Here is a 54873-nt window from a genome sequence, read left to right on the forward strand (position 1 = left end):
AAGATCGCCGCCTTCGAGCCCGAGATGGAGGCGATGACCGACGCGCAGCTCGCCGCGCAGACGGTCAAGTTCCGCGAACAGCTCAATCAGGGCGCGACGCTCGACAGCCTGCTGCCCGAGGCGTTCGCAACCGTGCGCGAGGCGGCCAAGCGCGTGCTGGGCCAGCGCCATTACGACGTGCAGATGATCGGCGGCATCGTGCTTCACCGCGGCGAGATCGCCGAAATGCGCACGGGCGAGGGCAAGACGCTGGTCGCCACGCTCGCCACCTATCTGAACGCGTTGCCGGGCAAGGGCGTGCACGTCGTCACCGTCAACGACTATCTCGCCAGCCGCGACGCCGCGACCATGGGGCGCATCTACAACTTCCTGGGCCTGACCACCGGCACGATCATCCCCAATCTGGACGATGCGCAGCGCCGCGCGGCCTATGACGCCGACATCACCTATGGCACGAACAACGAGTTCGGCTTCGATTACCTGCGCGACAACATGAAGTATGAGCGCTCGTCGATGGTGCAGCGCCCCTTCAACTACGCGATCGTCGACGAGGTCGACTCGATCCTGATCGACGAGGCGCGCACGCCGCTCATCATCTCGGGTCCGACGGACGACAAGTCGGAGCTGTATATCGGCGTCGACGCGATCGTGAAGCAGCTGACCGCCGACGATTACGAGAAGGACGAGAAGCAGAAGTCGATCATCCTGACCGAGGACGGCACCGAGCGTGCCGAGCGCCTGCTGGAGGCGGCCGGGCTGCTCCAGGGCGAAAACCTCTATGACTTCGAGAATACCCAGGTCGTCCACCACCTGAACCAGGCGCTGCGTGCGAACATGATGTTCAAGCGCGACACCGACTATATCGTGAAGGACGGCAAGGTCGTCATCATCGACGAGTTTACCGGCCGCATGATGGACGGGCGTCGCTGGTCTGAAGGCCTGCACCAGGCCGTCGAGGCGAAGGAGGGCGTCAATATCGAGCCTGAGAACCAGACCATGGCCTCGATCACCTTCCAGAATTACTTCCGCATGTATCCGAAGATTTCGGGCATGACCGGCACCGCCGCGACCGAGGCGGGCGAGTTCTACGACATCTACAAGATCAACGTCGTCACCATCCCGACCAACGTGCCGATCGCGCGCGTCGACGAGGAGGACGAGTTCTACAAGAACACCCAGGACAAGTTCCTGGCGATCGCCAAGAAGATCCGCGACCATGCCGCCAAGGGGCAGCCGGTGCTGGTCGGCACCGTGTCGATCGAGAAGTCGGAGCTGCTCAGCGAATTCCTGACCCAGGAAGCCGTGCCGCACAAGGTGCTGAACGCCCGCTATCACGAGATGGAGGCGCATATCGTCGCGCAGGCGGGCCGTCTGGGTGCCGTCACCATCGCGACCAACATGGCGGGTCGCGGCACCGACATCCAGCTGGGCGGCAATCTGGAATTCCGCATGCTCGACGAGCATCCCGAGCTGGTCGAGGGCACGCCCGAATATGAGGAGGCGGCCGCTCGCATCCGCACCGAGATCATCGCCGAAAAGCAGAAGGTTCTTGAGGCGGGCGGCCTGTTCGTGCTCGGCACCGAGCGGCACGAAAGCCGTCGTATCGACAATCAGCTGCGTGGCCGTTCGGGGCGTCAGGGCGATCCGGGCCTGTCGCGCTTCTACCTCAGCCTCGACGACGATCTGCTCCGTATCTTCGGCCCGGACACGCTGTTCGCCAAGATGATGCGCAGCAATATCGAGGATGGCGAGGCGATCGGCAGCAAGTGGCTGTCCAAGGCGATCGAGACCGCGCAGAAGAAGGTCGAGGCGCGCAACTACGACATCCGCAAGCAGGTCGTCGAATATGATGACGTGATGAACGACCAGCGCAAGGTCATCTACGAACAGCGCGCCGACATCATGGATGCCGAGACGGTGGGCGATGTCGTCGCCGACATGCGGGCCGAGACGGTGAATGCGATCGTCGGCACCGCCTGCCCGCCCAACAGCTATCCCGAGCAGTGGGATGTCGCGGGAATGAAGCAGCAGCTGAAGGACCTGCTGAACCTCGAGCCGCCGATCGACGACTGGCTGACCGAGGAAGCGATCGACCCCGAGATCGTGCTGGAGCGCGTGACGGCGGAGGCCGATGCGATGGTCGAGGCCAAGGCCAAGGAACTGGAGCCCGATACCTGGGCCAGCGTCGAAAAGTCGATCTTGCTCCAGAATCTGGACCATCACTGGAAGGAACATCTGGCCACGCTCGACGCGCTGCGCCAGGTCGTCCACCTGCGCGCCTATGCGCAGAAGACGCCGATCAACGAATACAAGCACGAGGCGTTTTCGCTGTTCCAGCGGATGCTCGACAATATCCGCGAGGATGTGACGCGGACCATCGCCTTTGCCCAGTTCCAGTTGCAGGCGCCGCCGGAACTGCCCGAGCTGCCGGACTTCATCACCTCGCACTTCGACCCGTTCACTGGCGAGGACAACACCAACGACTGGGATGCGGCCGCGCGCGGGCTGCTCCAGCCGCAGATGCCGCCGATGCAGATCCCGCAGCCGGAGGGCATGGACCTGGGCACCGATCCCGCACAATGGGAAGGCCGCGTCAATCGCAATGCGCCGTGCCCTTGCGGTTCGGGGCTGAAGTACAAGCACTGCCACGGGGCGGTGACGGCCTGATCGCTTTCCGATCGGTGAAATCCAAGGGCGGTGAGCTTCGGCTTGCCGCCCTTTTTCATTTCCCCATGCAAGGGGGGAACAGACAGGTCTTGTTCAGCGACGGGGGGCGATCTTCGGCTGACAGGGAGGACTTACCATGAAGCGCTATGCGATTCCGGCCTTCATCATGACCGCGCTACCGGCTGCCGCGCCCGCGCAGTTCGTCGGCGCCGGGCCGCCCGCCGACATCATTGCCGCGCCCAGCCAGCCAAGTGTCGCGGCAGACCGGCGCGATATCCGCCGCTCGATCCGCGAGGCGCGGCGCAGCGGCGACATATCGCGCGCCGAGGCGCGATCCTTCGGGCGCGAGAATGCCGCGATCGGCGAACTGGGCCAGCGCTTCGCTCAGGACGGGCTGTCCGTGTCCGAAGAGCGTGAACTGCAGGTCCGTACCGAGGCGTTGCGCGGAATGGTCAATGCGCGCCGGGTGCGTGGCGATCGCCCGTAAACAGAAAAAGGGCGGCCACCGGATACGGTGACCGCCCCATGATCCGGGTATCCGGGCCGAATTACTTCGGCATCACCACCGTCGGCCCGATCGTCGACACGATCGCACGGGCGTCGAAGGCGCGGAGGTTATCGCGCGGGATCGGGCCCTTGCGCATCACCACCTCAGCCGTCGCTTCGTAGCGGTCGATGGTGTTGATATCCATGTTGTTGCCGAAGAAGGGGTCACCCCAGAACGGGTCCCAGCTGCGCCAGCCGAAGCCGCGGCCGTAGTAACGCCACGACGGACCCCACCACCCGCCGCCCCATCCACCGAAGCCAGGCCCGAAGGCGCCGGGCGTCGAATAGGTGCGCGAGCGCAATTGCGTATCGCGGTCGGCCATCACGAAATAGTCATAGCCATTGGCCAGCGTCAGCTCGGCCGCGCGGAACAGCAGATAGCGCTCCACGGTGTCGCGCGAGGTGACGGTGTTGCCCGCGAAGCTGACGATGAAGCGACCCGGCTCCAGCTGCTGATCCGAATAGCCGGTGCGATAGAAGCCTGACCCGGTGGCGGGGCGATAGGTGGTTTCGGTCGCGCACCCCGCGACCATCAAGGTGCTGGCGCCGACCAGCGCGAGCGCGATCTTACGACCGAATTGCATGGACTTTTCTTCCTTTCCTGCCGTCCGGCCGTGCCGGGCGACAACAGTCCTGTAGCGTATGGCAGCAAAACGGTCGATGAACGGTTTGGCTCCCGCGATGAATTGCGTGTCAGGCCCCGGCCATGTGCAATGCGATCTGGCGCCGGTGTGGTGCGCGGCGATGCTCGAAAAGGTAGATGCCCTGCCACGTCCCCAGCGCCAGTCGGCCGCCGATCAACGGCACCGACAGGTTCACGCCGGTCAGGATGGCCCGCAGATGCGCGGGCATGTCGTCCGGCCCCTCGTCATCATGGGCATAGGCGCGGGCGTCCTCGGGCGCGATCCGGGCAAAATAGTCGAGGATGTCGGTCCTGACCTCGGGCGCCGCATTTTCCTGGATGATGAGCGAGGCCGAGGTGTGGCGACAGAACAGGGTCAGCAGTCCTTCGTCCATACCCTGATCGCGGACCCATGCGACGACCGGCGTCGTGATCTCGATCAGGCCCTGACCATGGGTGTCGACGGTGAGGATGGTGGTGGCTTGCCGCATGGTGCTTCAATGCCCGACGTACGCCGAAGGTGCCAGTCGCGTTGCGATTGAACAGGTTGGCGGCACACGCGTTGTGCCCGCTTGAGGAAAAGGAGACCTGCCATGAAAGCCCTGCTCGCCGCTTTGGCCGTCGTTACCGTCGCCGCCCCGATCGCCGCCACGCCCGCCGTCGCGCAGGAGCGCGATTATCGCTGGCACGGCGATCGCAACGACTGGGATGCCTCGCGCGATTATCGGCGCGGCAATTACCGCGAACGTCGCCTGAACCGCGACGACCAGGTTTTCCGGGGTCGTGACGGCCGCACCTATTGCAAGCGCAATGACGGTACGACTGGCCTGGTCGTCGGCGCGGTCGGCGGCGGTGTGCTGGGCAATGTGATCGGCGGCGGGACCCTGGGTACGCTGCTGGGTGCGGGCGGTGGCGCGCTGCTTGGTCGTTCGATCGATCGCGGCAAGGTCCGCTGCCGCTAAGGCCGGAAATACGGGGCGTCGGTGGAGAAGTTCACCGGCGCCCTTTCATTTTTCTGGTCAGACATACCGCTCCTGCACCATGATGCGCGCGGGAGGGACGAAATGGCATTCGATCTGAAATGGACGACCGCGATGGCGGCGGCGCTGCTGGCAAGCGGTTGTAACCGCGCCAAGGCCGATGACAATTGGACCGCCGATCGTGACACGGCGATCTGCACTGACGCGCAAGGCGTTCGCTTGCCCGACGACCGCTGTCGCCAGCACCGCGTCGGGGGCGGTGGCGGCGGGGCCTTCTGGTATTTCCTGGGCCGCGGACGGAGCATTCCCTACTATGGCGAACGCGCGACCGGCGGCAGCTTTCGCGCCGTGACCGGCGCCCGCTATGGCTTCGCGCCGTCCGGCAGCGCCATGACCCGATCCGCCGCCGTCAGCCGTGGCGGCTTCGGCAGTTCGGCAAGCCGCTTCGGCAGCATCCACGCATGATCCGCCAGACCCTGACCCCGCGATCCGACTGGCAGGCCAAGGTCGAGGCGCTGGGCCTGATCTGGCATGAGGGCCGCGAACGGCCCTATTGGGACGAGAGCGCCTGCTATCGTTTCAACCGCGTGCAGATCGATACGATCGAGGCCGCGACGACGGAACTCTACCGGCTGTTCCTGGCGGCGGGGGAGGCGGTGGTCAGCGATCCCGCGCTTTTGCGACGCTTCGCCATTCCGCCCGCCTTTCACGATCCGATCCGCGAGGCATGGGAAGCCGAGCCGCCCGCGTTGAATTTCGGACGGTTCGATCTGGGCTATGACGGCTCGGGCGCACCCAAGCTGTTCGAGTTCAACTGCGACACCCCGACCTCGCTGCTGGAGGCCGCCGTCGTGCAATGGGCGTGGAAGGAAGAATGTTTCCCCACGCTCGACCAGTATAACAGCCTGCACGAGGCGCTCATCGCCCGTTGGGCCGAGATCGCACCCGCGCTGCCCGCCACGCTTCACGTCGCGCATGTCGATGATTTGGCGGGCGAGGATGCCGTCACCGCCGCCTATCTGCGCGATACGGCGGAAGCGGCAGGCATCACCACGATCCCGATCCTGATGGACCGGATCGGCTGGAACCACGACACGCATTGCTTTGTGGACGAGGCGGACATGCGCATCGAGGCGATGTTCAAGCTCTATCCGTGGGAATGGCTGGTCCATGAGGAGTTTGCCGTTCCGCTGCTCGACAATCTGGAGCGCGGCGACCTGGTCTGGATCGAGCCGATCTGGAAGATGATCTGGTCCAACAAGGCGATCCTGCCGGTGTTGTGGGACCTGTTTCCCGGCCATCCCAACCTGTTGCCCGCCAGCTTCTCGGTGCCGAGCGGCGATGCGGTCGCCAAGCCGCTATTGTCGCGCGAAGGGGCCAATGTCTCGATCCGCAAGGCGGGCGCCATCGTCGCGAAGACGGCGGGGGAGTATGGCGAGGAGGGCTATATCTATCAGTCGCTCTACCGTCTGCCGGAAGCGGCGCCGGGTTGCTTTCCGGTGCTGGGCAGCTGGGTGGTGGACGGCGCGGCTGTCGGAATGGGCATCCGCGAGGACGGCCTCATCACCTCAAACACCGCGCGGTTCGTACCGCATGTGATCGACGGCTGATCCGTAATGGCTGGCGCTGTCTGGGAGAAGACAGCGCCGGTGGCTCCCTGAGTAGGATTCGAACCTACGGCCGCTCGATTAACAGTCGAGAGCTCTACCGCTGAGCTATCAGGGAATGTTCCGGCGCTGTGGAGGGGTCCTATAAAGGGCTCGGAAAAAGCCGCAACCCCTTTTTGACGGTTTTACGTAAGTCCGTCCGCCAAAGCTGTGGATAAAATTTGCCGTCAGGAGACGAACTGCTCCATCGTGATGCGATCGTCCAGCGCGTGCTCGGGATCGAACATCAGGGTCAGCTCGCGTGAGCGGTCCATGCAGATATCGACCTGTGCCACGTCGCGCACCTCGCGCTGGTCGGCGACCGCCGAGACGGGGCGCTTGCCGGGATCGAGGACCTTGATCGAAATGCGGGCCTTGTCGGGCAGGATCGCGCCGCGCCAGCGCCGGGGGCGGAAGGGGCTGATCGGGGTCAGCGCGACCAGCGCCGATCCCAGCGGCAGGATCGGCCCTTGCGCCGAGAAATTATAGGCGGTCGATCCCGCCGGGGTGGCCGCGAGGATGCCGTCGCATGCCAGCTCGGGCAGGACGATGCGCTCGTTGACCGTGACCTCCAGCTTCGCGGTCTGGCGGGTCTCGCGGAGAAGCGAGACTTCGTTGATCGCGGGCAGGGTGTGGACACGGCCGTCGATGCCGGTCGCCGTCATCTTCAGCGGGGTGACGCGGAACGGCTTGGCGCGGGCCAGACGGTCTTCCAGCCCATAGCTGCGCCACTCGTTCATCAGGAAGCCGACCGTGCCCAGGTTCATGCCGAACACCGGCACGGGGCCGCGCCGCCGCTCCAGCATGCGGTGTAGGGTCTGGAGCATGAAGCCGTCGCCGCCGAGCGCGATGACATAATCGGCCTCGTCGAAATCGACCCAGTCGGCGCTTTGCAACAGATCGGCGGCGGCCGTCTGGGCAGGCGCGGTGGGCGAGGCGACGAGCGCCCGCCGGACGGGAAGGGTCATCCGCCGGTCACGCTCATGTGGCGCGACACCGCCGGCGCCGATCCCGCCTCGATACGGAAATCATGCCGGGCGGGCTTGGCCGCCAGCCCCCGATCGATCGCGCTGTCCAGCGCCTCGATGCCCCCGTCGCGCAGCGCGGCCTTCAAATCCACCTGATCCTCATGACCCAGACACATATACAGCTTGCCCTCGGTCGTCAGCCTCACGCGGTTGCAGCCGTCGCAGAAATTCGCGGTGAGCGGCGAGATCAGCCCGAGCCGAGTCTGGCTGCCCTCCACCTGCCAGTAGCGCGCAGGGCCGCCGGTGCGGTGTCCGGCGCGGACCAGCGGGAATTCCGCCGCCAGCCGGTCGAACACGGCGGTCAGCGGAAGGAAGCGGTCGACCCGATCCTCGTCGATCGCGCCCAGCGGCATCGTCTCGATCAGGGACAGGTCCAATCGTTCCGAAACGCACCACGATAGCATCGAAGCGATCTCGTTTTCGTTCATGCCCTTGAGCGCGACCATGTTGATCTTGATCGCAAGCCCGGCGTCGCGCGCGGAGAGGATGCCATGGATGACCTGCCCGACATCGCCGTGCCGGGTGATGTAGCGGAAACGTTCGGGATCGCGGCTGTCCAAGCTGACATTGATCCGCCTGACCCCTGCATTCACCAGGGCGTCCGCATGATCGGCCAGCCGGGTGCCGTTGGTGGTCATGGTCAGCTCGTCCAGGCCGTGCCCGACGTGGCCGCCCAGCCGCTTGACCAGATCGACCACGTCCCGCCGGACCAGCGGCTCGCCGCCCGACAGGCGGATGCGGGTCACGCCGCGCGCGATGAAGCGTTCGGCGATGATTGCGATCTCGTCCAGACTCAGCAGCTTGGCGCGGGGCAGGAAGGTCATCTGCTCGGCCATGCAATAGCGGCACCGCAGATCGCAGCGATCCGTCACGGAGATTCGCAGATAGCGGATCGTCCGCCCATGGCTGTCGACCAGCGACCCGTTCGTCGGGCGCCGATCCGTCAGGGCGACGGAATCCGCTCTATCGGACGAGATATCGGCACGTCCCATCGTCATGACGGTAGCCCCAAGGCGGGACGCGAACAAGATCGATTGCCGTTGGTGATCCCAATGGTGGTGGATAGGGTGCGCCCATGACGCAGGATGAATTCGGTTTTAACGCCCACCGCAGGGGAACGGCGATCTTCGCGCTTTCGTTCCACCATCCTGCGATGCTGGACGAAGCGATCATCCGGGGCGGCTGGGCGATCTGGTCGATGGCGCCGCGTGACGGGGAACCTCCGGCGGGTGACATGCTGGTCGGCGCCTTTCTCGCCAGCGAGGCGCGGGTCGCGCTAATCGACGCGCGCGGGGCGGGTGACGAGGGGCTGCGCGCCGCACAGGCGCTGGGCGCGGTGATCGCGGCGACGGGTGCAGCGATGCTGGTCGCGGTGCCCGATGCGGAACAGGACACGCTCGATGCTTTCCTGGCGGCGGGGGTGACGCATATCCTAGCACCGGATGCCAGCGATGCGATGATCCATGCCGCGTTGAAACTGGCCGAACGCCATTCGCGCCGGACGCTCGATGCGCGGCGGCGGCGGACCCATGCCGATGGCGAGGTGGGTGAGATCCATCGCTGGATCGCCGATATCCTGGACCGGGACGATCCCTGCGTGGCGATCGTGGTCTCGCTGTCCCGGCTGGACCTCATCAACGCCGCGCACGGCCGCCCCGCAGGCAACATGCTGTTGCGCGGGATCGAGGCGCGGATGCAGGCGGTCGCGGCCGAGGCGTTCGGCGACCGCGCGATCGTCGCGCGCTCGGGCGGTTCGGAATTCGTCATGGCGGGCGTTGCCGACCGCCATCAGGCTCGTGTGATCGCCGAAACGCTGGAGGCCTTGCTCGCCCAGCCGTTCCAGGCGGGCGCGGTGCCGATCCGGCTGGGCGTCCGGCTGGGCCTGTCGGTGGCGCGGCCGCATGAGGACCCGGCCACCCTGTTAGCTCGCGCGGGCGAAGCCCTGGCCCAGGCGCAGGCGAGCGACGGCGCGATGCTGCGCTTCGCGCACCCCGGCGATGTCGCGCCACTCGATGTGCTGGCCGCCGACCTGCACCACGCGATCGAGCGCGGCGAGATCGACATCGTGTTCCAGCCGCAGGTCGCCATCGGCACCGGGCGCATTACGGGCGTCGAGGCGCTGGCACGCTGGCGGCATCCGACGCTGGGGCCGCTGGGCGCGGACCCGCTCTTCGCCGCCGCCGAGCGCGCCGATCTGGGGCTGGCGCTGTCCGACCATATTCAGCAGATCGCGCTGCAACGCGCGGCGCGCTGGCCGGGGACGCTGTCGCATCTCCGTCTGTCGATCAATGTCACCGCCGCCGATGTCGGGCGGGCGGGCTTCGTTGGCATCTTCCTGGACCGCGTGGCGGCCAGCGGCTTTCCGATCGAGCGGCTGACCGTCGAGATTACCGAGACGGGGCTGATCCGCGAACTGGATCGTGCCGCCGAGGTGCTGGACACGCTGCGCGCCGAAGGCGTCCGGGTGGCGATCGACGACTTCGGGACGGGCTATTCGAGCCTTGCCTATCTGACCAGCCTGCCGATCGACTATCTGAAGATCGACCGCGCGCTGGTGACCGAGGTCGACGGCTCGCGACGCGACCGGGTGGTCGTGCGCGGGATCATCCGCATCGCGACGCAGCTCGGCATCGGCATCGTTGCCGAGGGGGTGGAGACGCAGGGTCAGGCCGAGTTGCTGGGGCGGCTGGGGTGTGAGACCTATCAGGGGTTTCTGTGCGCCGCGCCGCTCGACGAGAATGCGCTGCGGACTATGGTCGAGGGAGAGTTGGAATGCGCGGCCTGATGATCGCGGCGGCTTTTGCGCTGTCGCCGGTGGCTGTTCATGCCGCCCCGGTTGTCGATCCGGCCGAGGCGGCGATCCGTGCGGTGATGCTGGAGAGTGCGCAAGGGTGGAATGCGGGCAATCTGGACCGCTTCATGGCCATCTATGCGCCGGACGCGGTGTTCGTCGGCAGCAAGGGCCTGATTCAGGGAAAGCCTGCGATCGCCGATAGTTATCGCAAGAGTTTTGCGGGTGGCTCGAACAGTCGCGGCCAGCTTCGCTTCGATTTTCTCCATCTCAAGCGAATCGGCGACCGCCGTATCCTTTTCGCCCGCTGGAACCTGTCGGGCGGCGCGAAGGCCGAGAGCGGGATGACCACCCTGGTCTTCGAGCGCCGCGCCAACGGCTGGAAGATCGTCTCCGACCATAGCGGCTGATCCTAATTCCTCCCCAAGCCGTGCTTGGGGAGGGGGACCGCCCGGCGCAGCCGGGTGGTGGAGGGGCGGGGTCCAATCGCCCCGCGCTGCTTCCTCGACCTTCCGGACCTCGCCCCTCCACCACGCCCTTTGGGCGCGGTCCCCCTCCCCATCGGAGATGGGGAGGAATGGGGTTCACCCCGCCGCCTTTGCCAGGCCCTTCGACAGTTGCAGCGCGCCGTGCAGCCGGGCCTTGGCGTCCGGCCAGGCGCGGTTGAGGACCAGCTTGCCGTCGGGACGCAGCTTGGCCAGTTCGCCCAGCCGCTCGACATAGGCGAACAGCCCGTCGACATTGGGTGGGCGGTTGTCGTGGAACGCGACCAGCACCCCGCGGGGGCCGACATCCATCTTCGCGATGCAGGCCTTTTTGGCGTTCAGCTTGATCTTGATGACTTGGATGAGGTTGTCGGTCGCCTCGGGCAAAGGCCCGAAACGGTCGATCATCTCGGCGGCGAATTCCTCGACCTCCTGGTGCTTTTCGAGGTCGTTGAGACGGCGGTACAGCCCCATGCGCAGGTCGAGATCGGGGACATAATCGTCCGGGATCAGGATCGGTGCATCGACGGTGATCTGGGGTGAGAAGTCGCGCTTCTTCTCGAACGCGCCGCCCGCCTTGGCCTCCAGGATCGCCTCTTCCAGCATCGACTGGTAGAGTTCGTAGCCGACCTCCTTGATATGGCCCGACTGTTCGTCGCCCAGCAGATTGCCCGCGCCGCGAATGTCGAGGTCGTGGCTGGCGAGCTGGAAGCCCGCGCCCAGCGAGTCGAGGTCGGACAGCACCTTCAGCCGCTTCTCCGCCGCCTCGGTCATCTGCCGCTCGGGCGGGGTGACCATATAGGCATAGGCGCGCGTCTTCGACCGGCCGACACGTCCGCGCAGCTGGTAGAGCTGGGCCAGGCCGAAGCGGTCGGCGCGGTTGACGATCATCGTGTTGGCGGAGGGGATGTCGATGCCGCTTTCGATGATGGTGGTCGACACCAGCACCTCGAACTTGCGGTCGTAGAACGCGGACATGCGCTCTTCCACCTCCGTCGGCGACATCTGGCCGTGCGCGACGACATAACGGACCTCGGGCACTTCCTTGCGCAGATACTCCTCGATGTCGGGCAGGTCGGCGACGCGCGGGGTGACGAGGAAGCTCTGCCCGCCGCGATAATGTTCGCGCAAGAGTGCCTCGCGCAGCACCACCGGGTCCCAGGGCATGACATAGGTGCGCACCGCCAGGCGATCGACCGGCGGCGTCTGGATCACCGACAGCTCGCGCAGGCCCGACATCGCCATTTGCAGCGTGCGTGGGATCGGCGTGGCGGTCAGCGTCAGCATGTGGACATCGGCCTTCAGCGCCTTCAGCCGCTCCTTGTGGGTGACGCCGAACCGCTGTTCCTCGTCGACGATGACCAGGCCCAGCCGCTTGAATTCGACATTCTTCGCCAGCAGCGCATGGGTGCCGACGACGATGTCGATGTCGCCCGAGGCCGCGCCGTCCTTGGTCCGCTTGGCCTCGGTCGCGGTGACGAGGCGGGAGAGGCGGCCGATCTTGATCGGAAAGCCCTCGAACCGGGCCACGAAATTGTTGTAATGCTGGCGCGCGAGCAGCGTGGTCGGGCAGACCACCGCCACCTGCATCCCCGCCATCGCCGCGACGAAGGCGGCGCGCAACGCGACCTCGGTCTTGCCAAAGCCGACATCGCCGACGATCAGCCGGTCCATCGGCTTGCCCGCGGTCAGGTCGCCCAGCACATCGTCGATCGCGCGGTCCTGATCGTCGGTTTCCTCGTAAGGGAAGCGGTCGACGAACGCCGGATAGCCTGCGCTGTCGGGCTCGGCCACTTCGCCGGGGCGCAGCGCGCGTTCGGCGGCGGTGGCGATCAACTCACCCGCGATCTCGCGGATGCGCTCCTTCATCTTCGACTTGCGCCGCTGCCACGCCTCGCCGCCCAGACGGTCGAGCGTCGCGCCGTCCTCGCCCGAGCCGTAGCGGGTCAGGACTTCGAGATTCTCGACCGGCACGTACAGCTTGTCGCCGCCCGCATAGGACAACGCGACGCAGTCATGCGGGCTCTTGCCGACCGGGATCGAGGTCAGGCCCTCATAGCGGCCGATGCCATGATCCGAGTGGACGACCAGATCGCCGGGCGAGAGCGTCGCCAGTTCGGCGAGGAACGCGTCGGCCGATTTGCGCCGCTTCTGCCGCCGGATCAGCCGGTCGCCGAGCATATCCTGCTCGGTCAGCACCGCGATACCCGGCGCGGTGAAACCATGGTCGAGCGGCAGGACGACCAGCGCGACGCCGAAGCTCTTCGACGTATCGGCGATGCCCAGCGCCTCTTGCCATGTCTCGGCCGCCTTGGCGCCCTTCAGCCCGTGATCCTTCAGCAGGCTGCCGAGCCGCTCGCGCGCGCCGACCGAATAGCTGGCGAGGACGGGCTTGCGGCCTTCCTTGCGCAGCGCCTCGACATGGTCGACCACCGCCTCATAGATATTGGCATGGGCGGCGCGTTCGGGGGCGAAGTCACGCGCACCGTCGACCTCGAAATCGAGGACGGTCTTGCTTTCGGGCTCATGGAACGGCGAGACGAGGTGCGCGATCGCGGCCTCCAGCCCTTCGTCCCATTCCTTGGTCGTCAGGTACAGCGCCTTGGCGGGCAGCGGGCGGAAGCTCCCCGGCTGCGCGGCCTCGGCGCGTTTGCGGTTCTCATAATAGTCGGCGATGGCATCGAACCGGCCGCTCGCCGCCGCCGCGACACCGTTGTCGCGCACCACCACCGCACCGTCGCCGAGATGGTCTAACAGCGTCGACAGCTTTTCCTCGAACAGCGGCAGCCAATGCTCCATGCCCGCCATGCGCCGCCCCTCCGACACCGCCTGATAGAGCGGATCGCCGGTCGCGGTCGCGCCGAAGGTCTCGCGGTAGCGGGTGCGGAATCGCTTGATCGACTCCTCGTCGAGCAAAGCCTCGGAGGCGGGGAGGAGGGTGAAGCCATCGACCCGGCCCGTCGTCCGCTGGTCGGCGGGGTCGAAGGTGCGGACGCTTTCGATCTCGTCGCCGAAGAAGTCGAGGCGCAGCGCCTGTTCCTCGCCGCTGGGGTACAGGTCGACCAGGCCGCCGCGCACGGCGAACTCGCCCTGATCGTGCACCGTCTCCGTGCGGACATAGCCGTTCGCCTGGAGCAGCGCCGACAGCTTCTCCAGCCCGATCCGCTCGCCGGGGGCGAGACGCGCGACCAGCTGGCGGATGCGGAACGGGGTCAGCACCCGCTGGGTCGCGGCGTTCGCCGTGGTCAGGACCAGCTGCGGCGTCTTGGGCTTGGCCTGAAGCCGGTGAAGCCCCGCGATCCGCTCGGCCATGACGCGCAAGGTGGGCGAGGCGCGGTCATAGGGCAGGCAGTCCCACGCGGGGATCTGCACGATCTCCAGCTCGGGCGCGAAATAGGTCGCGGTCGAGGCCAGCTCGCGCATCTGCGCTTCGTCGGCGCAGATGAAGACGGCTCGCGTCGTCGCGGCGCGCGACAGATCGGCGAGCAGCACCGGCAGGAACCCCGCCGGAACGCCCGACAGGGTCAGCGGGCTCTGGGCGGTCAGGATCGTCTTGATATCGGGCATGGGGTTCCGGTTTTAGGGAATGCCGTCATTGCGAGCGGAGCGAAGCAATCCAGAGCGTCCGGGCTATTGGCCCTAGATTGCTTCGCTCCGCTCGCAATGACGGTGGAGGTGTCATTCGATCTGAACGTACGTGCAGAAAGAAGTTACCGGGCGATCGGCACGAAATTCAGCGCGCGCATCCGCTGCATCACCGGGCCGTCCCACTCCGGCGGGCAGGGCTGGGTGCCGATGGCCCAGGCCATGATGTCGACATCCTGCTCTTCCAGCAGCGCCTCGAACCAGTCGAGTTCTTGCGGGCTGAGCGTTTCGTGATGCGCGTCGAAAAAGCCGCCGATCATCAGATCGGCTTCCTTGGTGCCGCGATGCCATGCGCGGAAGCGAAGGCGCTTGATACGGGTTTCGTGGTCCATGGGGCTCCGATCGGACGAGATTGCGCACATGCTCTGGCGACATGCGGCGGGAAGGCTATACAGACCCATCTAGTCATGCGTCCCGATATCCTCAATCCGCTGTTCGCCGAGGTCACGTCGCTGAAAGGCGTCGGGCCCGGCCTTGCCAAGCCGCTCGAACGCCTGCGCATCGGTCGCGTGGTCGATGTCGCCTTCCACCTGCCGACCGGCCATATCGATCGGTTCCCGCGCGACGAACTGATGATGGCCGATGCGGGGCGGGTGATTTCGATTTCGCTGACCGTGAAGGAGCACCGCGTCTCGTCGTCGCCGCGCGGCCCGACGCGGGTGCGGGCCGAGGATGCGGCGGGGAACAGCGTCGCGCTCGTCTATTTCGGCGGCAATTCGGGTTGGGTGAAGAAGCTCCTGCCGATCGGCGAGACCAAGATCGTCTCGGGGCGGCTCGACCTGTACGGCCAGGATTTGCAGATCGTGCACCCCGATCTGGGTGACAGCACCGAGGATTTCCGCGAGCGCGAGGCCATTTATCCGCTGTCGGAGGGGATCACCTCGCGGCGGCTCGGTGCGCTCGCGGCGCAGGCGGTGGAGCGTTCGCCCGACCTGCCCGAATGGATCGAGCCGGGGCTGAAGGCGCAGCGCGGCTGGCCCGATTGGAAAGACGCGCTGGCGCGCATCCATGCCGATCCGGCGGACGCGAAGGCGCGCGAGCGGCTGGGCTATGACGAGGTGTTCGCCAACCAGCTGGCGATGACGCTGGTCCGCGCCGATACCCGCAAACGGCGCGGCCGGGCGTTACACGGCGACGGGCGCTTAAGGGACATGCTCAAGCTGCCCTATACGCTGACCGGCGCGCAGAGCCGGACGGTGCGCGAGATCGAGGGCGATCTGGCGCAGGACGCGCCGATGCTGCGGCTGCTTCAGGGCGATGTGGGCGCGGGCAAGACGTTGGTGGCGGCGATGGCGATGCTGATCGCGGTCGAGGCGGGGGCGCAGGCGGCGATGCTGGCCCCAACCGAAATCCTCGCGCGCCAGCATTATGAGACGTTGCGGAAAACGCTCGCCGGGCTGCCGCTGGAGATCGCGGTGTTGACGGGCCGCGACAAGGGCAAGGCGCGCGAGGCCACGTTGATGGCGCTGGCGGCGGGGGAGATCGACATCCTCGTCGGCACCCATGCGATCTTTCAGGACACCGTGACCTATCGCGACCTCGCGCTGGTGGTGGTGGACGAACAGCACCGCTTCGGCGTGGCGCAGCGGATGATGCTGTCGGCCAAGGGCAAAGCCCCGCCGCATCTCCTCGCCATGACCGCGACGCCGATCCCGCGCACCCTGACGCTCGCCAATTACGGCGAGATGGATGTCAGTCGGCTGGACGAGATGCCGCCGGGCCGCCAGCCGATCGAGACGCGCGTGGTGTCCGAGGACCGGCTGGACGAGGTGGTGAACGCGCTGGGCCGCCATTTGTCGGATGGGGGGCAGGCCTATTGGGTGTGTCCGCTGGTCGAGGAGAGCGAGAAGTCCGACCTCGCCGCCGCCGAGATGCGGGCCGAAACCCTGCGGGCCCGCTTCGGCGAGCGGGTGGGCCTGGTCCATGGCAAGATGAAGTCTGCCGAGAAGGACGCCGTGATGGAGGCGTTTGCGGGCGGGCGGCTGGGCGTGCTGGTCGCGACGACGGTGATCGAGGTCGGGGTGGACGTGCCCAATGCGACGCTGATCGTGATCGAACATGCCGACCGCTTCGGCCTGGCGCAACTCCACCAGTTGCGTGGGCGTGTCGGGCGGGGCGGGGGGCTGTCGCGGTGCCTGCTGCTGCGCGGCTCGCACCTGTCGGAGACATCGCGGGCACGACTCGCCCTGATGCGCGAGACCAATGACGGCTTCCGCATTGCCGAAGAGGATTTGCGGCTGCGCGGGGCGGGCGAATTGCTCGGCACGCGGCAATCGGGCGAGATGGCGTTCCGGCTCGCCACGCCGGAGAATATGGCCGACCTGATGCAGTGCGCGCAGGATGACGCGCGGTTGCTGATCGACCGCGACGGCGGGCTGGAGGCACCGCGCGGGCAGGCGGCGCGGACGGCGCTGTATCTGTTCGAGCGAGATGCCGGGGTGGCGCTGCTCCGGTCGGGCTGAACGAAGCGGCGCGCATGGCGTTGAGGCGCGCATGATTGCCATCTTTCCGCTGATCCTCGTCCTCGTCGCCGGTATCGGTCTGGCGATCCAGCCACCGACCAATGCCGCTCTCGCCAAGGCGTCCGGCTCGGTGGTGCTGGCGGCGCTGACCTCATTCCTGATCGGCACGATTGTGCTGGCGGTGGCCTGGGCCGCGATCGACCGGACCAGCCCGGCGGCGTTGAAGAGCGCGCCCGGCTGGGCCTGGCTGGGCGGCTTTTATGGTGCCGGGTTCGTGGCGGTACTCGCCTACGCCGCGCCGCGCCTGGGGGTGTCGGTCGCGCTGACGGCGGCGATCGCCAGCCAGCTGGTTGCGGCGATGATCGTCGATCATTTCGGTCTGTTCGGGGTGCGGGTGGAGCCGGTGACGCTGGGCAAGGTCGTCGGCGTCGCGTTGGTGATCGCTGGGGCGGTGGTGGTGCGGCGGGGGTAGGTTCGGTCGCCAGAGCGTACCCCGGCGAAGGCCGGGGTCCAGTTGCTTCGCGGGTTGTGCCGCGCGGAAGGTGCCTCCCACGCACCGTCTTCCCGCTTCGTCGGCCGTTTAGAAACTGGGCCCCGGCCTTCGCCGGGGAACAGAAGTTTATAGGGGTGGTCCTCCTGACTTCCGTTCCGCCTGACCGAAGTCGAAGGCCAAGGGAATCACGCCGCCGTCAGCAACCCGTGGTTCTTCTTCCCCGACGACAGCTTCACCGGCTCGGCTCCAACGGCGATGACGGCGTTTTCATCCGCCACCTTCTCGCCATCCACGCGCGCGCCGCCGCCAGCAATCAGGCGCCGTGCCTCGCCCTTGGACTTGGCGAAGCCCAGCCCGATCAGCGCGTCGACGATCGAAACCGATCCGCCCTCCACCGTGAAGCTCGGCAAGGCGGCACCCGCAGCCCCTTCCTCGAAGGTCCGGCGTGCGGTTTCCGCTGCCTCGTCCGCCGCTGCGCGGCCACGGCACATGGCGGTCGCTTCATTGGCGAGAATCTTCTTGGCTTCGTTGATCTCCGCGCCTTCCAGCGCTTCCAGCCGCGCGATCTCGTCCAGCGGCAGGTCGGTGAACAGGCGCAGGAAGCGGCCCACGTCGCGGTCGTCGGTGTTGCGCCAGAACTGCCAGTAATCGAAATGCGGCAGCTGGTCCTCGTGCAGCCAGACCGCGCCCGCCATGGTCTTGCCCATCTTGCCGCCATCGGCGGTGGTGATGAGCGGGGTGGTCACGCCGAACACCTCGGTCCCGTCCATGCGGCGCGCCAGCTCGATGCCGTTGACGATATTGCCCCATTGGTCCGACCCGCCCATCTGCAATCGGCAGCCATGACGCTGTGCCAGTTCGCGGAAGTCATAGGCCTGCAGGATCATGTAGTTGAATTCGAGGAAGCTCAGCGATTGCTCGCGGTCGAGGCGCAGCTTCACCGAGTCGAACGACAGCATCCGGTTGACCGAAAAATGCTGCCCGACCTCGCGCAGGAAGGGGATATATTCCAGCTTGTCGAGCCAGTCGGCATTGTCGACCATCACAGCATCGGTGGGGCCGTCGCCGAAGGTCAGGAAACGCTCGAAGATACGCTTGATCGAGGCGACATTGGCCTTGATCCCGTCCTCGCCCAGCAACTTTCGCGCCTCGTCCTTAAAGCTGGGGTCGCCGATCTTGCCGGTGCCGCCGCCCATCAGGACGATCGGCTTGTGCCCAGTCTGCTGCATCCGGCGCAGCAGCATGATCTGCACCAGGCTGCCGACGTGCAGCGACGGCGCGGTGGGATCGAAGCCGATATAGCCGGGCACCACGCCGCTTGTGGCCAGACGGTCCAGCGCGGCGCCGTCCGTCATCTGGTGGACGTAACCCCGTTCATCCAGGGTGCGAAGCAGATCGGAAGTGTATGCCATGATGGCGGCTCGTTACACCGCCGATCCGCGTTCGTCACCCTCCACCGACAGAGAAGGGGCACGGGTCCAAGACCCGCACCCCGATCACCTATCAGCGGCAGAGCGTCCGACCATTTTCCCGAACATAATTGCAGGGGCGATAGCCCGAGCCGCGGCCGGTATAGTTGGTATAGTCACCCTGCGAGCGCGGATCGACATAGCCGGGGGTACGACGCGCGCGGTCATATTCACGGGCGACGCGCGCCTCGCGCCGGGCACGCCAGTTGTCGCCGCGCCAGCCGCGATCATCGCGCCAGCCCCGGCCGTTCTGCCAGCCGCGGCGTTCGCCCCGCCAGTCGCTGCGATCACCGCGCCAGTCACCCCGGTTACGGTCGTAGCGAGGACCATCACCGCGCCAGGACTGTGCCTCCGCGCTGGAGACCGGCAGGGCGGTCGCGGCAGCGACGCCTGCCACCGAAAGGCCGATTGCGGCCAGAGCATGAAACATCTTCTTCATACGCCAACTCCCAGGGGCAACGGCCCCGTGTTCGTTTTCAACCTATGACAGGTCGTGGCGTTCCGAATCCTGAACCGTCCGTTAGGCGGCGTTCAGAAAGCGAAGTTCCTTTATGGCTTCGGCAACTGGCTGAGCGGGTCGACGGGCGTGCGGCCACGCCGCAGCTCGAAATGCAATTCGGGCCGGTCGGCGAAGCCGGTCTGGCCGGATAGCGCCAGAGTTTGCCCGCGCTTCACGCTCTGTCCGCGCTGGACCATCAACTTTGAGGCATGGCCATAGACGCTGGTCCAGCCATCGCCATGCTTGACGATGACCAGCCCGCCCAGCGCCGCGATACCGTCGCCGACATAGGCGACGACGCCGTCGGCGGTCGCCTTGATCGGCGTGCCGACCGGCACCGCGATCTTGATCCCGTCGTTCCGCTCTCCGCTGGAGCCGTTGCCGAACCGCTTCACAACGCGGCCGTCGACCGGCCAGGCAAAGCCTGAGCGTAGCCGGGCGGGGGCGGCCACCACGGCGGTCGGCGGCAGGACGCGGCGCGGCGTCGCGCTGGGCTTGGCGGGCTCCTGGTTGCTGGCCAGCGCAGGCTCGCCGCCGGTCAGGATGTCATCGACGTCGAGCTTGAAGGCGGCGGCCCGCTCGGCGGCGCTGCTTAGTGGTGTCGTGCCCGCGACCGTGCCGGGGATCAGGATGCGTTGTCCGGCGCGAAGGACATAGGGTTCGGTAAGGGCGTTGGCGTCGACGATGCGTGACCAGGACACGCCATAGGCCCGCGCGATGGCGATGCCGCTCTCGCCCGAACGGACGAGGTGATAGCGGCCGCCGGGAATGGTCAGGCGCTGGCCCGCCCGGATCATGAAGGGCGCGGTCAGGGCGTTGGCGCGTGCGATGACTTCCGAGCCCGAACCTGTGCGATCGGCCACGGCGCGCAGCGTGTCGCCGGGCTTCACGACATAGACGCTGTCCGCAATCTCCTGCGCATCGGGGGTGACGGAGCGTGTTTCCCAGGACGGGCGCGGCGCGGGCAGCGCGGCGACGGGCTGACTCGGCTTGGGAAAGGGTAGGGATTGCTGCGCCCCGGCGGGCGGCGCCAGCGGCGGGCGCTGGCTGAGGCGCGGGGCGGTTGCGGGCACCGATCGCCGAATGGCGGGACGCCCCGCGCCAGTTCGGGGCGCGGGTGTCACAGGCGCAGGCCGGGTGACCGGGGCGGGGGGGACAGGCGCGTTGTAAACCGGGACAGGCGGGGGCGCGATCGGCTCGGCGGCGCGCATCGGTGGCTCCATGTTCGGGATGCAGCCGGACAGCAACAGCCCCGCGCCGATGATTCGCCCGATGGCGTCCGATGTCCGTTTCAACCCCCGTCCCCTCAAGAACTCGTTCAGCGATAGGCTTCGTTAAGCATAACGAAGGAGGGTTCATGCGTCAGGTCGAGTTGCAAAGGCGTTACCGCGATATGATCGGCGGCGATGGCGTCGAGATCGCTGTCCGCGCCGGGCTGATGCGGCAGGCGACCGAGCGCCAGCCAGTAATAATCATAGCCGCGCGGATCGGCGCGCTTCTCGAACCGTGCCCGGCCATAGTCGCGCAGGCCCTGGCGCGCCACGCGGATGCCCTTGACGGCCTCCGGCGCCACTGGCGGAAAGTTGATGTTGACCAGCGTACGGGGCGCAAAATCCCGTTCGAGCAGCGGACGCAGCACCCGCTCGCCCCAGGCCTCGGCGGTGGCGAAGGACACCTGGTCGGCCACTCCCTGCGTCGGATAACGCTGGCTGAGCGCGATCGAACGGATGCCCGCCAGCGCGCCCTCCATCGCGGCCGCAACCGTGCCCGAATAGAGCACGTCCTCGCCCAGATTGGCACCGCGATTGACGCCCGACAGGATCAGGTCGGGCTTGTGGTCGGCCATCACCTCGCCCAGCGCCATCAGCACCGAATCGGTCGGCGTGCCCGTCACCGCGAAACGCCGCTCACCAAATTGCCGCAGCCGCATCGGTCGGGTCAGGGTCAGCGAACGGCTGGTCCCCGACTGGTCCTCGGCGGGCGCGACGATCCAGACATCGTCCGACAGTGTCGCCGCGATCCGCTCGAGCGCGGCGAGCCCCGGCGCATGATAGCCGTCGTCGTTGGTGAGCAGGATGCGCATCAGCGCGGCTCCAGCACCGCCTGTCCGCCCAGATACGGCCGCAGCACCTCGGGCACGACGACCGAGCCGTCCGCCTGCTGGTAATTTTCGATCACCGCGACCAGCGTGCGACCAACCGCCAGCCCCGAACCGTTGAGCGTATGGACGAAGCGCGTGCCCTTGCTCTCGGCGGGGCGATAGCGCGCCATCATCCGCCGCGCCTGGAAATCGGTGCAGGTCGAGCAGGACGAAATCTCGCGATAGCGCGCCTGTCCGGGCAGCCAGACCTCCAGGTCATAAGTGCGCGCCGCGGAGAAGCCCATGTCGCCGGTGCACAACAGCATCCGGCGATAGGGCAGGCCCAGCGCCTCCAGTACGCCCTCGGCGCACGCCGTCATCCGCTCATGCTCGGCATCCGACTGGTCGGGGGTGGTGATCGACACCATCTCGACCTTGTCGAACTGGTGCTGGCGGATCAGGCCGCGTGTATCACGCCCGGCCGCACCCGCTTCCGAACGGAAACAGGGGGTGAGGGCGGTGAAGCGCAGCGGCAGCTCCGCCTCGCTCAGGATCGCCTCGCGCACGATGTTGGTCAGCGAGACTTCCGCCGTCGGGATCAGCCAGCGCCCGTCCGTGGTGCGGAACAGGTCCTCGGCGAATTTGGGCAACTGGCCGGTGCCGAACGCCGCCTCGTCGCGGACCAGCAGCGGCGGCTGCACCAGCTCGAAGCCGTTTTCCTCGGTCATCCGGTCGAGCATGAACTGGCCGAGCGCCCGTGACAGCCGCGCCATGGGACCACGCAGCAAGGTGAAGCGCGCACCCGACAATGCGACGCCGGTTTCGAAGTCCATGCCCAGCGCGGGCGCGATGGCGTCATGCTCGCGAGCCTCGAACGCAAAGGTCGCAGGCTCACCCTTTTGGTGGACCAGCGCATTGTCATTCTCGTCGGCGCCCTGCGGCACATCGGCGGCGGGCAGGTTCGGAATGGCGGCGAGCGCGGTGTTCAGTTCGGCCTCGACGGCGCGTTCCTGTTCCTCCAGCTCGGGGAGCTTCGCCTTCAGCGTGGCGACCTCGTCCATCAGGGATTGGGCGCGCACCTCGTCCTTGGCCGCCTTGGCCTGGCCGATCTGCTTGGACAGGTCGTTGCGGCGCGTCTGCGCGTCCTGCGCCTCGGCGATGATCGCGCGGCGGCGTTCGTCGATCGCGATCAGCGTGTCGGCCTGGGGTTCGGCGCCCCGCTTGGCAAGGGCGGCGTCGAAGGCGGCGGGGTCGTCCCGGATGAGGCGAATGTCGTGCATGGGGCCGAGGCTATGGCCTTCGCTCCGTCGTCACGCAACCCGTGGCGAAATGCCCGCGTTATCCCCGGGCAAACATAAGGAGAAACGCGATGCAGGTGCCGCATAACAGCTTCGTGCTGGTCGTTGATGGCCGCAAGAGCCTGTTCTTTCGGAACGACGGGGATACCGAATATCCCAATCTGATCGTCGAACAGGCGGTGGAGCATCCCAATCCGGCCGATCACGACCAGAAGACCGACCGCGCGGGCCAGGCCTCCTCGACCACCGGCGGCACGATGGGCGAAACCGACTTTCACCAGCAGGAAGAGGATCGCTTCGCGGCCGAAACCGCCGAGATGCTCAAGCGCCGCGCGCTGGCGAACGAGTATGAGGCGCTAATCGTCGTCGCACCGCCCAAGACGCTGGGCGAATTGCGCAAGCACTATCACAAGGCGGTCGAGGACCGTCTGGTCGGCGAACTGGCCAAGGACCTGACCGGGCATCCGGTGCCCGAGATCGAGGCCGCTTTGCAAAAGGCGTAAAAGCCGCTCGCTGGCGGCGGCGGGTCAGGCCGTTTTCGGCTTGGCCAGTCGCCGCCGGATGACCAAAGCCGCCGCCGCGCTGCCGAACAGCAGGACCATCGGCGGGGCGGGCACCGGAGTCGGGGGCGGCGTGTCTCCGCCGGAGGACGAACCGCTGCTGGCCGACGACGCCGAGGATGCGCTAGACGCCGACGACGCGCTGGAGGCGGACGAACCGTTGGACGACCAGCCGCTGCTGCTCGACGCATAGCCGCTCGACGACGCGGAGGAGGTGGACGAGGCCGACGAGGTGCTGGACGCGCTCGACGAACTGACATTGCCCGACGACGCGCTGGTCGACGAGACATTGCCTGACGAGGTGGACGATCCACCCGTAGAAGACGTCGACGATACGTTGCCGGAGGAGGTCGAGGACCCACCGCTGGACGACGTGCTCGACACGTTGCCAGAGGACGAGGTGCTGGACACGTTGCCCGACGACGATGTGCTGCTGACGCCGCCGGTCGAGCTGGACGACCCGCCCGACCCGCCGGAAGCCGAAGACGTCGACGAGCCACCCGACCCGCCCGATGCCGAGGAGGTCGACGACCCGCCCGAGCCACCCGATGCGGATGACGTGGACGTCGATCCGCCGCTGCTGGTGGACGACACGACGATATTGCCGCTCGATCCTCCGCCGCCGCCGAAGCCGCCGCCGAACCCGAAGCCGCCGCCAAATCCGCCGCCCCAGCCTCCGCCGAACCCACCGCCCCATCCGCCGATCACGGCGGGAACATAGCCGCCGGGCGCGGCCATCGATGGCGCAACGGCGGGTAGCGGCACGGGGACCGGCGGCTCCTGCGTGGTGACGGTGACAATGGTAGGGGGCGGCATCGTGGTCGTCGTCGTCGTCGAGCGTTTGGCCATTCGCCGCTTGGGGCGCGCGCGGTGATGGACGATGCGCTTCTTGACCTTGGTCTGCTTGACCAGGGCCGGACGCTCGGGGCGATCGACCATGTGCACGGCTCCGCCGCCGATCACGGCACCCCCCGCAGCGCATGCCGCCAGCTTTGCCAAGGCCATTCGCACAGACATCGTCACATCCTCAAACGGTTCGCGCCCCCGAAACGGGATGCGGACCAAGGCTCAAGCCGGGTCATGGTTCCGGCAACGCCGCCCATTCTGTCCATTATCGACAGTTTAAACGTTCCTGTCATCACAGTGACCAACAAAGCTTTAAGGTCAAACCCATTGTTCGCGAAATCCGTCTAGCTTTGGGATTCGCGGTACCGGAACGCCTGATCCTGCAAAGAACTGCATGGTGTGCGTCGCACGGGATTCGATGATCGGGTGTGGAAATAGCCTGTAAAGGCAGCAATTCGTCCATATTCCGTTAACATCGCAACTTTATTATAGAAAATGGCAATACGATGAAACGCCGGTCGCTTGCGGCGGACGGTGGCACCGATTATAGGCGCTCTCGACCATCAGGGGGCGGCCCCGAGGACACGGTGCCGAACGTCGCACCGACGGGCCCTTTGGGAGAGTGGTATGGCGACGGTGATTAATCGCGTAACGGAATCCACCGGGCCGGATGCGGCCAATGATCTCGATGAAAATTATCGTCCCTCGGCGGACGAGCCTTTCATGAACCTGAAGCAGCAGGCGTATTTCCGCCGCAAACTGATCGCGTGGAAGGAGGCGATCCAGCGGGAGGCGCAGGGAACCCTGTCGCAGCTTCAGATCGACTCGCTGCGCGAGCCCGACCTGACCGATCGCGCATCGAGCGAAACCGACTGGTCGATCGAACTTCGCACCCGCGACCGCCAGCGCAAGCTGATTTCCAAGATCGACGCGGCGCTTCGCCGCATCGACGAGGGCGAATATGGCTATTGCGAAGTTACCGGCGAGCCGATCAGCCTGGGGCGGCTGGAAGCACGGCCGATCGCGACGATGACGGTCGAGGCGCAGGAGCGCCATGAGCGGAACGAAAAGGTTTCGCGCGACGATTGATCGTCCGGACGGGGCTCCGGGCGGCATGGTCCTCCGGAGCGTCCGGCCCCGTTCGAACCGGGGGACACGCCGGTTCCGACGCAAAAGACTTGCACCATCGGCCGACAGGTGGTTGGAGGCCGTTGCCATTTACCGGCTGGCAACGCGAGCTAGCGTATCGCATGATCGCGCGAGGAATAACGGATAGGCAGGGCGAACCCGATGGGGACCGCGAACCGCCTGTCCGCGAGTGGATTTGACATGGCCGAAGACGAAGTGGAACGCAGCGACCGGGCCGGACGGCGTGACAGTCTGTTGCTGATGGCACAGATGACGCTGGTCGACGAAACCGCGCCGCGCGACGTGCGTGTCCGCAACATTTCCGAAGGCGGCCTGATGGCCGAGTTGCCTGTTTCGGTGGAAATCGGAACGCCCGTCACGCTCGACTTGCGCGGGATCGGTCTGATCTCGGGGCGGATCGCCTGGTGCACCCAGGGCCGCGTGGGCGTGGCCTTCGATCGCCAGATCGACCCGACGCTGGTACGCAAGCCAGTCGGCGGCGGCACCACGACGCCGGAATATGCCAAGTCCGTCACCGGACTGAAAACGCGGCCCTTCCACTGATCGGAGGATCGCGGCAGTTGTTCGTCAATCCCCGTCCCGACCCGATCGGGACGGATTCGTCACGCCGGTGACAAGGGCCGCGGCGGGCCGGACGACCCGCGCGGCCGCGTCAAGGCTATAGGCCTTGCAGCTCTTCCTTCAATTTGAGTTTCTGCTTCTTCAAATCCGCAAGGATCAGCGCGTCTGGCACGGGACGCTGCGATTCGGCGCTGATTCGCCGGTCGAGCGTGGCGTGCTTGGTCTCCAGGGCCGTTTGATGCGCCGTGTGCATGGGCTTCAACCTCCTGTCATTGCTTGGGGGAATGATTAAAACACCAAAATCCCCCTCTGTCCCCATCCATTTTCGTCAGAATCGACCGGATGAGGCATTTGGCGCGACGACGTGTTGCCGCCTCTCGCGCCGTGCTCGCGGGCTTGCTAGAGGAACCCAACGGGCGTCGGACTTCCTCCGCGCCGGTCGCCGAAGGGGGAGCAGGATGGACGTCACGCTGGCACGCGCGCGGATCGACATGTTGCGCACCGAGCACCGCGATCTGGACGATGCCATCGCCGCTCTGCTGCAATCCTCGACGCCGGACCAGTTGCAGATCGCGCGGCTCAAGAAACGCAAATTGCGCCTGCGCGACGAACTGGCCGAACTGGAAGACCGGCTGATTCCCGACATCATCGCCTGATCGGTTCGTATCGGGACAGGGTGCCGCAAGCGCCGTCTTGTTCCTGATGCGTCCGCCATGCCAGCCATGCGGCATGACTGAAGCAGCGCCCGAATCTCCCTTTCATGCCAGGCTGACCGACAGCCTCTATGTCGAGGCCATGGCACTGGCGGAGACGGCGCGCGGATATTTCGACGGCATCGGGCGGAACGAGCGCGATGCCCTGGACCCGGTGTTGCGGGTCGCCTTTTCCTGCGAGTCGCTGAAGGTGACGACTCGACTGATGCACGTCATCGCCTGGGTCCTGACCCAACGCGCGGTTCAGGCGGGCGAGATGAATTGGGACGAGGCGCGACAGCCGGTGAGGCGGCTGGGCGCATCGCCCGATACGGACGAGGTGCAGCTCGCACTTCTGCCCGAAGCGGCGCAAGCGCTCACCCAGGCAAGCCTGGACCTGCATCGCCGCGTCGAGCGGCTCGACACCCTGGCCGATACCGATCCGTCGGCGACGAGTCCCGTGCTGGCGCTGCAGGCGCGATTGGGCCGGGCGTTTTAGGCCGGATCGACGTTCACGCCATTCCTGCTTTTGCAGGGGAGGAATAAGGAAGCGACAGCCTTTCCCGCGCCGCTTCATATTGCCGGCGCAGTTCGGCGATCCGTTCGGCGGCGGGCACGATGCGGTCGACCGCGCCGATACCCTGGCCCGCGCCCCAGATGTCACGCCAGGCCTTGGCGGCCTGCCCGCCGCCGAAGTTCATCGTCGTCACGTCTCCTTCGGGCAGGTTGTCGGGGTCGAGTCCCGCCGCCACGATCGAGGCGCGGAGGTAGTTGCCGTGCACCCCGGTAAACAGGCTGGAATAGACGATGTCGCTGGCATGGCCGTCGACCACCGCCTGCTTATAGGCCTCCGCCGCATTGGCCTCGACCGTGGCGATGAAGGGCGAGCCGATATAGGCGAAATCGGCGCCCATGGCCTGTGTGGCCAGGATCGCATCGCCCGTCGCGATCGCGCCTGCCAGCGCCAGGGGCCCGCCGAACCAGCTGCGGATTTCCTGCACCAGGGCAAAAGGCGACAGCCGCCCGGCATGGCCGCCCGCGCCCGTCGCCACGGCGATCAGACCGTCCGCGCCCTTTTCCACCGCCTTGCGTGCGAAGCGATCGTCGATCACGTCATGCAGCGTGATCCCGCCCCAGCTGTGGACGCCCGCATTCACATCCTCGCGGGCGCCCAGCGAGGTGATGACGATCGGCACCTTCCACTTCGCACACACCGCCAGATCCGCCTCTAGCCGATCGTTGGAGCGGTGGACGATCTGGTTGACCGCGAAGGGCGCCGCCGGCCGATCCGGATGTGCCCGGTCGTGCGCCGCCAGTTCCTCGGTGACGCGATGCAGCCATTCGTCGAGCAGGCTGGCGGGCCGCGCGTTCAGCGCCGGGAAGGAGCCGACTATGCCTGCCTTGCACTGGGCGATGACCAGGTCCGGATTGGAGATGATGAACAGAGGCGACCCGATGACGGGCAGCGCCAAACGGTTCAGGGGCGGGCGACTCAGGGCAGGGGGCAGGCTCATGGCTTTACGATAACGTAAAGGTAAAGCCTGTCCAGCGCCGCCGGGTCGCGTGCAACATTATTACATGACCGTCATTTGCTTTGAGCCGAACAGGGCGTAGAGATTTGCGCATTCCCTGTTGAAAGGCCCTGATTGCGATGAAGTCCGCCCTTTCCGTCCTGCTGGCCCTGACCGTCTCCACTCCGGCGCTGGCGGCGGGCCAGCTGCCCCAGACGGTCGCGCCGGTCCTGTACGATATCACCGTGCGTCCCGATGCGAAGGCGCTGACCTTCTCGGGCGAAGAGACCGTCGACGTCGACGTGAAGCAGTCGACCGCGACGATCGTGCTGAACGCGGCCGAACTGACGATCACGCGCGCGACCTTCGACGGAAAGCCGGTGCCCTTTGCGCTCGACAAGACGGCGCAGACGCTGACCCTCACCCTGCCGCAGGCGGCGAACGTCGGGCGGCACAGGGTCGGCTTTGCCTGGACGGGTACGATCAACCGTTCGGCCAATGGGCTTTTCGCGATCGACTATACCAACGCCGACGGCTCGGCCGACCGGATGCTGGCGACCCAGTTCGAGGCGCCGGATGCGCGTCGTTTCGCGCCGATGTGGGACGAACCCGCCTTCAAGGCGAAGTTCCGCCTGACCGCCACCGCGCCCAAGGGGCAGCGCGCGATCAGCAACATGCCCGCCGAGGCCGTGACGACGCAGGCCGATGGCAGCCAGCTCTATCGCTTCGGCGAAACGCCGGTGATGTCCAGCTACCTGCTGTTCTTCGGCTCAGGGAATCTCGACCGCAAGACGGTGGATGCCAACGGTGTCCAGATCGGCGTGGTCAGCCGCAAGGGTGTGGTCGACCAGGGTGACTATTCGCTGGGCGCGGCGACCAAGCTGCTGTCCTATTACAACGATTATTTCGGCACGCCCTATCCCTTGCCCAAGATGGACATGATCGCGGGGCCGGGCTCGAGCCAGTTCTTCGGCGCGATGGAGAATTGGGGTGCGATCTTCTATTTCGAGAATGAGCTGCTCTTCAATCCGCAGGTCATGAGCGAGAGCAACCGCCAGCGCATCTATACCGTCGTCGCGCATGAAATGGCGCACCAGTGGTTCGGCGACCTCGTCACCCCGCGCTGGTGGGACGACCTCTGGCTGAATGAGGGTTTCGCCTCGTGGATGGAGGGCAAGGCCAGCAACGACCTGAACCCGGCTTGGGAAGCGGCGGCCGCCAATGTCGCGGGCGAGCGCGAATCGGCGATGGGGATCGATGCGACCAGCGCCACCCACCCGATCATCCGCAAGGTCGAGACGGTCGACCAGATCGGCGAGGCGTTCGACAGCATCACCTATCTCAAGGGGCAGGCGGTCATCGGGATGCTCGAATCGACGCTGGGTGCCGATACGTTCCGCAAGGGCATCCGCGCCTATATGGCGAAGTACAAATATCAGAACACCGTGACCGACCAGCTCTGGGAAGAGCTGTCCAAGGCGTCCGGCACGAATGTCGCGACCATCGCACATGACTTCACGCTCCAGGGCGGCGTGCCGCTCATCACGATGCAGGGCGCACGTTGCGAGGGCGGCAAGACCGTCGCGATGCTGAGCCAGGGCCGCTTCGGCCTGGACGAGGCGTCAAAGGCGCCGCAGACTTGGCATGTGCCGATCCGCGTGGCGACCATCGGCGGGGCCGAGACGACCACGATCGTCACCGGCGCGGCACCCGCCCCGGTAACGGTCGGCGGCTGCGGCACGCTGGTCCTGAACCAGGGCAAGGGATCCTATACGCGCGTCATGTATGACGATGCGGGCCATGCCGCGATCGTGCGCGACTATGCCAAGCTGGCGCTGACCGACCGTTTGGGGACGCTGGGCGACGACTATGCGCTGGCGGCGGGTGGATATCAGGATCTGGGCCGCTGGTTCGACCTGATGGCGCAGGTGCAGCCCGAGGCCGATCCGCTGGAATGGGAAACGGTCGCGGGCGAATTGTCGCGTCTGAACGGGCTTTATAAGGCGACGCCGCTCGAAAAGCCGCTGCGCGCGCGGACGGCGGCGATCCTGTCGCCGGTGCTGGCGCGCATCGGCTTCGAGCCGAAGCCGGAGGACGGCGCGCTCGTCTCCAACCTGCGTGAGACGTTGATCGGGCAGCTGGGCACCAGCGGTGACGCCATGGTCGCGGCGCGCGCGCGGGGTTATGTCGCGGCACTCGCCAAGAACCCCAACGCTATTCCGGGGGCCATCCGCCAGCCGATCCTGGCGACCTATGCGACCCGCGCGACGGCGGCCGAATGGGATCGCCTGTACGAACTGGCCAAGGCCGAGCGCAATCCCGTCGTCAAGAACCGCTATGTCTCGCTACTGGGGTATGCGGAGGACGAAGGTGCGGCGCGTCGGGCGTTGAGCGTGCTGAAGGACAACACCTTCACCCCGCCGCAGCGCGCCGCGCTGCTCCGCTCGATCGCGGGCGCGCATCCCGACATGGCGTTCGACTGGGCGGTGGCGAACAAGCCGCTGGTCGACAGCTTCCTGGAGGAGAGCAACCGCGCGAGCTTCATCGTCGGGCTGGGCGCGGGCTCGAACGATCCCGCCATGCCCGGCAAGATCGAGGCCTGGGCCAACGCCAACCTGGCTGAAGGCTCGCGCGGCGGCGCCAAGCGCTCGATCTCGCAGATCGCGGTGCGCAAGGCGGTGGCCGAACGCCTGAAGCCCGCCGTTCAGACCTGGCTGGCGCGCTGATTGGAGCGGCTGGCGGGGAACAGTGTCCCCGCCAGCCTCCGAGCCATCCAACCTCCGGTCAGCCTGAGCGACGTCGAAGGCCAACGGAAAACCATAACCTCTTTGTTCCCCGGCGAAGGCCGGGGCCCAGTTTCGGCTAGGCTGAAAGGGAATGAAGGCGGCGAGGGGGGGCGGCCAAGGCGGGCGGTGCCCATTTGCCTCCCACGCAAATTCATCGTGCTATCGCGTCCGGGCAGAAACTGGACCCCGGCCTTCGCCGGGGAACGCCATTGGTTGAGCGTCTAGGCGTGGCCTTCGACTTCGCTCAGGCTGAACGTAGCAAGGGATAATTGGCCTAGGCCCCCGCAACCTCTTGCCACGCATGCGGAAACCGGGAACCATGACGCTTCCGTTATCCAATCCCGTGAGCCCTTCGTGATCCGCAACAGCCTCGCTCTCCTCTTCGCTGCCACCGCCCTGACCGCGCCGCTCGCCGCGCAGGAGGAGGGGGAGAAGAAGGCCCCGCATCACGAAGCCGCCAAGGCCGAGGCGGAGGCCGCCTGGGCGCGCGCGCCGCTGGAGGAAACCGAGGTCCGCCACCGCGACAGCGTGACCATCAACGGCCGCGCCTATCCCTATATCGCCTCGGCGGGCACGCTGACCGTCCGCGATATCGAGGGCAAGCCGACCGCCTCGATGTTCTACACCGCCTATACGCTCGACGGCACGAAGCCGGGCACCAAGCGGCCGGTGACGTTCCTCTATAATGGCGGGCCGGGGTCGCCTTCCTTCTGGCTGCGCATGGGGTCGTTCGCGCCGATCCGCATCCGCACGACCAGCCCCGAATTCATCCGGCCCGCGCCCTATGACGTGGGGCCGAACCCGGATTCGCTGCTCGACAAGACCGACCTCGTGTTCCTCGACGCGATCGGCACCGGCTATTCGCGACCGCTGGGCGATATGAAGCCTGCGCAATTCTATGGCGTGGACGAGGATGTCGACGTCTTTGCCGGAGCGATCCAGCGTTACGTCACCAAATATGGCCGCTGGATGAGCCCGAAATTCCTGCTCGGCGAAAGCTATGGCACGCTGCGCTCGGGCGCGCTGGCGTACCAGTTGCAGGAGCGGGGCATGGCGCTGAACGGCGTGGTGCTGCTCAGCTCGATCATGAATTACGGCTATCGTCAGCCGGGGCTCGATCAGGTCTATCTGAACTATCTGCCCAGCTATGCCGCAACCGCCTGGTATCACAATCGCTTGGCCGATCGCCCCGCCGATGTCGCGACGGTGGTGGCGCAGGCGCGGGCCTTTGCCGTCGGGCCCTATATGTCTGCGCTGGCCAAGGGGCAGAGCATCTCGCCCCAGGAGCGCGACCAGATCGCCGAGCAGATGAGCCGCCTGATCGGCATCTCGCCCGACTATATCAAGCGCGCGAACCTGCGCATCGACCTGCCGCGTTTTCAGAAGGAATTGCTGCGCGGTTCGGCGCGGACGGTCGGCCGGTTCGACTCGCGTTATCTCGGCATCGATACCGACGCGGCGGGTGAGGCGCCGGAGACGGATGCCTCTTCGGATGCGATTTCAGGGGCTTATATCGCGTCCTTCCAGGACTATCTGCAATCGACGCTCGGCTATAAGACCGAGCTGCCCTATCGCCTTTCCGCGCGTGATGCGGCGGGCTGGACCTGGAACTGGAAGCACAAGTCACCGGATGGTGGGCAGAACAACCCCAATACCGCCATCGACCTGGCCGCCGCGATGCGGGCAAACCCGTATCTGAAGGTGCTGTCGATGAACGGCTATTACGACATGGCGACCCCGTTCTTTGGCACCGAGAACGATCTGGGCCACATGATGCTGGAGCCTGCGCAACAGGCCAATCTGCGCTTCACCTATTATCCGGCCGGACACATGACCTATCTCAACCCCGACGCGCTGCGGAGCATGAAAGCCGACCTGTCGCGTTGGTATGACGAGGCGGTCAGCGATGCGAAGTCCGCGACCCCGCCGGTGCCGCCTTCGGGGCAGGGGGCGCGGTGAGCCCTTAAGAGGCCGCTGCTCAAATACGTCGTTGCCAAGACGACGGCGGCTCGACTGAACGGAGGTGGCGCACTTCCATCCCAATCACATCGAGCCCCGTCGCAAGGTTTAGTACTCTGGGCGTTCGTAAACCAAACCCTGCTCATGGGCCATCAGCAAGTCTTCGAAGAATTCCTTTACGTCATGGTCGGCATAATCGATGCATTCGCGTAGCTCTATTATGGAATCGTAATCGAATTTTATTAATTCGATTGATCCATGCATTTTTAGATGGGAGTCCGTGACATATTCCGGGTCATTATCTTCGTAGCGGAGTCCGAAGCGACCAGCGAAGGATAGCACTCTTCGCTCCAGTTCTCCCCACTTGAAACGAGCTTTGTCGTCGTACCCGTGGAGGCTGTCAGGGTGGCTGATAATGATCTCACGCTCATCGTCGCGGAAGCGCCCCTCTGGATTTTGTGTGCAGCCGATTTTTATAAGGTGAAGGGCCCGCTCGTCCTCATCATTGCATAACGCAGCATAGGTCCAACCGGGGACAGTCATATGGACCATTAAACCACCTCCTCATGAAACGAGACATTCGGTGGCATGGCCGTTCAAGCCGATGACCGATCTGTGAGATCAGTCGTACGAACGTGAAGTTAATAAGATTTAAACGAAAATGGTGGACGCACTTGGGCTCGAACCAAGGACCCGCTGATTAAGAGTCAGCTGCTCTACCAACTGAGCTATGCGTCCGATGCCGGTCTGCGGCATGGCGGGGAGCGTGTCCCCGTCTGGTGGGGCGCTGTTAGCCGAGCATGTCCGACCTGCCAAGAGGGTTTTTGACATTTTTCTTGCGGAAGAAAAATGGCCCGGCGCCGCGAGGGCGCCGGGCCGTGCGGGTTCAGGCGATGTGAACCGCCTTGGTAATCATGTGGTTGGCGATGCCCTCGGGTCCGTCTTCCGAGCCATAGCCGCTTTCCTTTACCCCGCCGAAGGGTGCGTCGCCCCAGCTCAGGCGGACGGTGTTGATCGCGATCATGCCCGCCTCGATCTCGTCGCCCAGCTGGTTTTGGCGACGGCCGTTCTCGGTGAAGCAATAGGCGCCCAGGCCGAAGGGCAGGCGGTTGGCCTCGGCGATCGCATCTTCGGTGGTGGCGAAGGGGCGGATCAGCGCGATCGGGCCGAACGGCTCCTCGTTCATCGCCTTGGCGTCGAGCGAGACGTCGGCCAGCACGGTAGGGGCAAAGAAGAAGCCGTCTCCGCCCTTCGCTTCGCCGCCGGTCAGCTTGCGCGCGCCGTTCCTGACCGCATCCTCGATCATCGCGCCGATCGCTTCGGGGCGGCGCGGATTGGCCATCGGGCCCATCTGCGTATCGGAGGACAGGCCGTCGCCGATCTTCAGCGCGGCCGCGCGCTCGGCAAAGCCCTTGGCGAAGCGCTCGTAAATCCCCTCCTGCACATGGAAGCGGGTGGGGGCCACGCACACCTGGCCCGCATTGCGGAACTTGTGGGTGACGAGCGTATCGAGCGTCTTGTCCAGATCGCAATCGTCGAACACCAGCACGGGGCCGTGGCCGCCCAGCTCCATGGTCGACTTCATCACCGTATCGGCGGCGAGCTTGAGCAGATGCTTGCCGACCGGCACCGACCCGGTAAAGCTGAGCTTGCGCGTGACCGGCGAGGCGAGCAGATGGCGCGACACTGCATCGGGCACACCGAAGACCAGCTGTGCAACATCGCCCGGCAGGCCCGCATCCTGGAAGCAGCGCAGGATCGCGATGGCGCTGGCCGGGGTTTCCTCGCTGGGCTTCAGGATGACCGAGCACCCCGCCGCGATGGCGGGCGACAGCTTGCGCACCGGGTTCATCACGGGGAAGTTCCAGGCACAGAAGGCCGCGACCGGGCCGACCGGCTGGTGCAGTACCAGCGAGCGCGTGCCGCTGGGGCGCGGAAGGACGCGGCCATAGATACGCACCGCCTCGCCCGCATGGAAGTCCAGCAGCGCGGCGGTCGCGGCGACCTCGCCCCGCGCCTCGCCGATCGGCTTGCCTTCCTCCAGCGTGGCGAGGCGGGCGAGATCCTCGGCGCGCTCGCGGACCAGCGCGGCGGTGCGATGGAGCACGGTGGCGCGCTCCTGCGGCGCGACCTTGCGCCACATCTCGAAACCGCGCGCGGCGGCCTCCAGCGCGCGGTCCATGTCGGCGGTGGTCGCCAGCGGCAGGTCGCCCAGCGCCTGGCCGGTCGCGGGGTTCAGCACGGCCTGGGTGTCGCGCCCCTCCGCCCCCAGCCATTCGCCGCCGATATAGAGGCCGGTCTTCACGTCGATCTGCGGGGCGGTCATGCGCGTCCTTTCCAAGACTATAAGCGATTGATGCGGGCGGGAGATCGTCCCTCGACCGTGCCGTTACAAGGGGCCGTTGCCGGGGTTCGTCGTGCCGGATGGGGCGTCCGTCGGGATCGGGGGAGCAAAAGCAGGGCTTTGTGCGTCCCAAGCTTTCCGGCATTTCCTATCGGGGGGATCGAGATAGGGTGTGCGGCGAAACAAAAGGGACGGGTCCTGATGCGAGCACCATTTCCGGCCATGACGGCCGCCTTGATGATCGGTACGATCAGTCTGGTCGGCGGCTTGTCCGGCTGTTCGGGCGGCGGCAACGGCAAGGGTTCGGTCGAGCTGTTGAACGTCAGCTACGATCCGACGCGCGAGCTCTACAAGGACGTCAACGCCGCCTTCGCCAAGGCGTATCAGGCGAAGACCGGCAAGACCGTCTCGTTCCGCATGAGCCATGGCGGGTCGGGCAAGCAATCACGCTCGGTCATCGACGGGCTGTCGGCGGATGTGGTGACGCTGGCGCTCGCCTATGACATCGACGCCATTGCCGAGCGGGCGAAGCTGCTGCCCGCCAACTGGCAGAGCCGCCTGCCCGACAACAGCGCGCCCTATACCTCGACCATCGTATTCCTGGTGCGCAAGGGCAATCCGAAGGGTATTCGCGACTGGGCCGATCTTGTGAAGCCGGGCGTGCAGGTCATCACGCCCAGTCCCAAGACCAGCGGCGGCGCGCGGTGGAATTTCCTGGCGGCCTGGGCTTACGGCAAAAAGGCGGGCGGATCGGACGCGGCGGCGCAGAAATATGTCGCCAGCCTCTATGCGCATGTGCCGGTGCTGGATTCGGGCGCGCGCGGGGCGACGACGACCTTTGTCGAACGCGGGCTGGGCGACGTGCTGCTCGCCTGGGAGAATGAGGCGCTGCTGTCCGAGAAGGAGCTGGGCGCGGGCAAGTTCGACATCGTCGTGCCATCGATCTCGATCCTGGCCGAGCCGCCGGTCGCCGTGGTCGACGCCAATGCCAAGGCGCATGGCACCGAACAGGTCGCGACCGAATATCTGAAGTTCCTCTACACGCCTGAGGGGCAGGAGATTGCCGCGCGCAACTTCTACCGTCCGCGCGATCAGGCGGTGCTGGCCAAATATGCCGCGACCTTTCCCAAGGTCGACATGGTGACGATCAAGGACTTCGGCGGCTGGGGCGCGGCGCAGAAGCGGTTCTTTGCCGATGGCGGGGTGTTCGACGCCATCTATGCCGGCGGCACGCGGCGCTGATTGCGGTGTCGGGAAAGGCGCGCCGCTCGGCGCTGCCCGGTTTCGGGCTGACCATGGGAATGACGCTGTTCTGGCTCGGGCTGATCGTGCTCGTGCCGCTGTCGGCGCTGGTCGTGCGGGCGGCGGGGATGGGCTGGGAAGGCTTTGCGGCGGCCGGATTGTCGCCGCGCGCGCTGGCCGCCTATCGGCTCAGCTTCGGCGCGGCGCTGGCGGCGGCGGCGGTCAATGCGGTCTTCGGGCTGCTGATCGCATGGATCCTGGTCCGCTATGACTTTCCCGGCAAGAAGCTGATCGACGCGGCGGTCGACCTGCCTTTCGCGCTGCCGACGGCGGTGGCGGGCATCGCGCTGGTCGCGCTTTATTCGGACAATGGCTGGGTCGGGTCGCTGCTCACGCCGCTGGGGATCAAGGTGGCCTATACGCCGTTGGGCGTTGCGATTGCGCTTATTTTCATAGGCTTGCCGTTCATTGTTCGCTCGGTCCAGCCGGTTATGGCGGACCTGGGCCGTGACGTAGAGGAAGCCGCCGCGACTTTGGGGGCGTCGCGGCTTCAGACTTTTGGCCGGATCATCCTGCCCGCGATCACGCCCGCGCTGCTGACCGGCTTCGCGCTCGCCTTCGCCCGGGGGGTTGGCGAATATGGCTCGATCATCTTCATCGCGGGCAACAAGCCCTTTCATTCGGAGATCGCGCCACTGCTCATCATCACCCAGCTCGAACAGTTCGACTATGACGGCGCGACCGCCATCGCCTGCGTGATGCTGGTCCTGTCCTTCGCGATGCTGCTGGTCGTCAATCTGCTCCAGGCGTGGCGCGCCAAGCGGGGGACGCGATGAGCGGTCCCAACCCCACCACGGTTGAAAGCCCCTGGGCGCGGCGGGCGCTGATCGGCGTCGGCTTCCTGTTCCTGGCGCTTTTCCTTTTCCTGCCGCTTATCATGGTCTTCGCAGGCGGACTGGCCAAGGGGTGGCAGGTGTTCGTCGCAGCGCTGGTCGACCCGGATGCGCTGGCGGCGATCCGCCTGACCCTGCTGGTCGCGGCGATCGCGGTGCCGGTCAATGCGGTGTTTGGTGTCGCGGCCTCCTGGGCCATCGCCAAGTTCGACTTTCGCGGAAAAAGCCTGCTCATCTCGCTGATCGACCTGCCTTTTTCGGTATCGCCGGTGGTGTCCGGCCTCATCTTCGTCCTGCTGTTCGGCGCGCAAGGGTGGCTGGGGCCGTGGCTGACCGCGCATGGCGTACGGATCATCTTCGCCGTCCCCGGGATCGTACTGGCGACCGTGTTCGTCACCTTCCCCTTCGTCGCACGCGAGCTGATTCCGCTGATGGCCGAGCAGGGGCGTGATGATGAGGAAGCGGCGCGGTCGCTGGGGGCGAGCGGATGGCAGACCTTCTGGCATGTCACGCTGCCCAATATCCGTTGGGGGCTGCTCTACGGCGTGCTGCTATGCAATGCCCGCGCGATGGGCGAGTTCGGCGCGGTGTCGGTGGTGTCGGGGCATATCCGGGGCCTGACCAACACCATGCCCTTGCATGTCGAGATCCTGTACAATGAATATGACTTTGTCGGCGCGTTCGCGGTGGCGTCCCTGCTCGCCTCGCTCGCGCTGGTGACCTTGGGAGTGAAGACGGTGCTGGAATGGCGTTTCGGCATCCACCGGGCGGGAGCCGCGCATTGAGCATCGTCGTTGAGAATATCTCCCGCCGCTTCGGCGGGTTCACCGCGCTGGACCGGGTGTCGCTGGAGACGAAGCCGAGCGAGTTCCTGGCGCTGCTCGGCCCGTCGGGTTCGGGCAAGACCACCTTGCTCCGCACCATCGCAGGGCTGGACTTCGCGGACGAGGGTCATGTCCTGTTCGACGGACAGGACATGACCGGCACCCCGGCCGCCGAGCGGCGGATCGGCTTCGTGTTCCAGAATTACGCGCTGTTCCGCCACATGACGGTGGCCGACAACATCGCCTTCGGCCTGACCGTGCGAAAGCGGCGCGATCGGCCTGCCAAGGCGGTGATCGCGGCGAAGGTCGCCGAACTGCTGGAATTGATCCAGCTGCCGCAACTGGGCGATCGTTATCCCGCGCAGCTGTCGGGTGGCCAGCGGCAGCGCGTGGCGCTCGCCCGTGCGCTCGCCATCGAACCGCGCCTATTGCTGCTCGACGAGCCGTTCGGTGCGCTTGACGCGCAGGTGCGCAAGGATTTGCGCGGCTGGCTGCGGCGGATTCATGACGGGACGGGGCTGACCTCGATCTTCGTGACGCACGACCAGGAAGAGGCGCTGGAGATCGCCGACCGTATCGTCGTGATGCGCGGCGGCGTGATCGAGCAGGTCGGCACCCCAGCCGAGGTGCAGAGCGCGCCCGCCACCGCCTTCGTATCGTCCTTCATCGGCGAGACGAACCGGCTGCCGGTGATGCGGCGCGACGGAGCCGCGCTGATCGGCGACGGACTGGCGACCTTGCCCGACGAAGCGCGCGGGCAGGGGGCGGGGGAAATCCATATCCGCCCGCACGATGTCGAACTGGCCGAGCCGGGCGCGACCAGCGCGCTGACCATCACCGTCCTCGCCAGCCGCCCGATCGGTCGATCCCGCCGGGTCACGGCGGAGGTTGCTGGTATGGCCGAACCGCTGACCTTCGATCTTCCGGTGGCGGCCGACGCCGTGCCGGGGCAGTCGCTATCGATTCGACCGATCCGCTACCGCATCTTCTGACCCCCTTTTGTGTTTGAACGGGCGTGACGTTTCCGCACGGGCATTTGCCAGCGCGGGATCGTCGGGGCATGACGCACGCGTGAACAGGGGAGAGCGTCGTTGAAGGTCGGACAGGAATGCTGGCGGATCGAGCAGGCCGACCGGATGGCGGTCATCATCGATGCGGAGGAATATTTCCGCATGGCCCGGCGCGCGATGCTGAATGCGCGGCGCCGGATCCTGCTGATTGGCTGGGATTTCGACGCGCGTATCGTCCTCGACCATGACGAGGCGCCGGGCGAGACGGTGGGCGACTTCATCTATTCACTGGTCCAGCGTCAGCCCGAGCTGGAGATCTTCCTGCTCCGCTGGGATACCGGCGCGATCAAATCGCTGTTCCGGGGCAAGACCTTCTTCACCGTCCTAAAGTGGATGACGCACAGCCGCATCCACACCAAGCTGGACGGCCATCACCCGATCGCGGCCTCACACCACCAGAAGATCGTCATCATCGACGACCAGTTCGCCTTTTGCGGCGGTATCGACATGACCAGCGAGCGGTGGGACACACGCGAGCACCGCGACGACGATCCCAGACGCACGCGGCCCGGCGGGCAGCCCTACAAGCCCTGGCACGACGCGATCAGCGCGGTGGAGGGGCCGGTGACCCATGCGCTGGGCGAGTTGTTCCGTGCGCGCTGGCACGCGGCCGGGGGCAAGCCGATGGGCCCCGCCGTGCCGGGCGCAAGCTGCTGGCCGGAAGGGTTGGAGCCCGACTTCAAGGATCAGCCGGTCGCGATCGCGCGCACTATGCCGGAGATGGACGACCAGACGGCGGTGCATGAGAATGAGGCACTGTTCCTCGCCCAGATCGCGCGGGCCGAGCGCTACGTCTATATCGAGAGCCAGTATTTCGCCTCGCGCCGGGTGGCCGAGGCGATCGCCCGGCGGCTGGACGAGGAAAACGGCCCGGAATTCGTCATCGTCAACCCGCTGACCGCGCAAGGTTGGCTGGAGCCGATCGCGATGGACACGGCACGCGCACGGCTGGTCGAGGCGTTGCGGCGGCGCGACCGGCATGGGCGCTTTCGGCTCTATCATCCGTTCACGGCGGGGGGCGAGGCGATCTATTGCCACGCCAAGATCCTGATCGCCGACGATCGGGTCTTCCGCCTGGGCTCGTCCAACCTCAACAACCGCTCGATGCGGTTGGATACCGAATGCGACCTCGCGATCGCCGTAGAGAAGGACAGTGCGGCGGGGCAGCGGATCGGGGCAATCCGCGACGACTTGCTGGGCGAGCATCTGGGCGTGGCGACCAAGCTGGTAGGCGAGACGGTCGCCCGGACAGGCTCGCTGATCGCGGCGGTCGAGGTGCTGCGCGGACGGCCGGGCCGGACCCTGCGCCCCTATGAGGTGCCCGACCTGTCGAGCGTGGAGGAATGGCTGGCCGATAACGAAGTGCTCGACCCCGAAGGGCCGGACGAGATGTTCGAGGCGTTCAGCCAGCGAAAGGGCCTGTTTCGGCGGCTGCGGCGGCACTGATGGCGGAGATCATCAATTTCCGTCAGGCGCGTAAAGGTCTGGCTCGTAAGGCAGCCGAGCAGCAGGCGGTGGAGAACCGTGCACGGTTCGGGCGGAGCAAGGCCGAGAAGCAGCGGGATGCGGCCGAGCAGGAACGGCTGCGCAAGGAACTGGACGGGGCCAAGCGAGAGGACATTCCTCCCCGGTAAGGGGAGGGGGACCATGCGCAGCATGGTGGAGGGGGCGTGCCGCAAGGGTATGTCCTATGAGGAAGCCCCCCTCCGTCAGGGCTGACGCCCTGCCACCTCCCCGTACCGGGGAGGAGTTGCGTATCACCGCGGCGTGGCGAACCAGATGGTGTGCGTCGCGCCCTTGCCGTTTTCGCGGGCGCGGACCTTCACTTCATCGACCAGGAAGCCCGCACGCGACAACCGCCGGGTGAAGACCGGGTCGGGCGCGGCCGACCAGATGGCCAGCACGCCGCCGGGCCGCAATGCGACGCGCGCCTCGTCCAGCCCCCGGTTGGAATATAGCCCGTCATTGGCCGGGCGGGTCAGCCCGTCGGGGCCGTTGTCCACGTCGAGCAGGATCGCGTCATACATCCCGCGCCCCGCATAGATCGCATTGCCGACATCGCCCATCGCCAACGTGACGCGGGGATCGTCCAGGCATCCGGCGGTCAGCTCGACCATCGGCCCGCGCGCCCATTCGATGATGCCCGGCACCAGCTCGGCCACCGTCACCCGCGCGTCGCGGCCCAACCGGGTCAGCACGGCGCGCAGGGTAAAGCCCATGCCATAGCCGCCGATCAGCAGATGCGGCGCATTCCGCCCGCCCAGCCGGTCGCAGGTCATCGTGCCCAACGCCACTTCAGAGCCGCTCATGCGCGTGCTCATCAGCTCGTTGCGGTCGAGCACGATCATGAAGTCCTTGCCCCGGCGGAACAGCCGCAGGGGCTCGCCGCCCGGCACCTCGGCGATGCCCAGCAGCTCGCGCGGCGTCACTTGCCCTGACGGGCCTTGCGTGCGGCGTAGCGCGCGTCGCGGGCGGCCTTCAGCTCGGCGGCGGTGGGGACCACCGGCGGGCGGGCGGCGGCGGCAGCGGCCTCCGCAGCAGCCTCGGCCTCGGCCTTCGCCTTGGCGCGGGCTTCCTCGCGGGCCGCCTTTTCCTGCTCGATCGCGGCCTTGTGCGCGGCGCGGCGTTCGGCCTCGGCGGCTTCCTTGGCCGCGCGGGCGGCGGCGCGGGCCGCGACCACTTCGGGGTCGGGCGCAGCCTTGTTGCGCAGCTTTTCCAGCGCGGCGGCCTTGGCGTCGCGCGAAGCCGATGCACGATCGGCGAAACCGGGAACCTTATATCCTGCCATCAATCATCTATCCCGTTGGGGGCCGGACGGCCCCATAGCACAACGGCCCCGCATCGCTGCAGAGCCGTTGGAGAAACTGGTGGACGCACTTGGGCTCGAACCAAGGACCCGCTGATTAAGAGTCAGCTGCTCTACCAACTGAGCTATGCGTCCGTTCGTCACGCTCGTCAGGCCGTCCGGCGGCCCGCCTCGTGATCGGGAGGCGCGCCTTTAGCAGGCCTCCGCCGCTTTGCAAATGCTTTTTGCGAATTTTTTACGTTACCAACGGGCGGGACGACGATTTTCGCGGTCGATCGCCATCAGGATGCCCAGGCACAGCAGAACCGTCATCTGCGACGATCCGCCATAGCTGACCAGGGGCAGGGGAATGCCGACCACCGGCGCCAGCCCCATGACCATCATCAGGTTGACCATCACATAGATGAAGATGGTCGTCGACAGCCCCGCCGCCGCCAGTCGGGCAAAGCGCGTCTGTGCCGCCTGTGCGACGTTCAGGCCCCAGCGGATGACGAGGATGAAGGCCAGGATCAACAGGCATCCGCCGACCAGTCCCCATTCCTCGGCCATCGTCGCGAAGACGAAGTCGGTATGACCCTCGGGCAGATAGTCGAGATGGCTTTGGGTGCCGTTCAGGAACCCCTTGCCCCAGATGCCGCCCGACCCAATCGCGATCTTCGACTGGCTGATATGATAGCCGGTGCCCAGCGGATCGCTTTCGGGGTTCATGAAGATCAGGACGCGGTTGCGCTGATAATCGTGCAGCACGAAATTGACGGCCAGCGGGGCCGCCACCGCCAGCGCCATCGCGCCGCCGATGAACAGGCGTAAGGGTACGCCCGCCAGGAACATCACCGTAGCCCCGCCCGCACAGATCATTAGTGCGGTGCCGAGATCGGGCTGCTTCATGACGAGGGCGGCAGGCACGGCGATCATCGCTGCGACCGGCCATATACCGGAGAAACGCCGTGTCTCGGCCGGGGGCATCAGTTCATAGAAGCGCGCCGCGCCCAGCACGATGAACAGCTTCATCAATTCGGACGGCTGAAGGCGGATGAAGCCGACGTCAAGCCATCGCTGGCTTCCCCCGCGCACGGCGCCCAGCAGTTCGACCAGTACCAGGGCGACCACCAGCACCAGATAGCCCGGCATCGCGATCCGCCGCCACAGGTCCAGCGGCAGGCGCGACAGCACCAGCGATCCCGCCAGCAGCACGAAGAAGCGTACGCCCTGCGGCTTCGCCCAGGGGGTCAGCGATCCGCCCGCCGCCGAGTAGAGGACCACCAGCCCAAAACAGCCGATGGCCGTGACCAGCAGGATGACGCGCCACGGCAGTTGCGCGATGGGCTCGGGGATGATGCGGGGGCCGCTCATGGATTGGGGTCGCCTGCATCTTCGGGATCGGTTTCGCGGGTGGCCATCGCCTCGGCCTGCGCGTCAGAGACGTTGGTCGCGGCCTCGACGGCGGGCGCATCGGTTGCGGCACCCGCATCGGTCTTGGTCGCAGCGGCGGCGGGCTGCGGCGAATGGGCGGCGCGGTAAGCGGCTTCCTCGGCGCGCATCCGGGTGTTGATATCGCCGCCCCAGCTCTGCTCGCCTTCCGCGAGCGACGCCAGTGCGCGGTCGCGGTCGAACAGATAGGTCATGATGTCGCGCCCGATCAAAGGCGCGTCGAGATTGCGCACGGTATGGCCGTTATGCTCCAGCACGACGGCGGCCGCATAACGCGGATTGTCGGCCGGTGCGAAACATACGAGCAGGGCGTGGTCGCGCAGCTTGAAGGGCAATTGCCCGTTCTTGAGCACGCCCATGCGCCGCTCGGCCATGGTGATCCGGCGGACCTGCGCCGTGCCGGTCTTGGCCGCCAGGCTGACACCGGGGACCAGCATCCGCGCCGCGCCGCCGGTGCCGCCCTGATTGACGACACCGAACATGGCATCGCGCACGATCGCCAGATGCTCGGACGCGACGGGCAGGGCGGGGGCGTCGAGATGAACCTGATGCGCGAGCATGCTGGGCGCCAGGTGCCGCCCCGAGGCCAGCCGCGCCGCCATCACCGCCAGCTGGAGCGGATTGGCAAGCACATAGCCCTGCCCGATCGACGCGTTCAGGCCATCGGCGACAGTCCATTTCGTCTTGTATTTCTTTAGCTTCCACGCCGCATCTGGCACAGTGCCGTAACGCTGGGTGCTGAGCGGCAGGTCGAATTTCTGCCCCAGCCCGACCATACGCGCGATCGGGGCGATCCGGTCATAGCCCATGCGCCGGATCATCTCGTAGAAATAGATGTCGCAACTTTGCTCGATCGCGCCCTTCAGATTCAGCGCGCCGTGTCCGCCCCGCTTGTGGCAGTGGAACACGCCGGTACCGACCCGCATCGCGCCGGTACAGAGCACGCGGTCATTGGCGCCGACCCCTGCCTCCAGCAGCGCCAGGCCGTTCATCGGCTTGACGGTCGAGCCGGGCGGATACAGCCCCTGCGTCACCTTGTTCATCAAGGGCACATGGTCGTTTTCCGACAGCATCGCCCATTCCAGATGGCTGATGCCGTCCGAAAAGCTGTTGGGGTCGTAGGCGGGCATCGACACCATCGCCAGCGTCTCGCCGGTGCGGCAGTCGAGCACCACGGCCGAACCCGAATTGGTGCCCAGGCGACGCGCGGCATATTCCTGCAGCCCCGCATCGATCGTCAGGCGGATGTTGCGACCGGGCACATCGGGGCGGGTGGCGAGTTCGGCGACGACCTTGCCGCGCGCGGTGACCTCCACCCGCTTCGCGCCGGGCTTGCCGCGCAGATAGGGCTCCAGCATCTTTTCCAGCCCATCCTTGCCCAGCTTGAAGCCGGGGGTGACGAGCAGCTGGTCGTGCGTCGCCTTGAACTGCTCGGCGGTCGGCGTGCCGACATAGCCGGTCAGATGCGCCACGGCTGGCCCGGCGGGGTAGAAGCGTGCAAAACCGCGCGTCGGCTGGACGCCGGGCAATTCGGGCAGTCGGACGCTGACCGCCGCGAAGCGATCCCAGTCGAGCCGCTCGGCGACCTGCACCGGCTGGAACCCGGCGGCGTGTTCGAGGTCGAGGCGGATGCGGTTCATCGCCTCGTCGTCCAGCTTCAGGATCTGGCGGAGAAGGTTCAGCACCCGCTCCTTGTCCGCATCGTCCAGTCGGTCGGGGATGATATCGACACGGAAGTCGGTGCGGTTGTTGGCGATCGGCACGCCATGCCGATCGATCAGCCAGCCGCGACGCGGCGGGATCATCGTCGTGTTGACGCGGTTGCTCTCGGAGAGAAGATTATACTTCTCGTTCTGCGCAATGGACAGCCACGCCATCCGCCCGGCCAGTAACAGGCCGACGCCCGCCTGCGCCGTGCCCAGCACGAAGGCGCGCCGCGAAAAGCTATAGGCCTGCGCGGCCTCGGTCATGATCCGGCCTGGGCGATCCATGCTCAGGCCCCTACCTCATTTCGGCCGCGTTTACGATCGATCCACGCGACCAATCGCGTCGCCATGGGGAAGAGAAGGATGGTGATGGCGATCTGGATCACCAGCGGCGCATCCACCTGCGCGCCGACCGGCACCGCCAGGAAGCGGCCTGCGATCAGGCAGAAGGCGATGGCTCCGCTGGCGATCAGCCAGTCCTGCCAGAAATCGCGGAACACCAGCCGATGCTCGAACAGGTCGATCGCCAGAGACGTGAGCGACCAGAGCAGCATGGCAGATCCCAGCGGCTGGCCCGATACCAGGTCGTCGAACAATCCCAAGGGCGCCGCCGCCCAGAGCCGCAGCGCGAAACGCGCGACCAGCCGCCAGGCGAGCAGCATCAGCAGTCCCATGGGCGGCTGCAGTGGTACGATCGCCACGACCGGCACGATCGCGGTCAGCGAACCCGCCATCACGGTCAGCCACGGCAGCGCACGGGCGCGGGCGGGGGGCAGTCCGGGGTCGAAGGGATTATAGGTGTCGGAGGTCACGGCCGGGGTGCGGGCGCTGATGGCGGCATCGGCATGAAGGCGCGCTGAACGATCGCGAAATCCAGCGTGTCGGGATGGATAAAGGGTCGCGCCACCGCCACGTCGCCGCCATCGCTCTGAACTCGGGCGACCGGGATATTGGGCGCGTACAGCCCGCCGGTGCCGGAGGTGACGAACAGGTCGCCCTTGCCCAGCCGGACATTGGTGGCGACCGAGCGGACGTCGAGCGTTCCGTCGCCGCGCCCGACCGCGATGGCGGGCATGCCGTCGCGGGTGCGGCGTACCGGCACGATGCTTTCGGGGTCGGTCAGAAGGAGGACGCGCGCGGCGGCCGGACCCGCTTCCGTCACGCGGCCGATCAGCCCCTCGGGACCGCGCACGGCCATGCCGGGGGCCACGCCCTGCCAGCGGCCCGCATTCAGCAGCGCAAAGCGGCGTCCGCTGGATCCTGTGGAGCTGACCAGGCGCGCTGTCACGACGGTGTCGGGCGTCCGGTCGCGTACCGCCAGCAGCGTGCGCAGGCGACGATTGTCATGGGCAATGGTGCGCGCGGTCAGCAGAACTTTGCGCGACTGCTCCAACTCGGCGCGCAGTCGCTCGTTTTCCGAATGGACGAAGAAATAATGGCCGATGGCGTCGGGTACGCCGCTAACCGCGTCGCCGACCGCGACGAACGCACCGGAGATCGGCGCGGTCACGCTGCCCAGCGTCATGCGCAAACCGGCGAAGGCGGGCGGGTTGAAGGTCGATGCGACAAGCAGCACCGCGCCCACCACCGCACCCGCCACCGCGAGCACATAGGCCAGGAAAGCTCCATATTGCCGCCGCCGCGAAAAGCCGGTGCGACGGTCGCGGGCGGGCGCCATGCGCCGGTCCCCTTATGCTGGAGGTTAGCCGTTCAGCAGGACGCCGCGATACATCGGGTCTTCCAGCGCACGGCCGGTGCCCAGCGCCACGCAGGTCAGCGGATCCTCCGCCACCGTCACCGGCAGGCCGGTCTCGTCACGCAGCACCTCGTCCAATCCTTCGAGCAGCGCGCCGCCGCCGGTCAGGACGATACCCTGGTCGACGATGTCGGCGGCCAGTTCGGGCGCGGTGTTCTCCAGCGCGACGCGGACGCCCTCGACGATGGTCGCGACCGGCTCGGACAATGCCTCGGCGATCTGGCCCTGGTTGATCTGGATTTCCTTGGGCACGCCATTCACGAGGTCGCGGCCCTTGATCTGGATCGTCACACCGATGCCGTCCGCCGGGGGACGCGCGATGCCGACTTCCTGCTTGATCCGCTCGGCGGTGGCCTCACCGATCAGCAGATTGTGGTTGCGGCGAACGTAGGAAACGATCGACTCGTCCATCTTGTCGCCGCCGACGCGAACGCTCGTGGTGTAGGCGAGGCCGCGGAGCGACAGCACCGCGACTTCGGTCGTGCCGCCGCCGATGTCGACCACCATCGAGCCGATCGGCTCGGTCACCGGCATGTCGGCGCCGATCGCGGCGGCCATCGGCTCCTCGATCAGGAAGACCTGGCTCGCGCCTGCGTTCGAGGCGGCGTCGCGGATCGCGCGGCGTTCCACCTTGGTCGAACCCGACGGCACGCAGATCACGATCTCGGGCCAGCGCGCGAACTTGCGGGGGCCGTGCACCTTCAGGATGAAGTGCTTGATCATCTGCTCGGCGACGTCGATGTCGGCGATCACGCCGTCACGCAACGGACGGATCGCCTCGATATTGCCCGGCGTCTTGCCCATCATCAGCTTGGCGTCGTCGCCGACCGCCTTCACGCGCTTGATGCCGTTGATCGTCTCGACCGCGACGACGGACGGCTCGTTCAGCACGATGCCGCGTCCGCGGACATAGACCACGGTGTTCGCGGTGCCGAGGTCGATCGCCATGTCTTGCGACATGAATTTCAGGAAGCGGGGGAGAGGCATCGAGGCTTTCGTTCCGTCTGGTGGACCGGGTGGGCGCATTTCATATCCCGAACCGCCGCCAAGAGCCGTCCCAAGAGCCGTCGAAAGGCACCTGCACCGTCATTTGCGGGGTCGCGGGATGCCGTCGCTTGGGCTAGGGTTTGCCGCATGTCAATACGGCGTCTGCCTCCCCATCTCGTCAATCGTATCGCGGCCGGTGAAGTGGTGGAAAGGCCCGCCAGTGCGTTGAAGGAATTGGTCGAAAATTCCATCGATGCGGGCGCTAGCCGGATCGCGGTGGCGATCGGGCAGGGCGGCATCGGCCGGATCGAGGTGGCCGACGATGGGTGCGGCATGTCGGCCGACGAGATGGCGCTGGCGCTGGAGCGGCACTGCACCTCCAAGCTGCCTGACGAGGCGATCGAATCGGTCGTAACCCTCGGATTTCGCGGCGAAGCGCTGCCCTCGATCGCCAGCGTCGCGCGGGTCACGATCGAAAGCCGTCCCGCCGGCCGCGACGGCTGGAGCCGCGTCGTCGACAATGGCGAGGTGCTGCGTGACGGCCCCGCCGCGGTGCCGCCGGGCACCCGGATCGTGGTCGAGGACCTGTTTGCCCGCGTGCCCGCCCGTCGCAAGTTCCTGCGTTCGCCGCGTTCGGAATATGCCGCGTGCCTCGACATGGTGCGCCGCCTAGCGATGGCGCGACCCGACATCGCCTTCACCCTCGAGCATGACGGGCGGCGGGTGCTGACCGTGCCGGGCGGCGAAGAGCGACCGGGGCGCGTGGCGGCGCTGACCGACCGCGCGCTGGCGGAAAATTCGGTGGCGATCGATTGGGTGCGCGACACCGTTTCGTTGGGCGGCGTGGCGGGATTACCGACCTTCAACCGGGGTATCGCCGACCATCAATATCTGTTCGTCAACGGGCGGCCGGTGCGTGACCGTCTCCTGATGGGCGCCATTCGAGGGGCTTATGCCGAGATGTTGCCACGCGATCGTCATGCGGTCGTGGCGCTGTTCCTCGACATGCCCCCCTCAGAAGTCGACGTGAACGTCCATCCGGCCAAGACCGAGGTCCGCTTTCGCGACCCCGCACTGATCCGGGGCATGATCGTGTCGGGCCTGCGCCGCGCGCTCGACGAGGCCGGGCATCGCAGCGTGCAGCGCCCGCCCGACTCGGCGCTGGCGATGTGGCAGACCGAGACGGTCGCCGCTCCACCGGCTTTCGCGCCGCCCGCCGATGACTGGAGCCAAAGCGCGCCTGAAACCCGGGTGATGGAACGCCAGTCGCTGTTCGCGCCGCGCCCCGGCTTCGCCGCCCCGCCGCCGCTGGCCCGCGCCGAAGCCGCCTTTGCCCCTCCGCCCGAGGTCCGCCAATATCCGATGGGCGTCGCGCGCGGCCAGGTCGCCAAGACCTATATTGTCGCCGAAGCCGAGGATGGGCTGGTTTTGGTCGACCAGCATGCCGCGCACGAGCGGCTGGTGCTGGAACGGATGCGCGCCGCGCTGACCGGCGGTCGAATTGCGTCGCAGGCCATGCTGATCCCCGAAGTCGTCGAACTGGACGAACCCGCCTGCGACCGGCTGGAGGCGCGCGCGGAGGAGCTGGCGGAATTTGGCCTGGACCTGGAACGCTTCGGCCCGACGGCGATGCTGGTCCGCTCGACGCCCGCGCTGCTGGGACAAAGCGATCCCAAGGGGCTGGTGAGCGACCTGGCCGACGAACTGGCGGCGTTCGACCAGGCATTGTCCTTGCGCGAGCGGCTGGACCATGTCGCCGCGACCATGGCCTGCCACGGCTCTGTCCGTGCCGGGAGGATCCTGTCGGTCGCCGAAATGAACGCGCTGCTCCGCGAAATGGAGGTCACGCCGCATTCCGGCCAGTGCAACCATGGCCGCCCGACCTGGGTGAAGTTGCAGCATGGCGATATCGAAAAGCTGTTCGGGCGGAAGTAAGATCGGCCAACTGCTTCAATGCAGCGTTGCCATACGCCGCGCCTATTCCGATGGAGAGGGCGTCACGGCCGTGACGTTTTTGGCGATGGTTTTCGCCTACTCGCGGGATTTGGGTGTGATCGCATCTTTCCTTTCCGGTTCAACGTCGAGGACGTGAGGCGGTTGCGCCGTCAGGGCAGCCGCCACGCCGGGGGGCATTCGGCGAAATCGCCCCAAACATAGCATCGATCTTGTCGCCGATCGTACGAAGCCAGGCTCCATTGCGGCGGATCGGGCCATCCGAACCAGTCTCGTTCGATCAGATACAGGGTCTCGTTCCCATGATCCGTGACAAAGCCTGTCCCGGTCTTGTTCGCCTAGTCGAAATCATCGCCCGGCAGGGCGGATGGTGGCCAATCCTCCGCGCCCGCGAACCGCCACAGAAGGGGCTAATTCGCACGCAGCCGCAATCCAGCCTTTCTTCGCCAGATACGGAAGAGAGGGAGTGACCGGGGATCGGCCTTCCAGATCACGACGCCATCCTTCCATGGCGCGCCGTGTCAAATTTGTCGTGATCCAGTTTATACACCACTTGTTCTAACGGTGAGCCGAGCCCATAGGGCGATGAGTTGAGATTTTTTTCGTTTCGACGTTCATCGTAACGAAACTTTTGCACTTGGCCGTGTATTTATTGGTCATTGGACAGACAGGCAGTTTTATCATGAAGCACATCATGCCGCTCATTTTCGCTTTGATCCCGCTGGCCGCTGTGGTCAGCGCCTGCGTCGCCTGTCCGTAACGCCATTCCGCGCGGTCATCGTGCCGCGCATCATGTTGCCGTCTCCCAAGACGCAAAAAAGGGCCGCCCGGTAAATCCGGACGGCCCTTTCTTTTTTCGGCGGAAAGGCCGAAGCGCGTGAGGCTTAACCCTGCGCTTCTTCCTGCTCCGGCTGAACCTCGGCGGTGGCGCCGGGCTCTGCGTTGGGATCGTAATCCTCGGTGAAGCCGGCTTCGTCACGCTCGAACATCGAGGCCATGACGTCGACGCCCTTCGCCTGCATCTCGGCCTCTTCCGGCGAGCGGGCGACGTTGACCTTGACGGTCACGGCCACTTCCGGGTGAAGCGCGACGCGCACGTCGTACAGGCCTATCGCCTTGATCGGACGGTCGAGCACGATCTGGCTCTTGTTGACCTTGTGGCCGTCGGCGACCAGCGCGTCGACCAGATCGCGAACCGCGACCGAGCCGTACAGCTGGCCGACGTTCGACGCCTGGCGGATCAGCGTGACCGAGGCGTTCTCGAAGGTCTTCGACTCGACCTCGGCCTCGGCGCGACGGTTCGCGTTGTCGGCTTCGATGCGGGCGCGGTTGGCCTCAAACACCTTCTTGTTGGCTTCGTTGGCGCGCAGCGCCTTCTTGCGCGGCAGCAGGAAGTTACGGGCGAAGCCGTCCTTCACCGTGACCACGTCGCCGATGGCGCCGAGCTTCTCGACGCGCTCAAGCAGAATAACGTCCATCTTCTAGGACTCCTTACTTCACGACGTAGGGCAGGAGGCCCAAGTGACGGGCGCGCTTGATGGCCTGGGCCAGTTCGCGCTGCTTCTTGGCCGACACGCTGGTGATGCGCGAGGGCACGATCTTGCCGCGCTCGGACACGAAGCCCTGGAGCAGACGGACGTCCTTATAGTCGATCCGGGGCGCGTCCTTCGCGGAGAAGGGGCAGCTCTTGCGGCGACGGAAAAACGGGCGGGCCATTATGCGGCTTCCTCTTCACGATCACGACGGGGGCGGTCAGCGCGGTCGGGGCGTTCGCCACGATCGGCACGACGCTCGCGGTCGCGCTCCTGCTTGCGCATCATCACCGACGGACCTTCTTCATGGCCGTCCACCTTGACGGTCATGTAGCGGATCACGTCTTCGTTGATCTGGGTCTGGCGCTCCAGCTCGGCGACGACACCGGCGGGGGCGTCGATTTCGAGCATGACGTAATGCGCCTTGCGGTTCTTGGCGATCTTGTACGCCAGCGAACGCAGGCCCCAGGTCTCGGTCTTCACGACCTTGCCCTGATTGTCCTCGACGATCTTCGTGGCGGCTTCCGCCAGCGCGTCCACCTGCGCCTGTGCCAGATCCTGGCGCGCAAGGAACACGTGCTCGTAAAGAGCCATGCAGCTTACCTTATGTTGGCCGATCGCTGATGCCCACCCCATGTGGAACACCCCTCCGGCTGTCTTCCATACTTCAATACCGTCACGCCAAAATGGCATGAGGGCGGGTGAAGCAGGTGCTTCCCGCCCAATGGTGCCCCGGCTCATAGCGAATTACGGCCAAAAGGCAAGCGGGGAAGGGGGCGTGCCCTTGCCAGCGGCGGGCGACCTTTCTACCGCGCGGGCCATCCTATTACTGTTTCATGGCAGATACGAACATGCGTGCATTCATCTTTCCGGGCCAGGGCAGCCAGGCCGTCGGCATGGGCAAGGCGCTGGCCGAGGCGAGCCCCGTCGCCCGCGAGGTGTTCCAGGAGGTCGACGAGGCGCTGGGCCAGCATCTCTATCGCCTGATGGTCGAGGGGCCCGCCGACGAGCTTACCCTGACCGAGAATGCCCAGCCCGCGATCATGGCGAATGCCATCGCGACACTGCGCGTGCTGGAAAAGGAAGGCGGCGTCCGCCTGTCGGAAAAGGCCGATTTTGTCGCGGGGCATTCGCTGGGCGAATATACCGCGCTATGTGCGGCCGACGCGATCGACTTGGCCACCACGGCGCGCTTGTTGAAGCTGCGCGGCCGGGCGATGCAGGCGGCGGTGCCGGTGGGCGAGGGCGCGATGGCCGCGCTGCTCGGCGCGGATTTGGAAAAGGCCAAGACCATCGCGGGCGCGGCGGTCGATGCGATCCTCGCCGAAGGCGGCGAAGAGCTGGTCTGCACGGTCGCCAACGACAACGACCCGAGCCAGGTCGTGATCTCCGGCCACCGCGCGGCGATCGAGAAGGCGGTGGCGCTGGCCAAGGACCTGGGCGCCAAGCGCGCGGTCCTGCTGCCGGTGTCAGCGCCGTTCCACTGCCCGCTGATGCAGCCCGCCGCCGACGCGATGGACGCCGCGCTGGCCGAGGCGACGATCCGCGCGCCGTTAGTCCCGGTCTATGCCAATGTCGAGGCGGCCCCCGTCGCCGATCCCGGCGCGATCCGCGCGCTGCTGGTGGCGCAGGTGACCGGCATGGTCCGCTGGCGCGAATCGGTGCTGGCGATGCAGGACGCGGGCGTGGCGCATTTCGTCGAATTCGGCGGCAAGGTGCTGGGCCCGATGGTCAAGCGCATCGCGCCGGACGTCGATGCGGTCAGCGTCGTGACGATGGATGACGTCGAGGGGCTGCTGGCGAAACTTTGATTTCGCGCGGAGGCGCGGAGATGCGGGACATAGACGAGATCAGTGGAGCTGTGCTCGACGTTGCTTTGCGCATGCACCGCGACTTGGGGCCGGGTTTGCTGGAAAGCGTCTATGAAACCGTGCTGGCGGGTAAACTGGATCGTATGGGTTTCAGGGTTGCGCGCCAGCGCCCGGTAGACATTCATTTCGACGGCATGACCTTCGACGCCGCATTCCGCATTGACCTTCTCGTCGATGAGCGCTTGCTCGTCGAAATCAAATCCGTCGAGCGGCTTTCCGCCGCTCATGCCAAGCAATTGCTGACCTATCTGAGACTGACCGGCCAGCCGGTCGGCCTGCTGATTAACTTTGGCGGCGCAACGCTGAGAGAAGGGGTGCGACGGATCGTCAATTCCCACACTCCCTCCGCGTCTCCGCGTCTCCGCGTGAACCAAAGAATCGGAGAATAAGCATGTTCGACCTGACAGGAATGACCGCCCTTGTGACCGGCGCGTCCGGTGGCCTTGGCTCGGCGGTGGCGAAGGCTTTGGCGGCGCAGGGAGCGAAGCTCGCGCTCTCGGGCTCCAATATCGACAAGCTGGAGGCGTTTCGCGCCGAACTGGGCGGCGAGCATGTCGCGGTGCCGTGCAACCTGTCCGACCCCGCCGCCGTCGACGCGCTGATCCCGCAGGCGGTCGAGGCGCTGGGCGGCAAGCTCGACATCCTGGTCAACAATGCGGGCGTCACTCGCGACAACCTGACCATGCGGATGAAGGACGAGGAGTGGGACCAGGTCATCAGCGTGAACCTGGAGGCGACCTTCCGCCTGATCCGCGCCGCCGCCAAGCCGATGATGAAGGCGCGCTTCGGCCGCATCATCTCGATCACCTCGATCGTCGGTGCGACCGGCAATCCGGGCCAGGCGAACTATGCCGCGTCCAAGGCGGGCATCGTCGGCATGTCGAAGGCGGTGGCGCAGGAACTGGCCAGCCGCAACGTCACCGTCAACTGCGTCGCGCCGGGCTTCATGCGCTCGGCGATGACCGACGTGCTGCCCGAGGCGCAGAAGGCCGCATTGCTCGGCAAAATTCCGGCGGGCGATCTGGGCCGTGGCGAGGATATCGGTGCCGCCGTCGTCTATCTCGCGTCGAAGGAAGCGGGCTATGTCACCGGCCAGACGCTGCACGTCAATGGCGGCATGGCGATGCTTTGACGCCCCTAAACGGGTGCAAATGATCCGATCTTACACCGAGTCCGTCGCTGGACGGGCTTGCCAGACTAGGGCGCGCGTTCTACGTGCGTTCAGGAAGTATCAACCCCCGATGAATTACGAGAAGGGATTACCATGAGCGAGACCGCCGACCGCGTGAAGAAGATCGTCGTCGAGCATCTCGGCGTCGAAGCCGACAAGGTGACCGAGGACGCGAGCTTCATCGACGATCTCGGTGCCGACAGCCTCGACATCGTCGAGCTCGTCATGGCGTTCGAGGAAGAGTTCGGTGTCGAGATTCCGGACGATGCCGCCGAGAAGATCACGACCGTCAAGGACGCGATCACGTATATCGACGAGAACAAGGCCTGATTCCGGGGCCTCGGCCCGCAGATGATGCGGGCCGAACAGGCCGCCAAGGCCAGGTTTCAAGCGGCTCCCCGACCCCGACATAGCGGGCGGGGAGCCGTTTTCGTATGAGATGGAGTGGAATATGCGGCGCGTTGTCGTAACTGGTCTGGGTCTTGTCACGCCGCTGGGCGCAGACGTGGAAA

The 54873-nt window shown here is 66.3% G+C and carries 56 protein-coding genes and 3 tRNA genes (2 of these 59 cut by a window edge); 31 read left to right on the top strand and 28 right to left on the bottom strand.

Features of this window, described 5'->3' with window-relative positions; translation table 11 throughout:
• Positions 1–2667, top strand: the 3' portion of a protein-coding gene (gene secA / locus AC1GI4_RS00550; protein ID WP_479628160.1) for a preprotein translocase subunit SecA. The gene continues 78 nt to the left of window position 1, outside the view; the window shows 2667 of its 2745 coding nt (coding positions 79–2745); its start codon lies off the left edge, out of view; the stop codon is at positions 2665–2667.
• Positions 2668–2803: 136 nt separating this feature from the next.
• Complete coding sequence (locus tag AC1GI4_RS00555) at positions 2804–3154, top strand: hypothetical protein (protein WP_294272750.1); 351 nt, start codon at positions 2804–2806, stop codon at positions 3152–3154.
• A gap of 61 nt (positions 3155–3215) precedes the next feature.
• On the opposite strand, the gene AC1GI4_RS00560 is transcribed toward AC1GI4_RS00555, so the two are convergent.
• Both AC1GI4_RS00560 and AC1GI4_RS00565 read right to left on the bottom strand, forming a co-directional pair.
• The gene (locus tag AC1GI4_RS00560; protein ID WP_219020162.1) at positions 3216–3797 is read right to left on the bottom strand and encodes a CC0125/CC1285 family lipoprotein; all 582 of its coding nucleotides are present in this window, start codon (positions 3795–3797) and stop codon (positions 3216–3218) included.
• Between the two features lie 109 nt (positions 3798–3906).
• Positions 3907–4326: a secondary thiamine-phosphate synthase enzyme YjbQ gene (locus AC1GI4_RS00565; RefSeq protein WP_294272757.1), complete on the bottom strand. Its 420-nt coding sequence runs from the start codon at positions 4324–4326 to the stop codon at positions 3907–3909.
• A 102-nt stretch (positions 4327–4428) separates the two neighbouring features.
• Between AC1GI4_RS00565 and AC1GI4_RS00570 the strand changes: the two genes are divergently transcribed.
• The 3 genes from AC1GI4_RS00570 (at position 4429) to AC1GI4_RS00580 (ending at position 6425) form a co-directional block, all read left to right on the top strand.
• Complete coding sequence (locus tag AC1GI4_RS00570) at positions 4429–4797, top strand: glycine zipper 2TM domain-containing protein (RefSeq protein WP_294272759.1); 369 nt, start codon at positions 4429–4431, stop codon at positions 4795–4797.
• Positions 4798–4899: 102 nt separating this feature from the next.
• Complete coding sequence (locus tag AC1GI4_RS00575; RefSeq protein ID WP_479628161.1) at positions 4900–5280, top strand: hypothetical protein; 381 nt, start codon at positions 4900–4902, stop codon at positions 5278–5280.
• On the top strand, positions 5277–6425 hold the full coding sequence (locus AC1GI4_RS00580) for a glutathionylspermidine synthase family protein (protein WP_479628162.1): 1149 nt from the start codon (positions 5277–5279) through the stop codon (positions 6423–6425). Before AC1GI4_RS00575 ends, AC1GI4_RS00580 begins: the two co-directional genes overlap by 4 nt.
• Positions 6426–6465: 40 nt before the next feature.
• Here AC1GI4_RS00580 and AC1GI4_RS00585 read toward each other — a convergent pair.
• From AC1GI4_RS00585 to moaA, 3 genes are all read right to left on the bottom strand, one after another.
• Positions 6466–6540 (bottom strand) — tRNA-Asn (locus tag AC1GI4_RS00585).
• Positions 6541–6649: 109 nt separating this feature from the next.
• On the bottom strand, positions 6650–7429 hold the full coding sequence (locus tag AC1GI4_RS00590) for an NAD kinase (protein WP_479628163.1): 780 nt from the start codon (positions 7427–7429) through the stop codon (positions 6650–6652).
• Positions 7426–8481 carry a GTP 3',8-cyclase MoaA gene (gene moaA / locus AC1GI4_RS00595; RefSeq protein WP_479630318.1) on the bottom strand — a complete coding sequence of 352 codons (1056 nt, stop codon included), beginning with the start codon at positions 8479–8481 and terminating at the stop codon, positions 7426–7428. The genes AC1GI4_RS00590 and moaA overlap by 4 nt, the downstream gene beginning before the upstream one ends.
• Before the next feature lie 83 nt (positions 8482–8564).
• Between moaA and AC1GI4_RS00600 the strand changes: the two genes are divergently transcribed.
• Both AC1GI4_RS00600 and AC1GI4_RS00605 read left to right on the top strand, forming a co-directional pair.
• A complete protein-coding gene (locus AC1GI4_RS00600; protein WP_479628164.1) occupies positions 8565–10274 on the top strand; it encodes a putative bifunctional diguanylate cyclase/phosphodiesterase in 1710 nt (569 codons plus the stop codon).
• Complete coding sequence (locus AC1GI4_RS00605; protein WP_479628165.1) at positions 10262–10690, top strand: YybH family protein; 429 nt, start codon at positions 10262–10264, stop codon at positions 10688–10690. The genes AC1GI4_RS00600 and AC1GI4_RS00605 overlap by 13 nt, the downstream gene beginning before the upstream one ends.
• A 174-nt stretch (positions 10691–10864) precedes the next feature.
• Here AC1GI4_RS00605 and mfd read toward each other — a convergent pair whose 3' ends face one another.
• The gene (gene mfd, locus AC1GI4_RS00610; RefSeq protein ID WP_479628166.1) at positions 10865–14332 is read right to left on the bottom strand and encodes a transcription-repair coupling factor; all 3468 of its coding nucleotides are present in this window, start codon (positions 14330–14332) and stop codon (positions 10865–10867) included.
• A gap of 143 nt (positions 14333–14475) precedes the next feature.
• Positions 14476–14742, bottom strand: a complete 267-nt coding sequence (locus AC1GI4_RS00615; protein WP_294272946.1) for an FAD assembly factor SdhE — start codon at positions 14740–14742, stop codon at positions 14476–14478.
• A 75-nt stretch (positions 14743–14817) separates the two neighbouring features.
• Here AC1GI4_RS00615 and recG point away from each other — a divergent pair, with 75 nt between their 5' ends.
• Together recG and AC1GI4_RS00625 are read left to right on the top strand one after the other, a co-directional pair.
• On the top strand, positions 14818–16872 hold the full coding sequence (recG, locus tag AC1GI4_RS00620) for an ATP-dependent DNA helicase RecG (protein ID WP_479628167.1): 2055 nt from the start codon (positions 14818–14820) through the stop codon (positions 16870–16872).
• Between the two features lie 31 nt (positions 16873–16903).
• Entirely contained in the window at positions 16904–17344 is a 441-nt protein-coding gene (locus AC1GI4_RS00625) for a DMT family transporter (protein WP_479628168.1), read from the top strand.
• 206 nt (positions 17345–17550) lie between these two features.
• On the opposite strand, the gene tyrS is transcribed toward AC1GI4_RS00625, so the two are convergent.
• From tyrS to serS, 5 genes are all read right to left on the bottom strand, one after another.
• Positions 17551–18777 (bottom strand): tyrosine--tRNA ligase, encoded by a 1227-nt coding sequence (gene tyrS / locus AC1GI4_RS00630; RefSeq protein ID WP_479628169.1) that lies wholly within the window; start codon positions 18775–18777, stop codon positions 17551–17553.
• A 91-nt stretch (positions 18778–18868) separates the two neighbouring features.
• Positions 18869–19273: a hypothetical protein gene (locus AC1GI4_RS00635; RefSeq protein ID WP_479628170.1), complete on the bottom strand. Its 405-nt coding sequence runs from the start codon at positions 19271–19273 to the stop codon at positions 18869–18871.
• Between the two features lie 110 nt (positions 19274–19383).
• Positions 19384–20628, bottom strand: coding sequence for a peptidoglycan DD-metalloendopeptidase family protein (locus AC1GI4_RS00640; protein ID WP_479628171.1), 1245 nt, complete (start codon positions 20626–20628; stop codon positions 19384–19386).
• A 23-nt stretch (positions 20629–20651) separates the two neighbouring features.
• Positions 20652–21416, bottom strand: a complete 765-nt coding sequence (surE, locus tag AC1GI4_RS00645; RefSeq protein ID WP_479628172.1) for a 5'/3'-nucleotidase SurE — start codon at positions 21414–21416, stop codon at positions 20652–20654.
• Positions 21416–22693, bottom strand: coding sequence for a serine--tRNA ligase (serS, locus tag AC1GI4_RS00650; protein WP_294272969.1), 1278 nt, complete (start codon positions 22691–22693; stop codon positions 21416–21418). The genes surE and serS overlap by 1 nt, the downstream gene beginning before the upstream one ends.
• An 89-nt stretch (positions 22694–22782) precedes the next feature.
• Between serS and AC1GI4_RS00655 the strand changes: the two genes are divergently transcribed.
• The 6 genes from AC1GI4_RS00655 (at position 22783) to AC1GI4_RS00680 (ending at position 25809) form a co-directional block, all read left to right on the top strand.
• Positions 22783–23214 carry a host attachment family protein gene (locus AC1GI4_RS00655; RefSeq protein WP_479628173.1) on the top strand — a complete coding sequence of 144 codons (432 nt, stop codon included), beginning with the start codon at positions 22783–22785 and terminating at the stop codon, positions 23212–23214.
• Between the two features lie 58 nt (positions 23215–23272).
• On the top strand, positions 23273–23464 hold the full coding sequence (locus tag AC1GI4_RS00660) for a hypothetical protein (protein WP_479628174.1): 192 nt from the start codon (positions 23273–23275) through the stop codon (positions 23462–23464).
• Positions 23465–23485: 21 nt separating this feature from the next.
• Positions 23486–23992, top strand: a complete 507-nt coding sequence (locus AC1GI4_RS00665; RefSeq protein ID WP_479628175.1) for a hypothetical protein — start codon at positions 23486–23488, stop codon at positions 23990–23992.
• 152 nt (positions 23993–24144) lie between these two features.
• Complete coding sequence (locus AC1GI4_RS00670; protein WP_479628176.1) at positions 24145–24465, top strand: hypothetical protein; 321 nt, start codon at positions 24145–24147, stop codon at positions 24463–24465.
• A gap of 279 nt (positions 24466–24744) precedes the next feature.
• Entirely contained in the window at positions 24745–25206 is a 462-nt protein-coding gene (dksA, locus tag AC1GI4_RS00675) for an RNA polymerase-binding protein DksA (RefSeq protein WP_294272982.1), read from the top strand.
• A 240-nt stretch (positions 25207–25446) separates the two neighbouring features.
• Positions 25447–25809, top strand: a complete 363-nt coding sequence (locus AC1GI4_RS00680) for a PilZ domain-containing protein (protein ID WP_294272985.1) — start codon at positions 25447–25449, stop codon at positions 25807–25809.
• 115 nt (positions 25810–25924) lie between these two features.
• Here AC1GI4_RS00680 and AC1GI4_RS00685 read toward each other — a convergent pair whose 3' ends face one another.
• On the bottom strand, positions 25925–26080 hold the full coding sequence (locus AC1GI4_RS00685) for a DUF465 domain-containing protein (protein WP_294272988.1): 156 nt from the start codon (positions 26078–26080) through the stop codon (positions 25925–25927).
• 205 nt (positions 26081–26285) lie between these two features.
• Between AC1GI4_RS00685 and AC1GI4_RS00690 the strand changes: the two genes are divergently transcribed.
• Entirely contained in the window at positions 26286–26483 is a 198-nt protein-coding gene (locus AC1GI4_RS00690) for a YdcH family protein (RefSeq protein ID WP_042482878.1), read from the top strand.
• Between the two features lie 73 nt (positions 26484–26556).
• Positions 26557–27018 (top strand): DUF1465 family protein, encoded by a 462-nt coding sequence (locus tag AC1GI4_RS00695; protein ID WP_479628177.1) that lies wholly within the window; start codon positions 26557–26559, stop codon positions 27016–27018.
• 13 nt (positions 27019–27031) lie between these two features.
• Here AC1GI4_RS00695 and AC1GI4_RS00700 read toward each other — a convergent pair whose 3' ends face one another.
• Positions 27032–28033, bottom strand: a complete 1002-nt coding sequence (locus AC1GI4_RS00700) for an NAD(P)H-dependent flavin oxidoreductase (RefSeq protein ID WP_479628178.1) — start codon at positions 28031–28033, stop codon at positions 27032–27034.
• 137 nt (positions 28034–28170) lie between these two features.
• Here AC1GI4_RS00700 and AC1GI4_RS00705 point away from each other — a divergent pair, with 137 nt between their 5' ends.
• The gene (locus tag AC1GI4_RS00705; RefSeq protein ID WP_479628179.1) at positions 28171–30756 is read left to right on the top strand and encodes a M1 family metallopeptidase; all 2586 of its coding nucleotides are present in this window, start codon (positions 28171–28173) and stop codon (positions 30754–30756) included.
• Positions 30757–31170: 414 nt separating this feature from the next.
• The gene (locus AC1GI4_RS00710; RefSeq protein WP_294273001.1) at positions 31171–32775 is read left to right on the top strand and encodes a S10 family peptidase; all 1605 of its coding nucleotides are present in this window, start codon (positions 31171–31173) and stop codon (positions 32773–32775) included.
• Positions 32776–32883: 108 nt separating this feature from the next.
• Here AC1GI4_RS00710 and AC1GI4_RS00715 read toward each other — a convergent pair whose 3' ends face one another.
• The 3 genes from AC1GI4_RS00715 to AC1GI4_RS00725 all read right to left on the bottom strand — a co-directional run bounded on the left by AC1GI4_RS00715 (position 32884) and on the right by AC1GI4_RS00725 (position 35101).
• Positions 32884–33327, bottom strand: coding sequence for a hypothetical protein (locus AC1GI4_RS00715; protein ID WP_479628180.1), 444 nt, complete (start codon positions 33325–33327; stop codon positions 32884–32886).
• A gap of 110 nt (positions 33328–33437) precedes the next feature.
• Positions 33438–33513, bottom strand: a tRNA-Lys gene (locus AC1GI4_RS00720).
• Positions 33514–33661: 148 nt separating this feature from the next.
• The gene (locus tag AC1GI4_RS00725; protein ID WP_479628181.1) at positions 33662–35101 is read right to left on the bottom strand and encodes an NAD-dependent succinate-semialdehyde dehydrogenase; all 1440 of its coding nucleotides are present in this window, start codon (positions 35099–35101) and stop codon (positions 33662–33664) included.
• A gap of 219 nt (positions 35102–35320) precedes the next feature.
• On the opposite strand from AC1GI4_RS00725, the gene AC1GI4_RS00730 reads away from it, so the two are divergent.
• From AC1GI4_RS00730 to AC1GI4_RS00755, 6 genes are all read left to right on the top strand, one after another.
• Positions 35321–36361 carry a sulfate ABC transporter substrate-binding protein gene (locus tag AC1GI4_RS00730; protein ID WP_479628182.1) on the top strand — a complete coding sequence of 347 codons (1041 nt, stop codon included), beginning with the start codon at positions 35321–35323 and terminating at the stop codon, positions 36359–36361.
• A 5-nt stretch (positions 36362–36366) separates the two neighbouring features.
• Complete coding sequence (gene cysT, locus AC1GI4_RS00735) at positions 36367–37197, top strand: sulfate ABC transporter permease subunit CysT (RefSeq protein WP_479628183.1); 831 nt, start codon at positions 36367–36369, stop codon at positions 37195–37197.
• A complete protein-coding gene (cysW, locus tag AC1GI4_RS00740; protein WP_479628184.1) occupies positions 37194–38039 on the top strand; it encodes a sulfate ABC transporter permease subunit CysW in 846 nt (281 codons plus the stop codon). The genes cysT and cysW overlap by 4 nt, the downstream gene beginning before the upstream one ends.
• Positions 38036–39070: a sulfate/molybdate ABC transporter ATP-binding protein gene (locus tag AC1GI4_RS00745; RefSeq protein ID WP_479628185.1), complete on the top strand. Its 1035-nt coding sequence runs from the start codon at positions 38036–38038 to the stop codon at positions 39068–39070. The genes cysW and AC1GI4_RS00745 overlap by 4 nt, the downstream gene beginning before the upstream one ends.
• A gap of 144 nt (positions 39071–39214) precedes the next feature.
• Positions 39215–40594: a phospholipase D-like domain-containing protein gene (locus AC1GI4_RS00750; protein ID WP_479630319.1), complete on the top strand. Its 1380-nt coding sequence runs from the start codon at positions 39215–39217 to the stop codon at positions 40592–40594.
• Positions 40594–40782 (top strand): DUF4169 family protein, encoded by a 189-nt coding sequence (locus AC1GI4_RS00755; protein ID WP_479628186.1) that lies wholly within the window; start codon positions 40594–40596, stop codon positions 40780–40782. Before AC1GI4_RS00750 ends, AC1GI4_RS00755 begins: the two co-directional genes overlap by 1 nt.
• Positions 40783–40905: 123 nt before the next feature.
• Here AC1GI4_RS00755 and AC1GI4_RS00760 read toward each other — a convergent pair whose 3' ends face one another.
• From AC1GI4_RS00760 to AC1GI4_RS00795, 8 genes are all read right to left on the bottom strand, one after another.
• On the bottom strand, positions 40906–41577 hold the full coding sequence (locus AC1GI4_RS00760) for a spermidine synthase (RefSeq protein WP_479628187.1): 672 nt from the start codon (positions 41575–41577) through the stop codon (positions 40906–40908).
• A complete protein-coding gene (locus AC1GI4_RS00765) occupies positions 41574–41936 on the bottom strand; it encodes a DUF6481 family protein (RefSeq protein ID WP_056438408.1) in 363 nt (120 codons plus the stop codon). The genes AC1GI4_RS00760 and AC1GI4_RS00765 overlap by 4 nt, the downstream gene beginning before the upstream one ends.
• Positions 41937–42013: 77 nt before the next feature.
• Positions 42014–42089: transfer RNA gene (locus tag AC1GI4_RS00770), tRNA-Lys, on the bottom strand.
• Positions 42090–42194: 105 nt separating this feature from the next.
• Positions 42195–43307 (bottom strand): rod shape-determining protein RodA, encoded by a 1113-nt coding sequence (gene rodA / locus AC1GI4_RS00775; RefSeq protein ID WP_479628188.1) that lies wholly within the window; start codon positions 43305–43307, stop codon positions 42195–42197.
• Entirely contained in the window at positions 43304–45376 is a 2073-nt protein-coding gene (gene mrdA, locus AC1GI4_RS00780; protein ID WP_479628189.1) for a penicillin-binding protein 2, read from the bottom strand. Before mrdA ends, rodA begins: the two co-directional genes overlap by 4 nt.
• A gap of 2 nt (positions 45377–45378) precedes the next feature.
• The gene (mreD, locus tag AC1GI4_RS00785; protein WP_479628190.1) at positions 45379–45903 is read right to left on the bottom strand and encodes a rod shape-determining protein MreD; all 525 of its coding nucleotides are present in this window, start codon (positions 45901–45903) and stop codon (positions 45379–45381) included.
• Positions 45900–46769, bottom strand: a complete 870-nt coding sequence (locus tag AC1GI4_RS00790; protein WP_479628191.1) for a rod shape-determining protein MreC — start codon at positions 46767–46769, stop codon at positions 45900–45902. Before AC1GI4_RS00790 ends, mreD begins: the two co-directional genes overlap by 4 nt.
• A 24-nt stretch (positions 46770–46793) precedes the next feature.
• On the bottom strand, positions 46794–47834 hold the full coding sequence (locus AC1GI4_RS00795; RefSeq protein ID WP_042482832.1) for a rod shape-determining protein: 1041 nt from the start codon (positions 47832–47834) through the stop codon (positions 46794–46796).
• 147 nt (positions 47835–47981) lie between these two features.
• Between AC1GI4_RS00795 and mutL the strand changes: the two genes are divergently transcribed.
• Entirely contained in the window at positions 47982–49769 is a 1788-nt protein-coding gene (mutL, locus tag AC1GI4_RS00800; RefSeq protein WP_294275433.1) for a DNA mismatch repair endonuclease MutL, read from the top strand.
• Positions 49770–50671: 902 nt separating this feature from the next.
• On the opposite strand, the gene rplI is transcribed toward mutL, so the two are convergent.
• From rplI to rpsF, 3 genes are read right to left on the bottom strand one after another with little or no spacing between them, the layout of a single operon-like run.
• Positions 50672–51265, bottom strand: coding sequence for a 50S ribosomal protein L9 (gene rplI / locus AC1GI4_RS00805; RefSeq protein WP_433910440.1), 594 nt, complete (start codon positions 51263–51265; stop codon positions 50672–50674).
• Positions 51266–51278: 13 nt separating this feature from the next.
• On the bottom strand, positions 51279–51503 hold the full coding sequence (gene rpsR / locus AC1GI4_RS00810; RefSeq protein WP_007403456.1) for a 30S ribosomal protein S18: 225 nt from the start codon (positions 51501–51503) through the stop codon (positions 51279–51281).
• A complete protein-coding gene (gene rpsF, locus AC1GI4_RS00815; RefSeq protein ID WP_037567458.1) occupies positions 51503–51913 on the bottom strand; it encodes a 30S ribosomal protein S6 in 411 nt (136 codons plus the stop codon). The genes rpsR and rpsF overlap by 1 nt, the downstream gene beginning before the upstream one ends.
• A 257-nt stretch (positions 51914–52170) precedes the next feature.
• On the opposite strand from rpsF, the gene fabD reads away from it, so the two are divergent.
• The 5 genes from fabD to fabF form a co-directional block, all read left to right on the top strand.
• Positions 52171–53130: an ACP S-malonyltransferase gene (fabD, locus tag AC1GI4_RS00820; RefSeq protein ID WP_479628192.1), complete on the top strand. Its 960-nt coding sequence runs from the start codon at positions 52171–52173 to the stop codon at positions 53128–53130.
• A 20-nt stretch (positions 53131–53150) separates the two neighbouring features.
• Positions 53151–53579 carry a GxxExxY protein gene (locus tag AC1GI4_RS00825; RefSeq protein ID WP_354293356.1) on the top strand — a complete coding sequence of 143 codons (429 nt, stop codon included), beginning with the start codon at positions 53151–53153 and terminating at the stop codon, positions 53577–53579.
• 2 nt (positions 53580–53581) lie between these two features.
• Positions 53582–54322, top strand: coding sequence for a 3-oxoacyl-[acyl-carrier-protein] reductase (gene fabG, locus AC1GI4_RS00830; RefSeq protein ID WP_294278538.1), 741 nt, complete (start codon positions 53582–53584; stop codon positions 54320–54322).
• A gap of 132 nt (positions 54323–54454) precedes the next feature.
• Entirely contained in the window at positions 54455–54691 is a 237-nt protein-coding gene (locus AC1GI4_RS00835; RefSeq protein WP_007403554.1) for an acyl carrier protein, read from the top strand.
• 121 nt (positions 54692–54812) lie between these two features.
• Positions 54813–54873, top strand: partial view of a beta-ketoacyl-ACP synthase II gene (fabF, locus tag AC1GI4_RS00840; RefSeq protein WP_219020125.1) — the start only. Its footprint extends 1196 nt past the window's final position; only the first 61 of its 1257 coding nucleotides appear in the window; the start codon lies at positions 54813–54815; its stop codon lies off the right edge, out of view.

Source organism: Sphingomonas sp. 77B (assembly GCF_056497825.1).

What these genes read in the sequence shown, in the direction of transcription:
- surE (WP_479628172.1), bottom strand. Translation starts at nt 21,416, where the DNA reads ATGCGCATCCTGCTCACCAACGACGACGGCTATCATGCGCCGGGGCTC.
- AC1GI4_RS00590 (WP_479628163.1), bottom strand. Translation starts at nt 7,429, where the DNA reads ATGACCCTTCCCGTCCGGCGGGCGCTCGTCGCCTCGCCCACCGCGCCT.
- AC1GI4_RS00705 (WP_479628179.1), top strand. Translation starts at nt 28,171, where the DNA reads ATGAAGTCCGCCCTTTCCGTCCTGCTGGCCCTGACCGTCTCCACTCCG.
- AC1GI4_RS00655 (WP_479628173.1), top strand. Translation starts at nt 22,783, where the DNA reads ATGCAGGTGCCGCATAACAGCTTCGTGCTGGTCGTTGATGGCCGCAAG.
- recG (WP_479628167.1), top strand. Translation starts at nt 14,818, where the DNA reads ATGCGTCCCGATATCCTCAATCCGCTGTTCGCCGAGGTCACGTCGCTG.
- AC1GI4_RS00725 (WP_479628181.1), bottom strand. Translation starts at nt 35,101, where the DNA reads ATGACCGCCCCGCAGATCGACGTGAAGACCGGCCTCTATATCGGCGGC.
- AC1GI4_RS00570 (WP_294272759.1), top strand. Translation starts at nt 4,429, where the DNA reads ATGAAAGCCCTGCTCGCCGCTTTGGCCGTCGTTACCGTCGCCGCCCCG.
- mutL (WP_294275433.1), top strand. Translation starts at nt 47,982, where the DNA reads ATGTCAATACGGCGTCTGCCTCCCCATCTCGTCAATCGTATCGCGGCC.
- rpsR (WP_007403456.1), bottom strand. Translation starts at nt 51,503, where the DNA reads ATGGCCCGCCCGTTTTTCCGTCGCCGCAAGAGCTGCCCCTTCTCCGCG.
- AC1GI4_RS00605 (WP_479628165.1), top strand. Translation starts at nt 10,262, where the DNA reads ATGCGCGGCCTGATGATCGCGGCGGCTTTTGCGCTGTCGCCGGTGGCT.
- fabG (WP_294278538.1), top strand. Translation starts at nt 53,582, where the DNA reads ATGTTCGACCTGACAGGAATGACCGCCCTTGTGACCGGCGCGTCCGGT.
- cysW (WP_479628184.1), top strand. Translation starts at nt 37,194, where the DNA reads ATGAGCGGTCCCAACCCCACCACGGTTGAAAGCCCCTGGGCGCGGCGG.
- AC1GI4_RS00580 (WP_479628162.1), top strand. Translation starts at nt 5,277, where the DNA reads ATGATCCGCCAGACCCTGACCCCGCGATCCGACTGGCAGGCCAAGGTC.
- AC1GI4_RS00695 (WP_479628177.1), top strand. Translation starts at nt 26,557, where the DNA reads ATGACTGAAGCAGCGCCCGAATCTCCCTTTCATGCCAGGCTGACCGAC.
- moaA (WP_479630318.1), bottom strand. Translation starts at nt 8,481, where the DNA reads ATGGGACGTGCCGATATCTCGTCCGATAGAGCGGATTCCGTCGCCCTG.
- AC1GI4_RS00685 (WP_294272988.1), bottom strand. Translation starts at nt 26,080, where the DNA reads ATGCACACGGCGCATCAAACGGCCCTGGAGACCAAGCACGCCACGCTC.
- AC1GI4_RS00730 (WP_479628182.1), top strand. Translation starts at nt 35,321, where the DNA reads ATGCGAGCACCATTTCCGGCCATGACGGCCGCCTTGATGATCGGTACG.
- AC1GI4_RS00680 (WP_294272985.1), top strand. Translation starts at nt 25,447, where the DNA reads ATGGCCGAAGACGAAGTGGAACGCAGCGACCGGGCCGGACGGCGTGAC.
- AC1GI4_RS00715 (WP_479628180.1), bottom strand. Translation starts at nt 33,327, where the DNA reads ATGGTCCATATGACTGTCCCCGGTTGGACCTATGCTGCGTTATGCAAT.
- AC1GI4_RS00600 (WP_479628164.1), top strand. Translation starts at nt 8,565, where the DNA reads ATGACGCAGGATGAATTCGGTTTTAACGCCCACCGCAGGGGAACGGCG.
- AC1GI4_RS00750 (WP_479630319.1), top strand. Translation starts at nt 39,215, where the DNA reads ATGGCGGTCATCATCGATGCGGAGGAATATTTCCGCATGGCCCGGCGC.
- dksA (WP_294272982.1), top strand. Translation starts at nt 24,745, where the DNA reads ATGGCGACGGTGATTAATCGCGTAACGGAATCCACCGGGCCGGATGCG.
- AC1GI4_RS00835 (WP_007403554.1), top strand. Translation starts at nt 54,455, where the DNA reads ATGAGCGAGACCGCCGACCGCGTGAAGAAGATCGTCGTCGAGCATCTC.
- AC1GI4_RS00795 (WP_042482832.1), bottom strand. Translation starts at nt 47,834, where the DNA reads ATGCCTCTCCCCCGCTTCCTGAAATTCATGTCGCAAGACATGGCGATC.
- AC1GI4_RS00790 (WP_479628191.1), bottom strand. Translation starts at nt 46,769, where the DNA reads ATGGCGCCCGCCCGCGACCGTCGCACCGGCTTTTCGCGGCGGCGGCAA.
- AC1GI4_RS00560 (WP_219020162.1), bottom strand. Translation starts at nt 3,797, where the DNA reads ATGCAATTCGGTCGTAAGATCGCGCTCGCGCTGGTCGGCGCCAGCACC.
- rplI (WP_433910440.1), bottom strand. Translation starts at nt 51,265, where the DNA reads ATGGACGTTATTCTGCTTGAGCGCGTCGAGAAGCTCGGCGCCATCGGC.
- AC1GI4_RS00575 (WP_479628161.1), top strand. Translation starts at nt 4,900, where the DNA reads ATGGCATTCGATCTGAAATGGACGACCGCGATGGCGGCGGCGCTGCTG.
- rodA (WP_479628188.1), bottom strand. Translation starts at nt 43,307, where the DNA reads ATGAGCGGCCCCCGCATCATCCCCGAGCCCATCGCGCAACTGCCGTGG.
- AC1GI4_RS00755 (WP_479628186.1), top strand. Translation starts at nt 40,594, where the DNA reads ATGGCGGAGATCATCAATTTCCGTCAGGCGCGTAAAGGTCTGGCTCGT.
- serS (WP_294272969.1), bottom strand. Translation starts at nt 22,693, where the DNA reads ATGCACGACATTCGCCTCATCCGGGACGACCCCGCCGCCTTCGACGCC.
- rpsF (WP_037567458.1), bottom strand. Translation starts at nt 51,913, where the DNA reads ATGGCTCTTTACGAGCACGTGTTCCTTGCGCGCCAGGATCTGGCACAG.
- AC1GI4_RS00700 (WP_479628178.1), bottom strand. Translation starts at nt 28,033, where the DNA reads ATGAGCCTGCCCCCTGCCCTGAGTCGCCCGCCCCTGAACCGTTTGGCG.
- AC1GI4_RS00555 (WP_294272750.1), top strand. Translation starts at nt 2,804, where the DNA reads ATGAAGCGCTATGCGATTCCGGCCTTCATCATGACCGCGCTACCGGCT.
- AC1GI4_RS00625 (WP_479628168.1), top strand. Translation starts at nt 16,904, where the DNA reads ATGATTGCCATCTTTCCGCTGATCCTCGTCCTCGTCGCCGGTATCGGT.
- AC1GI4_RS00565 (WP_294272757.1), bottom strand. Translation starts at nt 4,326, where the DNA reads ATGCGGCAAGCCACCACCATCCTCACCGTCGACACCCATGGTCAGGGC.
- AC1GI4_RS00670 (WP_479628176.1), top strand. Translation starts at nt 24,145, where the DNA reads ATGGACGATGCGCTTCTTGACCTTGGTCTGCTTGACCAGGGCCGGACG.
- mfd (WP_479628166.1), bottom strand. Translation starts at nt 14,332, where the DNA reads ATGCCCGATATCAAGACGATCCTGACCGCCCAGAGCCCGCTGACCCTG.
- fabD (WP_479628192.1), top strand. Translation starts at nt 52,171, where the DNA reads ATGCGTGCATTCATCTTTCCGGGCCAGGGCAGCCAGGCCGTCGGCATG.
- AC1GI4_RS00615 (WP_294272946.1), bottom strand. Translation starts at nt 14,742, where the DNA reads ATGGACCACGAAACCCGTATCAAGCGCCTTCGCTTCCGCGCATGGCAT.
- AC1GI4_RS00690 (WP_042482878.1), top strand. Translation starts at nt 26,286, where the DNA reads ATGGACGTCACGCTGGCACGCGCGCGGATCGACATGTTGCGCACCGAG.
- AC1GI4_RS00660 (WP_479628174.1), top strand. Translation starts at nt 23,273, where the DNA reads ATGACCAAAGCCGCCGCCGCGCTGCCGAACAGCAGGACCATCGGCGGG.
- mrdA (WP_479628189.1), bottom strand. Translation starts at nt 45,376, where the DNA reads ATGGATCGCCCAGGCCGGATCATGACCGAGGCCGCGCAGGCCTATAGC.
- tyrS (WP_479628169.1), bottom strand. Translation starts at nt 18,777, where the DNA reads ATGGCATACACTTCCGATCTGCTTCGCACCCTGGATGAACGGGGTTAC.
- AC1GI4_RS00635 (WP_479628170.1), bottom strand. Translation starts at nt 19,273, where the DNA reads ATGAAGAAGATGTTTCATGCTCTGGCCGCAATCGGCCTTTCGGTGGCA.
- AC1GI4_RS00765 (WP_056438408.1), bottom strand. Translation starts at nt 41,936, where the DNA reads ATGGCAGGATATAAGGTTCCCGGTTTCGCCGATCGTGCATCGGCTTCG.
- AC1GI4_RS00825 (WP_354293356.1), top strand. Translation starts at nt 53,151, where the DNA reads ATGCGGGACATAGACGAGATCAGTGGAGCTGTGCTCGACGTTGCTTTG.